The organism is Sphingomonas mali NBRC 15500, from assembly GCF_001598415.1.
GTDB classification, from domain to species: Bacteria; Pseudomonadota; Alphaproteobacteria; order Sphingomonadales; family Sphingomonadaceae; genus Sphingomonas; species Sphingomonas mali.
The window spans coordinates 57,672-111,819 of sequence record NZ_BCYX01000014.1 but is presented as its reverse complement, the minus strand read 5'-3'; the positions used below and the strand labels follow the sequence as shown (position 1 = coordinate 111,819).

The window sequence follows — 54,148 nt, the reverse complement described above, 5'->3', positions numbered from 1 at the left end:
GGCTCGGCCTGACTCCGGATGACGAAGTGCGGCAGTCGGAGCGGTTCGCGCTCTACGAACGCCGTTTCGACGATCTGCGCGCCGCGGGGCGGATCTATCCGGCGTACGAAACGCAGCAGGAACTGGAGCTCAAGCGCAAGATCCTGCTCGGGCGCGGTCTGCCGCCGGTCTATGACCGCGCCGCGCTCTCGCTCAGGGACGCCGATCGCGCCAAGTTCGAGGCTGACGGCATCCGCCCGCATTGGCGCTTCAAGCTCGATCCGGGCGCGATCGAATGGCATGATCTGATCCGCGGCCCCCAGCATTTCGACGCCGCGACGATGAGCGATCCGGTGATCCGCCGCGCTGACGGGTCGTGGCTCTACATGCTGCCGTCGGTGATCGACGATGTGGACATGGGTATCAGCCATGTCGTTCGAGGCGAGGATCACGTCTCCAACACCGCGCTCCAACTGCAGATGTTCGCGGCGATGAACGCGCCGCTGCCGACCTTCGCGCATGCGGCGTTGCTGACCGGAGCGGAAGGTAAATTGTCGAAGCGGCTGGGTTCGCTCGGGGTCGAGCATTTCCGTGAGGAAGGGATCGAACCGCAGGCGATCACTGCGTTGCTCGCGCGGATCGGTACCAGCGATCCGGTCGAGCCGTTCGTCGACCCAGCACCGCTGATCGCCGCGTTCGATTTCTCGCGCTTTGGCCGCGCGCCGGCGCGGTTCGACGAAGGCGAGCTCGCCCAGCTCAACGCGCGGATCGTCCATCAGCTCGATTTCGCCGCGGTCGCCGATCGCCTGCCTGACGGAATGGACGGCGCTGCCTGGGAAGCGATCCGGCCCAATCTGACGACCATCGCCGGTGCGGCCGACTGGTGGCATGTGGTGGAGGGGCCGATCTCGGTCGCCGTCGATCCCGAGGATCGCGAGTTCCTCGACGCCGCACACCGGCTTGCCGGCGAGATCGATTGGACAGGCGATCCCTGGCACGCGCTGACCGGAGCGCTCAAGGAAGCGACCGGGCGCAAGGGCAAATCGTTGTTCCTGCCGCTGCGCCGCGCGCTGACCGGGATGGATCATGGCCCCGACATGGCGGCGTTGCTCCCGCTGATCGGCCACGACCGCGCTTTGGAGCGGCTCTCGCCCGGGTGATCGATGATATCTTGTATCATATAAAGTAATGTTGTAACATCTCTGAGTCGCGGCATCCGAGACCGTGAAAGGAGAGACGATATGGCGACTTATGGCGACCGTTATGGCGCGGGCCCGGCGTTCAAGCCGGGCAGCATGGCGCTGGCATTGGTTATGACCGCCGGGCCGATCGCGGCGCTGGTGATGGGGTTGCAGATCACTCACGTCATCAAGGAACCCGACATCTTCGAGGGATACCCGGTTATTGAACCGCCGCCGCCCCCTCCGATCAAGCCGCAACCTCCGAAAACCGAGACCAAGACCCCGCCGACAGAGATCGTTTATACCCCACCGGTGCAGCCGTTGCCGCTGCCACCAATCAATCCGTTGCCGACGACCCGCGAGACGCCGCCGCCGAATCCCGGCCCCGCGATCGGCACTAGTCCCGATCCAACGCCTGCTGTGATCCCGACGCCCATCGCCAAGCCCGTCATGGTCGATGCGTTCATCGATCCGCGCTACCAGAACCTGCTCCAGCCGCCTTATCCGCCCGAGGAGCAGCGCGCAGGCAATAGCGGGCGCGTCGTGCTCCGCGTGCTGGTCGGCACCGACGGCCGGGTGAAGCAAGTCGAGAAGGTGTCGGCCGCATCGGACGCCTTCTTCGCCGCCGCGCAGCGCCAGGCGCTGGGCAAATGGCGGTTCAAGCCGGCAACCAAGGATGGCGTGCCGATCGAGCAATGGAAGGCGATGAGTCTGCGCTTCGTGCTCAACGAGCAATGACCGTTACGGGCGCGGGGCTGGCCTGTTTGCCGTCCCGCGCCTATCTTGGGCCGATGGGAAATTTCCTCGGCCGCTACAATCCGTTTCGCGCGTTGCTCGACCTGCGCCGCTATCTCGGCACGCGCAAGAAATACGAGATCCTGATCCTGTTCGGCTCGCTGATGCTCTGCATCCTGATCGTCGGGGGCTTCGCCGCCGGTTCGACAGTCCAGCGCGAGTGGCGGCGGCCGACCATCATCTACGTCCAGTCGTGGCGCGCCGACCGCACCGATGCCGAGATTGTCGCGCAGCAGAAGATCGACGGGGACAAGAAGAAGATCGAGGACGCCAAGCAGAAGAAGGAGGACGACGAGAGAAAGGCGGCGTTCAAGCGCCTGAACGACAAGCTGTCGCCTTGGCTTTGAGTCCCGACCCGCGTTTCATGGCCGCCGCGCTAGCGCTCGCCGAGCGCGGGCGCGGACGGACCGCTCCCAATCCCAATGTCGGCTGCGTGATCGTGAAGCAGGGCCGCGTCGTCGGGCGCGGCTGGACCCAGCCCGGCGGCCGCCCGCATGCCGAGGCAATGGCGCTCGCGATGGCGGGTGACGCAACGAACGGCGCAACGGTTTATGTGACACTCGAACCCTGCGCGCATGCGTCGCCGCGCGGGCCGGCGTGCAGCGATCTGTTGGTCGCCGCCGGCGTCGCCCAGGTTGTCATCGCGCTCGGCGACCCCGATCCGCGCACCGATGGCCAGGGCATTGCTCGACTCCGCGCGGCCGGTATCGCGGTGACCGAGGATGTGATGGCCGAGGAGGCGCGGCGCTCGATGGCCGGGTTCCTCACGCGTCGCGCGGCAGGGCGACCGCATGTGACGCTCAAGCTCGCCACCTCGCTCGACGGCTGCATCGCGCGCGCCGGCGGCGAATCGAAATGGATCACCGGGGACGCGGCGCGCGCCCATGCGCATCTCGAACGCGCGCGGCACGAGGCGATTCTGGTCGGCCGCGGCACCGTCGAAGCCGATGCGCCGCGGCTCGATGTCCGGCTCGGCGGGCTCGAACAGCATAGCCCGCGGCGCTTGCTGATGACTCGCCATCGCGGCGATCACGACCATTGGGAGTGGGTCGACTCGCCCGCGGCGATCGCCGGGCTCGACCAGATCGACCATGTCCTGGTCGAAGGCGGCGCCGGCGCGGCCTCGGCATTCCTGGCCGACGATCTGGTCGACCGGCTGTTGCTCTATCGCGCGCCGATCCTGATCGGCGGCGGTCGGCCGGCGCTCGGCGATATCGGGCTTGCCCATCTGGCCGAGGCGCATGGCCGCTGGCGGTTGCACGACGCGCGGATGTTGGGCATCGACCGGCTGGAAATCTACGAACGCACCCGCTGACGATCGTCGGCGCAGCTTGGGAAATTTGCGATGTTTACCGGCATCATCTCGGATATCGGCACGATCCGCACGATCGAGCATCGTGGCGACCTGCGCGCGGTGATCGCGACCGCTTACGACACTACCGGGGTCGATCTCGGCGCGTCGATCTCGTGCTCGGGCGTATGCCTGACCGTGATCGACAAGGGGCCGGGCTGGTTCACCGTCGACATATCGGGCGAAACCGTGTCGCGCACCGCGCAGGGACAATGGAGCGAGGGGCGCAAGCTCAACCTCGAACGCGCGATGAAGCTCGGCGATGAGCTCGGCGGGCATATCGTCACCGGTCATGTCGACGGCGTCGCCGAAGTGGTGCGGGTCGAACCGTCGGGCGATTCGAAGACGATCGCTTTTCGTGTCGCGCGCGATCTGGCGCCCTATATCGCCGCCAAGGGATCGGTGACGGTCGACGGCGTTTCGCTGACGGTCAATTCGGTCAGCGACGGGGCGGAGGGTACCGACTTCACGGTCAATCTGATCCCGCATACCCAGGCAGTGACGACATTGGGCGCGATCGAGGTCGGGCAGGCAGTGAATATCGAGATCGACGTCCTCGCCCGCTATTTGAGCCGGATGCGGTCGCTTCTCGAAAAGTAGTGTTTCGATGTGATTAGTGGCTGGACTCATCACATTTCAGTGTGATATTTCGCCAGTCATGAGCACCATGCTGATCGATCGCGTTCGCGATCTCGTCTCCTCGGGCGGTATTTCGCGCTCGGGGCTCGCCCGCGCCGCCGGGCTCCACGCCAATTCGCTGCGCATGCTCGACGAGCCCGAATGGAATCCGACCGCCGATACCTTGCGCAAGCTGGAGGTCTATCTCGACCGGCGCGAGAAGCGCCCGGCCCTGGTGCCGATCGAGGAGATCATCGAGGAAGCGCGCAACGGGCGCATGACCATCCTGGTCGACGACGAGGATCGCGAGAATGAAGGCGATCTGATCATCCCGGCGCAGATGGCGACCCCGGACGCGATCAACTTCATGGCGCGCTATGGCCGCGGATTGATCTGCCTGACCCTGACCGAGGAGCGCATCAAGCAGCTCGAACTCGAGCCGATGGTGCGCGAGAACCGCACCCGCAATGGCACCGCCTTCACCGCGTCGATCGAGGCGCGCGAGGGAATCACTACCGGCATCTCCGCGCACGACCGCGCGCGCACCGTATCGGTCGCGATCGATGCGTCGAAGGGCGTCGGCGATATCGTTTCGCCGGGCCATGTCTTCCCGCTGATCGCGCGCAACGGCGGTGTCCTCGTCCGCGCCGGCCATACAGAAGCGGCGGTCGACGTCGCGCGGCTCGCCGGGCTCAACCCGTCGGGCGTGATCTGTGAGATCATGAAGGACGACGGCACGATGGCGCGGATGGACGACCTGATCGCCTTCGCGCAGGAGCACAAGCTCAAGATCGGCACGATCCGCGACCTGATCGCCTATCGCCGCCAGCACGATCATCTCGTCGAGCGCCGCGCCGAGGCGCGCTTCACCAGCCGCTGGGGTGGCGAGTGGACCGCGCGGACCTATTACAACAAGGCCACCGGCACCGAGCAGATCGCGCTGATCAAGGGACATATCGACCCCGACAGGCCGACATTGGTGCGGATGCACGCGATGAGCGTGTTCGCCGACCTGTTCGGGGAGGAAGGCAAGCGCGCCGGCCTGCTCGAGCGCTCGATGGAGATCATCGGCAAGGCGGGGGCAGGCGTCGTCGTGCTGCTGTCGCCGTCCGGCGCGACCGGGTTCAGCCAGGCGCTGGAGCATAAGGCTGGCGCGCCGATGCCCGACGAATTGCGCGACTATGGCGTCGGCGCCCAGATCCTGACCGAATTGGGGGTCGAGGACATGATCCTCCTGACTAACACGCATCATACGCTCGTCGCATTGGACGGCTATGGCCTGTCTATCGTAGGAGAACGCGCGATCGACCTTGGGGGACTGGATTGATGGCGCGGATATTGATCGTCGAAGCACGCTTCTACGACCATCTCAATGACATGCTGCTCGCCGGCGCGCGCCGCGCGATCGAGGAAGCAGGGCATTCGCACGAGACGGTGACCGTCCCCGGCGCGCTCGAAATCCCCGGTGCGCTCGCGCTCGCGGCGGAGACCGGCAAGTATGATGCTTATGTCGCGATCGGCGTGGTGATCCGCGGCGAGACTTATCATTTCGAGATCGTCGCGAACGAAAGCGCACGCGGCATCATGGCGCTGACGATGGACGGCATCGCTATCGGTAACGGCATCCTGACCACCGAGAACGAGGCGCAGGCGATCTATCGCGCCGATCCCGATCAGGCCGACAAGGGCGGCGGCGCGGCAAAGGCAGCACTCGCGATGCTCGATCTTCGGCAGAAATTCGGCTGACATGCCGTCGGGGCCGCCGCCGTCGCGCTATCGCGTGATCGAGCGCGGCGGCCGGCTGCAAGTGATCGACACCTGGGCGGCACGGCGGCCACCGGCGATGACGACCTATGCCGATCCGGTACCGGTCGAGGACGTCGACCCGTCCGATCCGTCGTTCAGGGACACGGCGGCGGAGGATTGGTCCGACACCGCGCCATCGCCCGCTGGCTTTGCCGATAGGTCGGCCCAACCGGCAAGGACGCTGGATCCGCCGGTCTCCGCCCCTTCGCAACGCGCCCCCAATCTGGTGGCAGGGCCGCCCGAGCTGCTGCGGACCGTGGCCGCCACGATCTGCGACGATGTCCGCGATAGCGAAGGCCGATTGGTGCTCAAGACCGCGCGTTTCTACGACAGCCGCGCGCCGCGGGCGATCGCGCTCGATCTCGATGGCGAGCGCGAGTTGGGACTGGCGATGCTGGTCGCATTGGCACTGGCGGTCGGCGCCGTGCTGTTCACCGTGACGCTCGGCTGGCCGGGGATCGTGGTCGGCGTGATCGCAATCGGGCTGGTGCGTCAGGTCAATCTGGTCGCGACTCCATGGCTCGACCGGCTCGCGAGCAGGACCCGCTAGCGGTCACACCGTCTTCAGGGTGCCGCGACGGTGGAGATATTCGAGCAGCCTGCGCCACAGCGGCATCGAGATCAGCGCGGGCTGCGCCAGCCAAGGATTGACGAAACAGAAGGCCAAAGCCGTCAGCGTGCCCAGGATCACCGCCCAGCCGCGGCGCCGGATCAAGGCGGCATATTCGGGGTCGAGATCGTCGGCGGCGACGGGCGGCGACACTGCCTTCATGTTGTTCCACAAATTGCAGATCGCGACGAAGAACAGCCACAGGCAATAGGCTGCCGACGGCACCAGCTTGCCGTAATATTCGCTGACCAGCGCGGTGAAGAACGGCATCCCCGCGACCGAACATAACAGGAACAGATTGGGCATCAGCAATTTGGGCGACCAATGCCGCGCGCAATCGAACGCGCGGTGATGCCCGCTCCAGAACGCGCCGATCACGAAGAACGACACCAGGAAGCCGACGAAATGCGGCGTCAGATTGGCGAGCGCCTGCAGGAATTCGACATCGCTCGCGCTGCGCGGCAGCGCCGGCACCTTGAGCTCGATCACCAGCAGCGTGATCGAGATCGCGAACACCGCGTCGGAAAAGAACACCAGTCGTTCCAGCGCGTGCGCCGGGGCGCCGTGATGCATCGGATGATCGTTCGTCGCGTCGTTCATCAGGTCCCCCAAGAAATCCTATCGTGGCATGGCGCTGCGGCGCTTGCCAAGCAGGCATCGCAGCCGCCAATAGGGATGGACGAGGGAGAGAGCATGTCCGAGCAGAGCGTCTATCCGGTACCTGGCGATTGGGCCAAGCGCGCGAAGGTCAATCGCGCCGGCTATGAAAAGCTGCACGGCCGCAGCCTGGCCGATCCCGGCACCTTCTGGCTCGAACAGGCGCGCCGGCTCGACTGGATCAAGCGGCCGGAAATGGCCGGCGACTGGTCGTTCGGGCAGGACGATTTCCGCATCAGCTGGTTCGCTGACGGCGTGCTCAATGCCTCGGCCAATTGTCTCGACCGCCATCTGGCGACGCGCGGCGACACCGTCGCCCTGATCTGGGAGCCCGACGATCCCGCCGAACAGCCGCGCCGCATCACCTATCGCGAGCTGCACCGCGACGTCTGCCGCTTCGCCAATGCGTTGAAGGCCCAGGGCGTGGCCAAGGGCGACCGCGTCACCATCTATATGCCGATGATCCCCGAAGCCGCGGTGGCGATCCTGGCCTGCGCGCGGATCGGGGCGATCCATTCGGTGGTGTTCGGCGGCTTCTCGCCCGAAGCGCTCGCCGGGCGGATCGAGGATTGCGGATCGACTTTGGTGATCACCGCCGACGAAGGCCGGCGCGGCGGCAAGAAGGTCCCGCTCAAGGCCAATGTCGATGCGGCGCGCAACCACGCGCCGGGGCTGGAAAAAGTCATTGTCGTCCGCGCGACCGGTGGCGACGTCGCGATGGGCGATGGCGATTTCTGGTATCACGATTTGGTCGAGCAGGCGTCCGCCGAGTGCCGGCCCGAACCGATGAACGCGGAGGATCCGCTGTTCATCCTCTATACCTCGGGATCGACCGGCAAGCCCAAGGGCGTGCTTCATACCACCGGCGGCTATTTGGTCTGGGTCAGCCTCAGCCATGAACTGACGTTCGATTACCGGCCCGGCCAGATCTATTGGTGCGCGGCCGATATCGGCTGGGTCACCGGGCACAGCTATATCCTCTACGGCCCGCTCGCCAACGGCGCGACCAGCCTGATGTTCGAAGGCGTGCCCAACTGGCCCGACGCCAGCCGCATCTGGCAAGTCGTCGACCGCCATCAGGTCGAGATCATCTACACCGCGCCGACCGCGCTCCGCGCTCCGCGCGCTGATGCGCGAAGGCGACGATTACGTGACGCGGACCAGCCGCTCGTCGCTCAAGCTGCTCGGCACGGTCGGCGAACCGATCAATCCCGAGGCGTGGCGCTGGTATCACGAAGTGGTCGGCGAGGGGCGCTGCCCGATCGTCGACACCTGGTGGCAGACCGAAACCGGCGGCCACATGATCACGCCGCTGCCCGGCGCCACCGACCTCAAGCCCGGCAGCGCGACCTTGCCGTTCCCAGGAGTCGATCCGCAGATCGTCGATGCCGACGGTTTTGTCCTCAACGGGGCGGCCGAGGGCAATCTGGTCATCGCCAAGAGCTGGCCCGGCCAGATGCGCAGCGTCTGGGGCGATCATGACCGCTTCTTCCAGACGTATTTCACCACCTATCCGGGAAAATATTTCACCGGCGACGGCTGCCGCCGCGATGAGGATGGCTTTTACTGGATCACCGGGCGGGTCGACGACGTGATCAATGTCAGCGGTCACCGCATGGGTACCGCCGAAGTCGAGAGCGCTTTGGTGCTCCACGCCAAGGTCGCCGAAGCGGCGGTGGTCGGCTTCCCGCACGACATCAAGGGGCAGGGCATTTACGCCTATGTCACGCTCAACGCCGATGAGGCGCCGTCGGAGGAATTGCGCAAGGAACTCGTGCAATGGGTGCGGATGGAGATCGGTCCGATCGCCTCGCCCGACGCGGTGCAATTCGCGCCCGGCCTGCCCAAGACGCGCTCGGGCAAGATCATGCGCCGCATCCTGCGCAAGATCGCCGAGGGCGACGTGTCGAACCTGGGCGACATTTCGACCCTGGCCGATCCGGCGGTGGTCGACGATCTGGTGAAGAACCGGGTCGGCTGATGCCGGTCGAGGCGGTTCGCGGCGACATCACGCGGCTGCAGGTCGACTCGATCGTGAACGCGGCCAATGCGTCGCTGCTCGGTGGTGGCGGGGTCGACGGTGCGATCCACCGTGCGGCCGGGCCAGAGCTGGTTGCCGAATGCCGCATGCTCAATGGCTGCGAGCCCGGCAGGGCCAAGGCGACGCAGGGCTACCGCCTGCCTGCGCGCCATGTGATCCATACGGTCGGTCCGGTGTGGACCGGCGGCGGCAAAGGCGAGGCGGAGACGCTGGCGAGTTGCTATCGCGAAAGCCTGCGGATCGCCGAGGCATTGGGTGCGCGCACGATCGCTTTTCCGGCGATCAGTACCGGCATTTACGGCTATCCGCGCGACCAAGCGGCGACGATCGCGGTGCGCGAGACGATGGCTGCGGCGGAGCGGTTCGACCACATCCTGCTGGTCGCGTTCGATGAGGAAACATTCGAGTTATACCGAGATGGCCTCGGCGAGTAATTGGACGGGATAAGCACTCTTATTCTCCGCCGTCACCCCGGCCTTGTGCCGGGGTCCACTCCTCCACAACCGAGCTGAGGCATTGTTGCACGGTGGATGCCGGGACGAGCCCGGCATGACGGTGAGAGGCCTGCTCCCCTCAAACGAAACAGGCGATCTCGCCCATCTCTTTCGGGATCGGATAGCCGGTCACCTTGACTCCCGCCGCGTCGAGCCAGGCATGAGCGTCGATCGCGCGGGCGCCGCTGGGGCTCGCGCCGAAATGCATCACGCTGGCGATGCCGCGCCGCCGCAGCATCGCGTGCGCCGCCATCGCCTGTTGCAGGCAGACCGAGCGGAACGGCATGAACGGTGCGGCCGAACGCACTGCCCAGCCGATCGCGCGTGCGGTCGCCGCCTCGTCCGGGGTGGTCGCCGCCGCGCGCTGGGCGACGCGTGGGTCGGCCGGGGCGACGAAGTCACCCAACCGCCGCGCAACGCGCGCGAACGGCAGGACGAGCAAGATGATCCGCGCCGCAAACATGCTGGCGCAGGCTTCGGCGACCAACAATTGGCGTCGCCAGCCCACTCCGGCCAGTGTCTTCACTTTCTGCAGAATATCGCGCGACATGATGCACATGACTGACAGGGTTTATTGGCGAAGTCGATTGCCTGTGCTTTTGCTGGCCGCTATAGTTTCATAATACACGTAGGGCGGGAGTTTTCTGAAATGAATAAGAAGGTAATCGGCCGGCTGGCGCTGGGCGCTGCCGCACTGGCACTCGCGATCCCGGCGGTGGCGAAGATAGCGGCGACGGCACCGCGCTACGGCGCGTTCGGCATCGACCTCACCACGCAGGACAAGGCGGTCAAGCCGGGCGACGATTTCTGGACCTATGCCAATGGTGCCTGGGCTGCCCGCACGAAGATTCCCGATGACAAGGGATCGGTCGGTTATGGCAACATCCTTAGCGATGAAGCCGAGGTCAACGTCCGCAAGATCCTCGACGACATGGCCGCCAACCCGAGCAAATATGGCGCGACCGGCAAGCAGGTCGGCGATTTCTACGCGAGCTGGATGGACGAAGCGGGGATCGAAGCCAAGGGCACCGCACCGCTCAAGCCCTATCTCGCCAAGATCGCGGCGGTAAACGACCTGGGCGGGCTGCAGACGCTGTTCGCCAGCACCGGCTATGCCTCGCCGGTCGAGCTCGGCACGATGCCGAGCCTGTCCGATCCCGAACATTACACCGCCGTCGTGGGCCAGGGTGGCCTCGGCATGCCGCGCGACTTCTATCTCCTGCCCGGCGAGAAATATGACGCGTTCCGCAAGGCCTATCGCGCCTATATCCAGCAGATGCAGGAACTTGCCGGCATTCCTGACGCCGGCGCCAAGGCCGACGCGATCTTCGCGCTCGAAACCGCAATGGCCAAGGAACAATGGTCGCCCGAACAGAGCCGCGACATTGCCAAGCTCAACGATCCCGAGGATGTCGCCGGGCTGAAGGCCAAGGCGCCCGAGTTCGACTGGGCGCTGATGCTCAAGACCGCCGGGCTCGATTCATCGCCCAAGGTGCTGATGGCCAACAACACCGCGCTGACCGCGATGGGCAAGATCATGGCCGCGACGCCGCTTCAGACGTGGAAGGACTATCTCGCATTCCACTTCGTCAGCGACCACGCGACCTTCCTGCCCAAGGCGTTCGACGACGCCCGGTTCGACTTCTATTCGAAGACGCTGTCGGGTGTTCAGGTCAAGCGCGACCGCTGGAAGCGCGGCGTGCAGCTGACCAACGGCGCGCTCGGCGAAGCGGTGGGCAAGCTCTATGTCGAGCAATATTTCCCCGCCTCGAGCCAGGCCAAGATGGCCGAGCTGATCGAGAATCTGCGCACGGCCTACGGCAAGAAGATCGCCGGCTCGACCTGGATGGACGATGCCACCAAGAAGGCGGCGTTGGCCAAGCTGGCGGCGTTCGAACCGCGCATCGGGCATCCGGTCAAATATATCGATTATTCGTCGCTCCAGGTCGAACGCGGCGACCTGCTTGGCAACGCGATGCGCTCGGCCGAGTTCGATCATCAACTCGACCTGCAACGTTTTCCCAAGCCGGTCGACCGCAGTTTGTGGGGCATGACCCCGCAAACGGTGAACGCTTATTACAATCCGCTCGCCAACCAGATCACGTTCCCGGCGGCGATCCTGCAGCCGCCCTATTTCGATCCCAACGCCGATCCGGCGGTCAATTACGGGGCGATCGGCGCGATCATCGGCCACGAAATGGGCCATGGGTTCGACGATCAGGGCAGCCAGTTCGGACCGACCGGCAAGTTCGAGAATTGGTGGACCGACGCGGCGAAGAAATCGTATGGCGAGCACACCGCCGCGCTCGCCGCGCAGTACGACAGCTATGAAGCGATCCCGGGGACCAAGATCAACGGCAAGCTGACCCTGGGCGAGAATATCGGCGACCTCAGCGGGATCGAGGCATCCTATGCCGCCTATCAGCTCTACCAGGCGAAGCATGGCAAGGCGCCGGTGATCGGCGGGCTGACCGGCGACCAGCGCTTCTTCCTCGCTTATGCCCAGGCATGGCAGGCGAAATTGCGCGACGGCCTGCAGCGCCAGTTGCTGCTGACCGATCCGCATTCGCCGGCGAAATTCCGCGTCAACGGCGTCGTGCGCAACTTCGACCCCTGGTACAAGGCGTTCGGCATCAAGCCGGGCGACGCACTGTATCTGGCGCCCGAAAAGCGCGTCCATATCTGGTAAGCGTTCGAGATATCGAGCTTGCAGGGGGCGTCCGCGATCCGATCGCGGGCGCCCCTTCTTTATTGGACAAGCCCGCAGGGGCGCGACGAGGTATCCGAATGTCGAACAAGGATCGCACGATCATGATCCACCGCCGCACGCCCGAATCGGCGGCGATGGTGGCGAATACCCAGCGCGCGATGGCGATCACGCCCGTCCTCAACCGTCTGACCTATGCCGATGGTAATGAGGTCCGGGCCGTGTTCAGCGACCTGATCGGCCGCCGGGTCGACGACAGCTTCACGCTGATCCCGCCTTTCTACACCGCGCACGGCGCGGACATCCGGGTCGGGCGCAACGTGTTCATCAACCAGAATTGCACGATCTACGACCTGGGCGGGGTCGATATCGGCGACGACGTGCTGATCGGGCCGAACGTCAGCATCATCACGACGGGCCACCCGCTAGAACCGTCGCGCCGCCGCGACGGTGTCACCGCCGCGCCAATCGTGATCGAGCGCAATGTGTGGATTGCCGCCGGTGCGACGATCATCGGCGGCGTCACGGTGGGCGAGAATTCGGTCGTCGCGGCGGGAGCGGTCGTGACTAAGGACGTCCCGCCGAACAGCCTGGTCGCCGGCGTGCCCGCCAAGGTCATCCGCATGATCGAGGGCTGATCGAGCGTCGTCATCCGGCACTTGACTCAAGTGTTAGCTACAGCTTACCGTAAGTCATGGCTAACCGAATCGCCGTCGCCCTCAATGCGCTCGCCGACCCTACGCGTCGGACGATCTTCGAGCGTGTCGGAGCGGGGCCCGGCGCGGTGGGAGAGATCGCCGCCGGACTGCCGGTGTCGCGGCCGGCCGTCTCGCAGCATCTCAAGGTGCTGAAGGAGGCTGGGTTGGTGACCGACACGCCCGACGGCACGCGCCGCGTCTATCGCCTCGACCCACGCGGATTGGGCGCGCTGCGCGACTGGCTCGACCGCTTCTGGGGCGACCAGCTCAGCGCGTTCAAGGATTTTGCCGACCAGCAGGAGAGCCCCGAATGAGCATCGCTCCGATCGTCCAATCGGTGACGGTTGCGGTTCCGCCCGACAGGGCCTTTGCGGTGTTCACCGGGTCGATCGGCCGCTGGTGGAAGCGCGGCATGACGATCGGCGCCAAGCCACACGAAGACGTGGTAATCGAGCCGCGCGCCGGAGGGCGCTGGTTCGAGCGCGATGAGGACGGCACCGAAACCGAGTGGGGCACGGTGCTCGCCTGGGAACCACCCGGCCGCGTGCTGCTCGGCTGGCAGATCGATGCCGCGTTCAAGCACGACCCCGATCTCACCACCGAAGTCGAGGTCACGTTCGTGCCTGACGGAGCCGGCACGCGCGTGACGCTGATCCACAGCCGGCTCGAACGCTTCGGCGAGTCAGCCGAGCGCATCGCCGCGCAGCTCGGCGGTGGCTGGCCGGGCCTGCTCCAATTGTTTGCCGATCTAACCGAGAAGGACGCACGATGACCGAATTCACGATCCACGGCATTCCCGGCAGCCCCTATGTCCGCGCGCCGTTGCTGGCGCTCGAGGAAAAGGGCCTGCCCTGGCGGCTCGAGCCGTTGGCCATGGGCGGCAATCGCACGCCCGATTACAAGGCGCGGCTGCACCCCTTCGCCAAGATTCCGGTGCTCGATCATGGCGATTTCCGACTCTACGAAACGCGCGCGATCCTCGATTATGTCGATCAGATCGCACCCGAGCCGGCGCTGACGCCCGACGCTCCGAAGCTGCGCGCGCGGATGAACCAGGTGATCGGGATCGTCGATTCCTACGTCGCGCCGCGGCTCAGCGGCGCGGTGACCTTTCCCCGTCTCGTCGCGCCGCGCTTTGGCATAGCGGTCGACGACGCGGCGGTGGTAGCGGCGATTCCGGCCGCGCAGGAAGTGGTCGACGAACTCGCCCGCCTGCTCGGCGATCAGGACTATATGGCAGGGCCGGCGTTGAGTCTGGCCGATCTGATGCTGATCCCGCACCTCGTCTTCCTGCCCGATTTTGCCGAGGGGGCGGCGATGATCGCGCCGCATGCCGGTCTCGCCGGCTGGATCGAGCGGGTGAAAGCGCGGCCAAGCATGGCGGCGACCGAGTGGGATGTGCTGCTCGACCGATTCCCGGTAGCGGCCGAGCCTATAGCTGCTCACGCATAGCGAGCGCGCTCGGGCGAGGTCAGTTGGGCACGGCCCACATGGTCGTCCGGTCACGCGCAAGCGTGGTCATGAAATCGTCGAGGGCGGTCAGCCGCTGCTCGATGTCCTCCGCCTCCACGCCGCTCCACACCGAAATATCGTAGCCTGCGCGGGCCTTTTTGAGGTCCCCGCCGTCGCGATAGCGGTCGGTGATGTAAAGCATTTCGAGAAGTTCGGTCGGACGGTTCCGCTCACCGGCTTTGATGACGCCGTATTTTACGAGATATTCAGTCATTATCCCGTCGTTCGATGTGCTGACCATAACCATCCTCTCGCTACGCAGAGATGGGGAGCGCACGATGGCGAATCCAGCCCCATGCGGGCTTTAACTGCTAGACCTTCGAAATGCCCATTGCGATCAGGCTGTTGGCGGTGTCGACCACGCTGTCGGCGGCGGGGCGCGGGCGCCAGCCGAGCTTTTCCATCGCGTGGGTCGGCTCGGCGTGGCGGACCTTGCCGAGCTCGCCGATCAGCTGGCGCACTGCGGGGTCGAACAGCGCCACGATCCGCATCACCCAATTGGGCATCCGCCGCGTCGGCACCTTGCCGGCGTAGTCGGGCAGCCGCTCGCGCAGGATCGCGGCAATCTCCATGAGGCGCAGGAAACCGTTCGGCGCCACCGCCATGAAGCGCTCGCCGCTCAAATCGGGCGCGGACAACGCGCGGATATGGAGGTCGGCGACGTCGCGCACGTCGACCAGGTTGAAGCCGAGATCGGGCAGCGCCGGATAGGTACCCTCGAGCACGCGCTTGACGACTTCGAGCGACGGCGAGAAATCGGCGCCGAGCAACGGCCCCAGCACCATGCCAGGATTGACCGTCACGAATTCCAGGCTGCCGCCCTCGGCCGCGATCCAGTCGCGCGCGGCGCGTTCGGCGATCGTCTTGGACTTGGCATAAGCAGAGACGTCCTTGGCGGTCACGTCGGTCCAGTCGGCTTCGCTGAAACTGTTCTTGTCCGCGGTCCGGCCATAGAAGATCGCGGCGACCGACGAGGTCATCACCAGCCGGGTGACTCCGGCATCGCGGGCGAAGCGGATCGCGCGCAATGCACCGTCGCGTGCCGGCACGATCAGTTCGTTTTCGTCCTTCACCGCGTGCATGGGGATGGGGGAGGCCATGTGGACGACATGGCTGCACCCGGCCATCGCCTCGGCCCAGCCGGCGTCGCTGGTCAGGTCGGCGGCGAAAAAGGACAGGCGGTCATTGTCGACCTTGAGCCAGTCGCGAACCTCGGCTTCGCGGTTGAGGTTGCGGATGGTGGCGCGGACGGTCCAGCCCTGCTCGATCAGCTGGCGAATGGTGAAGCCGGCGATATAGCCGCTGCCCCCGGTGACCAGAACGACGCCCGCCATATGTCTCTCCCTTTGGATGTCTGGCTAGCATATTCGTTGCGAATCGCAACCTGTTGGCGGTTGACCCGCGCCTGCCCAAGGGGGAGAGCAGGGCCATGAAAGCGCTGGTCGTTTCCGAACTGGGCCCCGATTTCGCCGGCTGCGCGCTGGCCGACCTGCCCGATCCGGTGCGGGCGCCGGGACAGGTGTTGATCCGCGTGCGCGCGGCGTCGCTCAATTTTCCTGACCTGTTGATGACCGAGGGCAAATATCAGCTGAAGCCCGATCTGCCGTTCGTGCCCGGCATGGAAGTCGCTGGCGACGTGGTCGAAGCGGATGCGGACAGCGGGTTCGCGCTGGGCGAGGCGGTGGTCGCGGCGACGCGGCTCGGCGGGTTCGCCGAACTGGTCGTTGCGGACGCGCGCGGCGTGCGGCGGCTTCCCGCCAATCTCGATTACGCCGCCGGCGCGAGCGTCGGCGCAGCCTATAACACCGCTTATGTCTCGCTGATCCGCTGCGCCAACGTTCAGCCCGGCGAGTGGGTGCTGGTCCATGGCGCGACCGGCGGCGTGGGGCTAGCCGCGGTCGATCTGGCCAAGGCGCTCGGTGCGCGCGTGATCGCCACCTCGCGCTCGCCGGACAAGCTCGCGGCGGTGGCGACGGACTATGGGATCGACGCGACCTTGCCGGCATCGGGCTTTCGCGAGGCGGTCAAGGAGATTACCGGCGGGGGCGCCGATGTGGTCTTCGATCCGGTCGGCGGCGATGTGTTCGACGAAAGCACGCGGTGTATCGCGTTCGGCGGGCGATTGCTGGTGATCGGCTTCACCTCGGGACGGATCGCGAGCGTCGCCACCAACATCCCGCTGATCAAGGGTTTCTCGGTGATCGGCGTGCGCGCCGGCGAATATGGCCGCCGCTTTCCCGACAAGGGCAGAGAGAATCAGGACGCGATCTGGGCGCTCGCGGCGGAAGGCCGTATCCGCCCGCGCGTCGACCGCCGCTACGCGCTGGCCGATTGGCGCGCGGCGTTCGAGGCGATGCGCGACAGCCGGATGATCGGCAAGATCGTGATCGAGCCGTAGCGTCGGTTTTAGTTTTGCTGTGGCGGCGCTGCGTCGCTCCCCGGCCTGTTCGGGAAATCGGCAGAAATAGGCGCCATGGACTCAGGGTCGAATATCAGGAACAAGCTTAGCCGGGGCAAATTCAAAGCGGTGTTCTTGATTCAATGCCTAGAGGCTACCGGTGCATCGTCGTTACGGCTCTCGGATGGTTGATATTAGCTGCCAGTCCAGCCTCAGATAAAACCGGACAGCCCCAACAGCCCCAAGCCTCCACTAATGCAGAGCGCGATCTCGACGTGATTGCGAACGCTCAGAGTAAGCTAGCTAACGCGAGCGGCCCTAGCGAATATCAGCGCCCATGCGACGAAGGCGAATACAATAACAGGTCGGATCTTTGCGCCCAATGGTATGCTGCGAGAGCCGCTGGAGAATCGGCAAAGTGGGCGATGTGGGCTTTTTGGGCGGGCGTGGTCAGCGCGGTTGGTCTCTTCACAACGCTGATCTTCAACTATCTCGCATGGAAGCAGGGGCGGCAGGGGCGAGAAGATACGCGGCGCGCGATTCGTGAGGCCCGCCGAAGCAATCTGATCAGCATTGTTTCTGAAAGACGCGCCCGTCGCGAGGCGGTGGCGGCCGACCGGCATACGCAGGCGGCGCTCCGAGCTGCGCAGAAGAACGCGGGTGCCGCCGCCAAGCTCGTGGACACGTCCGAGAAAAACGCTCGCCGAGAGCTTCGCGCTTATGTTGACATCGATTATCTTCGGCTTGCCCGGAAAGAGAGTAGGGACACTGAAGACCGGCAATGGGGTGGTGTCGCGGGCTGTCTACGCAACTTCGGCAAAACTCCCGCCGAAAACGTTACTATAAAATTGACTTATGGCCGCGCTAACCCCGGCGGAATTATCTCGATCACATCTATCGAGGACAAAGGGGAGCTTGGCGGATTGAGTCCGTCCGACACTATGGAGTGGAAAGACTTTTTCGGGTTTCAAAGGCCCCTTTGGGACGAGTTGCTGGCCGACAAATGGAAGCTGCACGTCACCCTCGACGTGACTTACAAAGACGCCTTCGGGGATCCCCACTCGATTCACGTCGCGTATAATTCTGATAGCGGAGACGAGGACTTATCTTTCGTCTCGGGAACGCGAAAAATCACCTAGCGCCCTCACAGGCGTCATGCCGCGAGCGATGACGCGCCGTCAAAGGGCATCATCAATGCATGCGCTTTGGTGCATTTGCCACATCCTGGCGGAATACCCTGTTGGGCGACCGGGTGGGCCGGCACCGCAATTCTAGTCGCAAACAAGAAACCCCGGCGGTCGCGCGGACCGCCGGGGTTCGTGGTCGGCCCCGACACCCTGTGAAGGGGGGTTGGTGCCGAGGCCGTACGCCTGTGGCGCTTACGCGCCTCAGCCGCCCAGCAGTTTGAGCACGCCTTGCGAGCTCTGATTCGCCTGGGCGAGCATCGCCGTCGACGCCTGGCTCAGGATCTGGGCCTTGGCGAGGTTGGTCGATTCGGCCGAGAAGTCGGCGTCCTGGATGCGGCTGCGCGCATCGGTCAGGTTGGTCGCATTGTTGGTCAGGTTGTTGACCGCCGACTGCAGGCGGTTCTGACCGGCGCCGAGACCCGCGCGGGTCGTCGACACTTCGGCGATCGCGTCGTCGAACGCCGACAAAGTGAGGCCGGTCTTCATCTTGTTGGCGGTGAAGTCGACCACCGCCGACAGCTTGGTCGTGGCGGCGTTGAGCTGGGTGAACGACATCGTGACGGTGTCGGTCGAGTTGGCGCCTGCCTGGATCGTGACGTTGTTGGTTGCGGTCGCGAACAGGTTCTTGCCGTTATAGCTGGTGTTGGCGATGATCGAGCTGATCTGCGCGCCCAATGCATCCTGCTCCGCCGTGATGTTGGCGGCGTCGCTGGTCGAATAGGTGCCGTTGGCGCCCTGCACCGCGAGCTCGCGCATGCGCTGGAGCATGTTGGTGACTTCGTCGAGCGCCCCTTCGGCGGTCTGCGCCATCGAGATGCCGTCATTGGCGTTGCGCACGCCCTGGTTCATGCCGCGGATCTGCGAGGTCATCGAGGCCGAGATGGCGAGGCCGGCGGCGTCGTCCTTGGCCGAGTTGATGCGCATGCCCGTGGACAGGCGGTTCATGGCCGTCGACAATGCGTCGTTGGCCTTGGTCGAAGCATTCTGCGCTCGAAGCGCGGAAATGTTGCTACCGATAACGGTCATAAAGGTCTCCGTTGCTGACGCTCCCCGCCACCCCCAAGGCAGAAGGTCGAGCCGTCGACAGCAACGAACGACCGCTTTCGCGACCGTTTAAGTAAATTTTTTCGTCACCATGAAAATCCCGGCGGCGGATCGGCCGCCGGGATCTCGTGGTACGCTTCACTCGAAGCCTGTCCTGCCCAGCCCTCGGGGGGATGGGACCGGGCAGGATCCCTTCATTAGCCGAGCAGCTTGAGCACGCCCTGCTGCGACTGGTTAGCCTGGGCCAGCATCGAGGTCGACGCCTGGGCCAGGATCTGCGCCTTCGCCAGGTTGGTCGATTCCGACGAGAAGTCGGCGTCCTGGATGCGGCTGCGCGCGTCGGTCAGGTTGGTCGCGTTGCTGGTCAGGTTGTTGACCGCCGACTGCAGACGGTTCTGGGCAGCACCCAGGCCCGCGCGGGTCGTCGACACTTCGTTGATCGCGTCGTCGAACGCGCTCAGCGCCAGACCGGTCTTCATCTTGCCGGTGGTGAAGTCGACCACCGCCGACAGCTTGGTCGTGCCGGCATCGAGCTCGGTGAAGTCGACCGAGATCGCGTCCGCCGTGTTGGCACCGGCCTGGACCGAGATGCTGTTGGAAGCGGTCGAGAACAGGTTCTTGCCGTTGAAGGCGGTGTTGGCGACGATCGAGCCGATCTGAGCGGACAGAGCGTCCTGCTCCGCCGTGATGTTGGCGGCGTCGGTGGTCGAATAGGTGCCGTTGGCCGACTGCACCGCGAGCTCACGCATACGCTGCAGCATGTTGTTGACCTCGTCCAGCGCGCCTTCACCGGTCTGCGCCATCGAGATGCCGTCATTGGCGTTGCGAACGCCCTGGTTCATGCCCTTGATCTGGGCAGTCATCGAGGCCGAGATGGCGAGGCCGGCGGCGTCGTCCTTGGCCGAATTGATACGCATGCCCGTGGACAGGCGGTTCATCGCCGTCGAGAGGGCCAGGTTCGCCTGGTTAGAGGCATTCGTCGCACGCAGCGCCGATACGTTGCTTCCGATAACAGTCATGTCCGTGTCTCCACTTGCTACGACGATCCCCGCCTCTCCCCCGAATAGTGCGAGGGGCCGAGCCGTCTGAACCGGAGAACGGCAGGTATTTGCCGGGCTTTAGGCAAAAAATTGCCGGTCCTTTGCCGGTCATGTTCATTTCGGGTGGGCGCGCGGTAATTTTTTGCCGCCGTTGCCGGATGGTTTACGTCTCGTTTACCAAGTTCCGGGCATGTCTCCTCACGACGAAGGGGGAATACATGCGTTCGATCTTTCCATCCGATCTGGTGATGCGGCAAAAATATGCCCTGGTCTCTTCGCTGCGTGCGCAGGGCCTGGGGGTTGCCGAGGGCGACGCCCGTCCGCAGGCGAGCGACGTCTTCCTGGTGATGGAAGGCGAGACGGCGCCGATCGCCGACCGCACCATGGTCATCGGCAGCGAAGGCCGCGGGTTCCGTCGCGGATCGGGCGGCACGCCCACGCGCCTCTCGTTCGGTCCGGCCGACAACGCCATCGGATCGGCTTTCGCTTATGCTTATGCCGCCGGCCCCGAAGCGCCGACCGCGGCCGACCCCGAAAGCCTCGCGCTGTTCGCGCTGGCCGAGCGCGTCGCCGACGCCGACATCACGGTATTGATCAACGGCCCGACCGGCACCGGCAAGGAAGTGCTGGCGCGCACGATCCACCTGAAATCGCGCCGCCGTGACAAGCCGTTCGTCGCGATCAATTGCGCGGCGCTCCCCGAAAGCATGCTCGAGGCATTGCTGTTCGGCCACCAGAAGGGTGCCTTCACCGGCGCCAGCGCGGCGGGCGAAGGGTTCTTCCGCGCGGCCGAGGGCGGCACCTTGCTGCTCGACGAGATCGCCGAGATGCCGCTCCAGCTTCAGGCCAAATTGCTCCGCGTGCTGCAGGAGCGCGAGGTCATCCCGATCGGCGCCTCGACCCCGATCCCGATCGACGTCCGCATCATCGCCTGCGCCAACCGCGACCTGCAGGACGAAGTCGCCGCCGGCCGCTTCCGCTCCGACCTTTATTACCGCCTGTCGGTATTCCCGCTGACCACGCGCTCGCTGGCCGATCGCCCGCAGGACATTCCGGCGCTCGCCGCGGCGATGATCCTGCGCCATTCGGGCACGCGCCAGTCGATCCCCTGGCCCGACCAGGGCGCGATCGACATGCTGATGTCGCACGACTGGCCGGGCAATGTCCGCGAGCTCGAGAACGTGATCCAGCGCGCCTTGCTGTTTGCCGCCGGCGACACGATCGGCGCGAGCCATATCGTGTTCGACCGCCGTCCCGAGCCCAAGGCCGATCCGGTCCCCGGGCGGAGCGCCGACACGCTCGCCAATGTCGTCCAGTTCAGCGAGTTCCAGGCGATCCGCGAAACGCTCGCCGCGTGCGGCGGCAGCCGGATCGAGACCGCGCGCCGGCTCGGCATTTCCGAACGCACCCTTCGCTACCGTCTCGCCAGAGCGCGCGAGCAGGGTGAAGATATCACGAGGATGTGGGCATGAGTGGCATCAACGGCATTGGCGGCGCGATGAGCGTCGACCGGGTGATGGCGCTGCGTGCGCAGATCCTGGAACGCAATACGGCGCTGGCGCGCGCCGGGGCGGCGGGGCCGACCGCCGCGCCCGCCACGGTGCAGCCGGCCGGGCCCGCCAGTTTCGCGGACTCGCTGACGAACGCGCTCAACAGCGTCAACGACAGCCAGAACCGCGCCTCGGACATCTCCACTTCGTATGAACGCGGTGAGACGATCGACATCGCCAAGGTGATGCTGGCCCGCCAGGAGGCGTCGGTCAGCTTCGAAGCGACCTTGCAAGTCAGGAACAAGCTCTTGTCCGCCTATAAGGACATTATGAGCATGCCGGTTTGAGATAGGCCATGAGCAACGAACTCACCCAATCCGCTCCGCTCGCTACCGAGCGTTTCGCCAACCCGCTGAAGCAGGTCCAGGGCTTGCTGGGGCAGCCGGCGATCCGCCGCAGCCTGCCGATGATCCTGATGGTCGGGCTGATCGCGTCCGCCGCGCTCGCCTGGTTCATGCTGTCGACGCCGACCCAGAAGACCTTGTTCACGGGCTTGCCCGACAGCGACAAGTCGCAGGTCATGGCGGCGCTCAAGACCGGCGGCATCACTGGCCGGATCGACGAGGCGACCGACGCGCTGACGGTCAACGAGGACGATTATTCCAAGGCGCGGATGCTGCTCGCCGGCCAGGGCCTGCCCAAGGCGGCGCCGGGTGGCTATGCGATCCTCGACAACCTGCCGATGGGCGTCAGCCGTGCGGTCGAAGGTGAACGGTTGCGCCAGGCGCGCGAGACCGAGCTTGCCCGCTCGATCCAGGATATCGACGCGGTCGCCGAGGCGCGCGTCCATCTCGCCGTGCCCGAGAATACCGTGTTCGTGCGCGACAATGCCGCGCCCTCGGCCAGCGTCATCGTCAAGCTCCAGGCCGGCCGCGCGCTCAGCGACGCGCAGGTCTCGTCGATCGTCAACCTCGTCGCCTCGTCGGTGCCGGGGATGAAGCCCGACGACGTTACCATCGTCGACCAGATGGGTGCCTTGCTGTCCAAGCCCGGCGCCGGCAGCGATAGCAATGACGCCGCGGTGCGCTATCAGCGCCAGGTCGAACAGAAATATCGCGAGCAGCTGACTCAGTTGCTGACGCCGTTGGTCGGCGCGGGCAATTTCACCGCAGAGGTGACCGCCGACGTCAATCTCGACGACACCAGCTCGACCCGCGAAAGCTATGACAAGGCCGGCGCGCTGCGCGCCGAGCAGGGCAATTGGACCAACAAGGACGCCCCCAGCCCGCAGGCGCCGGGCGGGATTCCGGGCGCATTGTCGAACACCCCGCCGCCGCCGACCACGGTCGCGACGCCGACGCCCACGCCGACTCCCGCTCCCGGTGCGACGCCGGCGGCCGGAGCAGCGGGCGCGCCTGCCGCCGCGGCAGGGGCCGCCACCTCGCCGGTGATGCCCGACACGGCCAAGGCGAGCGACAGCTATGCCCGCGCCTACGATCTCGGCCGCGAAGTCTCGGTGACCCGCAACGCCCCCGGCGCGCTCAGGCGCCTGTCAGTGGCGGTCGTCCTGCGCGACGTCGAAGGATCGAAGCCGCGCTCGCCGGTCGAGATGCAGCAGATCACTCAGTTGGTGAATTCGGCGGTCGGTGCAAATAGCGCCCGCGGCGACCAGGTCACCGTGATCAGCCGCCGCTTTGCCGCCGCGCCCGATCTCGGCGGCGGCCAGCCCTGGTACGAAAGCGGCTGGCTGGCGATGGTCCTGCGCAACGTCACCGCGATCGTCATCGCCTTGCTGGTGCTGATGCTCGGCGTCCGCCCCTTGTCCAAGGCGCTGATGAAGAAGCGCGACGATGCCGGACGCGGCGCGGCCGGACGTGACCTCAACGCGACCTTCGGGATCGGCTCGCCGATGGCGCCCGGCACCGGCAGCGGCCCCAACGGCCAGCCGGTCAGCATCGACGCGCTCGAAAGCGCGCAGAATTTCGACGACCGGATCGGGATGGTCCGCGGCTTCACCCGCGACAACCCGACGCGCGCCGCGCTGGCGGTGCGTGACATGATCAAATCGGACGCCCGCTGATGAACGCTCCCGCCTCTCTCCGTGCCTATTCGGGTGTCGAACGCGCCGCCGTGCTGATGATGCTGGTCGGCGAGGAGGAGGCCGCGGCCATTCTCCAGAAGCTCGATCCCGAGGAAGTTCGCCAGCTCGGCAAGGCGATGTTCGCGGTCGCCGATGTCGGCGAACCCGAGGTGCAGATGGTGCTCGACGATTTCGTCGGCAAGGCGCGCGACCGCACCGCGATCGGGTTCGATCCCAAGCCGATCATCGAGACGATGATGACGCGCGCGCTCGGTCCCGAAAAGGCCGACAGCGTGCTGGCGCGGATCACCCCGCCCGACGCGCAATGCCAGATCGACCTGCTCGACTGGATGGACGCGGCCGAGATCGCGGCGATGATCGAGAAGGAACATCCGCAGATAGCCGCGGTGGTGATCGCCAATCTCGACCAGGACGTCGCGGGCCAGGTGCTCGAATTGCTGCCCGACTCGATCCAGCCCGAAATCCTCCACCGCGTCGCACGGCTGGGGCCGATCACGCCCGAGGCGGTCGATACGCTCCGCACGATGCTCGCCAATCGCAGCGGCGCCGGCGGCCAGTCCGCCGGGGTGATGCTCGGCGGTACCAAGGAAGCGGCACGCATCCTGTCGGGCGCGCGCAAGACCACCGAACAGCGCGTCATGCCCAAATTGTTCAAGATCGACCGCGAAGTCGCCAAGGCGATCGAGGAAGCCTTGTTCGTGTTCGAGAATCTGCTCGACATGGACGACAAGAATCTCGGCACGCTCATCCGCAACATCGACAGCGACCTGCTCACCCGCGCGCTCAAGGGCGTCGACGAGGCGACGCGCAACCGCTTCCTCGGCTGCATGTCGTCGCGCGCCGCCGACGGCATTCGCGACGAGATGGAAGCGCGCGGCCCGATGAAGCTCAGCGAAGTGCTCGACGCGCAAAAGGCGATCATCCAGCTCGCCCGCGCGCTGGCCAAGGACGGCACGATCATGATGGGCGGCGATGACGATTATGTCTGACCGCCCGCTCAACGAATTCGTCGCCGGATTCGCGAGCCGCCACGACCAGGCGGGCGCTGCGCTGCGCCGTGCCTTTGCTGCCAAGGGTGTGGCTTTCTCGCCGCGCGACATGACTCCCGAGCCGCCGCCCCAGCCCGAGGCGCAGCCGCGCCATTTCGAGCCCGCCGATCGCGACGGGGATCCGACCCAGGGCTGGGATCCGTTCGACGCGACGCAACAGCCGTCGGGATTCGTCGATCCGATCGCGACTGCCAAGGCGCTCGGCTATGAAGAAGGCGTCGCCGCGGCAATGGCCCAGGTTGCCGCCAACGCGGCGCGTGACCGCGCGCTGATCGATGACCTGATCGCCGCGATCAACGACGATCGCCGCATCGATCGCGACCGGCTGGCCGGGCATCTCCGCCAGACCGTGACGCAATTGGTCCGCCAGATGGTCGGCGAGGCGGGAGTCGACGCCGACCTGCTCAATCGCCGGGTCGCGGTCGCCGCCGGCATGCTCGCCGACGATGCCGAATCCGCGGTGCTGCGGCTCAATCCCGAGGACATGCCGCTGGTCGACGGCCATCTGCCCGCCAACATCTTCGCCGCCGGCGATATCAAGGTCGAGCGCGGCCATTTCGTACTCGAATCCGCCGCGACGATCGTCGAGGACGGGCCGGATCTGTGGATCGAGCAACTCGCCCAGGCAATCGACCGCACGGCGTTGCCGGAATGATTTTCCCATGTCGTCATGCCGGACTTGTTCCGGCATCCAACGCGCAACAACGGCTGGATTCCGTTGTGGAGGCTTGGACCCCGGAACAAGTCCGGGGTGACGATCGGCTTGGATTGACGCAATCGTGCTGAACCGTTTCGCCCAGGACTATCTCGAAAGCCTCGGCACCGCCGATTTCGTGCCGCAGCCCAAGATATCGGGCCGGCTGGCGTCGTTCGACGGGCTGTTGATGGAAGCGGTCGGACTCAATTTGCCGGTCGGCACGGTGTGTCAGGTGGGCGCCGCGGGCGGCGCCAAGGTCGAGGCCGAAGTGATCGGCTTCCGCAATGGCCGCACCTTGCTGATGAATCTCGGTGGGCCCGCCGCGCTGCTCCCGCAATCGCCGGTACGTCCGGTCGGCGCCCCCGGCGCCGCCGAAGTCGGTGCCGCGCTGCTCGGCCGCGTGGTCGATGGCGCGGGCAAGCCGATCGACGGGCTCGGTCCGATCCGCGGCGCGCAGCATTGGCCGCTTGCCGGCAAACTCCAGGGGCCGCTCGATCGTGGGCGCGTGCTCCAGCCGATGGACGTCGGCGTGCGCGCGATCAACGGACTGCTGACGATCGGCCAGGGCCAGCGCGTCGGCATCATGGCCGGATCGGGTGTCGGCAAATCGGTGTTGCTGGGGATGATGGTCCGCGCCGCGCAAGCGGACGTCGTGGTCATCGGGCTGATCGGCGAACGCAGCCGCGAAGTCGCCGACTTCCTGGAGACCAAGGTCGCCGGAGAGGCTCGCGCGCGCTCGGTCGTAGTCGCGGTGCCCGCCAACCATTCGCCGGTGCTCCGCATCCGCGGCGCGTTGCGCGCCACCGCCATTGCCGAAGGCTTCCGCGCCGAGGGCAAGAAGGTCCTGCTGATCATGGATTCGCTGACTCGTGTCGCGCATGCCGGGCGCGAGATCGGCCTTGCCTTGGGCGAGCCCGCCTCGGCGCGGGGTTATCCGCCTTCGGCGATCGCGATGCTGCCCAATTTGATCGAACGCGCCGGTACCGACGTGAATAGCGGCGGATCGATCACCGCCATCTATACCGTGCTGGCCGATGGTGACGACGGCAACGACCCGGTGGTCGACAGCGCTCGCTCGATCCTCGATGGCCATATCGTGCTGAGCCGCGCGCTGGCCGAACGCGGCGTCTATCCCGCGATCGACCTCGGTCCGTCTGTCAGCCGCGTGATGACCGATATCGTGCCGGCCGACCATATCGCCGCCGCGCGCATCCTGCGTCGTCACCTCGCCACCTATGAGGAGAATCGCGATCTGGTGTTGATGGGCGCCTATCGCGGTGGCGCTGATCCCGAGATCGACGCGGCGATCGCCTATCACCCGGCGGTCATGGAGTATATCCGCCAGGATGCCGATACTAAGGTCTCGTTGCCCGACGCGGTCGCCGAACTGATCGGCGTGTTTGGCCAGCCCCAGGTCTAAGTCATGGCGCGCGGCAAGGGCCAACTCGATCGCATCCTGCGGGTTCGCACGCTGCAATTGGGCATGACGCGCGCCGAGGAAGTCCGCGCCCACGCCAAGATCGCCAGCGAAGCCGATCTTGCCAAACGCATCGCGTCACTCGCCGACAGCGTCGCGCCCACACCGACCGAAGCGGGAAGCGGGTTCTCGCTGGTCGCGGCCGCCCATTTCCGCTCGCGCCTCCACCAATCGGCCGAAATGGCGGAACATCGCCTGCGCGCCGCCGAAGCCGCCGCCGAACGCGCCGCCGAGGCGACCCGAGAGGCGAAGCGCGACCAGTCGGCAGTCGAGAAATTGATGGCCCGCGCCGACCGCGAGGCGGCGCTCAAGGCGATCCGCGCGCTCGAGGCCGCGCCGGCCGTCCGAAAGATTCGGCACGATCCTTGCTAAATACCCCGCGGGGGCAGTGCACGCCTCCCACACGAGGGGTTCATGACCGGCTTGACTTCATCCGTTTCGACGACTGCCGCGCAGCCAGCAAAGGTCGCCGCGCCGTCGCTGCTCGTCCCCGGCACGGTCGCTAATGGCGCTGCGGGGGCGCCGAGCCTTGCCGCCTTTGTCGACCTGATGATCGGCAAGACGACGGTCGCCCCCAAGGACGGGCAGACCGGCGACGAGCGGCAGGATGATGCCGCGACCGGCAAAGCCTTGCCGGAAAAGGATGACGACAAGGGCGACCCCGCGCTTGCCTGGCTGCTCTCGGTGGCGCCGATCGCTTTGCCCGCCGCCAATCCCGCGAAATCTGTTGGCGCCACGGCGGTCACCGCGCCGCTCACCCCGGGCGCCGCGACCCCGCAGCCCGCACTGCCGTTGACGGTTGCCAGCAATACCCCGCAGACCCAGGCTGAGGCGGCGCCCGCGCCGGCGGCATCGCAGGCCCTGGCCGAGATGCAATCGCAGGCCGCGGCCACGCCCATCCCGGTCGCGCTCCAACCCATTCCTGCAGCGCCGATCACGATCGACGCGACATTCGCCGCGGCCCTCGACGTGCCGAACTCGACGCCGGCCGCCAAGCCGGCGATTGCCGTCGCCGATCGATCGACCGCCGAGCAGACCGCCGCGCAACCGATCCGGATCACTATGCCGCCAGCGGCGCCAGTGACCTTGGCGTCGCTGGCGTCGGCGAACGCGCCGATGCCGGCACTTTTCGCGCTGGCGATGGCGCCCGAGCGCAAGGCTGCCGGCGAAGGCGAGGGCAGCCAGCCCGGCAGCCTGACCGCTGCCGCGACGCTGTTGACGCCGGCCGACGCCGTCCAGCTGGTCGCCAAGCCGGGCCAGGCCGAGCGCCAGGCGCTCGACATGGGACGCCAGGATTGGCCGCAAAAGATGATCGACCGGATCGAGGCGCTGCGCGACGACGCCAATGCCAATGATACCTCGATCCGGCTCAAGCCCGACGCGCTCGGGCGGATCGACGTGTCGCTGCGCACGCATGCCGATGGCGCGGTCACCGTCCGCTTCGCGGCGGAACAGCCGACCACGCGCGCATTGCTCGCCGACGCCGCGCCGCAGCTCAACGCCGCGGCCGAGGCGCGTGGCATCCGGCTGGCCGGGACCAGCGTCGACCTGAGCGGCTCGGGCATGACCGGGGGCGACCGCCCGCGGCCGCAGGCTGACGTGCGACAGGACAGCAAAAATCGCCTCGCGATCGGCGGGGATGACGACATTCGGGCCGTCGATGACGGCCGTGTGGCTTGATTGGGGGAATGAACGATGAGTGACGAAACCAAGGCCGACACGCCCAAGAAAAAGGGCAAAGGCAAATTGATCATCCTGATGCTCCTGGCCGTGCTTCTGGTGGGTGGCGGCACGGCGGGCGGCCTGTGGGCGGCAGGGATGCTGGGCGGCGCCAAGCCGGCCGGGCCCGAAGGCCCCAAATTGGTGCCCAAGAGCGAACAGAAGCGCGCTGGCGGCGAGGGCAAGGAAGGCGAGGGCGCCACGTCGAGTGGCACCAAGCCGCCGTCGGGCAGCGGCGGCGACAAATATGCGTCCAATTATTACGCGATCGAAAAGGACTTCACCTCGAACCTGCGCGACAGCCCGCATTACGTCCAGATCGGGATCGCGGTGTCGACGCCGTACGACGATTCGGTGATCGAGAACCTCAAGACCAACGAGATCGCGGTGCGGTCGGCGGTGCTGATGGCACTCGGCGATGCGACCGAGGAAGAGGTCACGACCGGTGACGGCAAGAAGCATCTTGCCCAGCGATTGGTCCAGGCAATCAACGCCACGCTCAAACAAAAAGAGGGATTTGGCGGGATTAGTAACGTCTACTTTACCAATTTTGTTGTTCAGTGACCGGGCATGGTTAACGGCTCGTCATCCATATCCGACACGGACCGGCGCGAACGCCCTCGCGCGGCGGCGGCACACGCCCCCGCGCTGGGCGGCGCCAATCTGAATCCGTTCGGCGATCTGCACACGCTGCAGCATCTCTCCGCGCGTCTCGCCCGGAGCCTGCGCGGCGTGTTCGAGCCGTTGCTGCGCCAGGAGGTCCGCTTGTGGGCGGAGCCGCTGGTGGTGCAGCGTTTCACCGATTACCGCGCCGAACGCCCCGACGGCCTGACCGCCTGGGTGCCGCTGGCGATGACGCCGGGCACCGGCCAGGCGCTGTTGGTGGTCGACGGCAAGTTCGTGCTCGAACTGCTCGACATGTTCTTTGGCGGCACCGGCGCCGCGCCGCACGACATGCCGAGCGAATTCTCGCCGGCCGCGGAAGCGATGATCGGACACCTTGCCGCGATCGTCGCCGAGCCGATGACGACTTCCTGGGAGCCGCTCGCCAAGGTGAGCTTCTCGCCGGGTCGGGTCGAGGCCAATCCGTCGATGGTCGCGGGGCTGGACGGCGACGATCCGATGGTCGTCACCCGTTTCGGCATCGGCAAGCATCACGGCAAGCCGATCTTCATCGACATCGTCTATCCGGTGCAGTCGCTCAAGCCCTACACCCCGTCGCTCACCGGCAAGGTGCTCGGCGCCGCGCCCGATCCGGCATGGCAGAACGGGCTCGCCAAGGCCGTGATGACGGTGACCTTCCCGGTTCGCTCTGTGCTGGCCGAGCCGGTGATCAGCCTCGCCAAGCTGATGGAACTCAAGGAAGGCGACGTGATCCCGATCAGCGTCGCCGCCGACGTGCCGGTGATGGTGGCCAATGGCCGCCTCGGCACCGGCACCGTCGGCACGTCCAACGGACGCGCCGCGATCAAGCTCAATTCGCTCTCTCTCAATGTCGAGGAACTCGCATGACCGATTTGTCCGGGACCTTCCCGGTCGACGCCAATATGGCGGCCAATTACCGGCTGCTGCAGGATGTCGACGTCAAGCTCACGGTGGAGATCGGCCAGACCCGGCTGACGCTCCGCGAATTGCTCGCCTTGGGCGAAAGCTCGGTGATCGAGCTCGACCGCCAGGCCAACGAACTGCTCGACGTGTTCGTCAACGGCACGCTGATCGGGCGTGGCGAGGTCGTCACCGTCGGCGAGCGCTTCGGCGTCCGCCTTACCGAGCTGGTCAGCCCAGAGAAGCGCGGCTGATGCTCTGGACGTATATCCTCAAGCTGTTCGTGCTGCTGCCGCTGGTCTGCGGCCTGATGGTCGGCTGTCTGTGGCTGTGGCGCCGGCTCGAGAGCCGGATGCCGGGCCAGCCGGCCAACCGCACGATCAAGGTGCAGGAAACGATGATGCTGTCGCCGGGCCTGCGCCTCGCGGTGATCGAGTTCGAAGGGCAGAAATTGCTCGTGTCGGTCGGTCGCGGCGGGGTCCAGCTGATCGACAAGGCCGGGGGGCTGCCCAAGTGACGACGATCCGCCGCCTAAAGGAAGACGGCCCTTCGCTGTTCCGCGCGCCGGTTTCTGCCGCGCCGCGTCCGAAGAATGTCCAGCTGATGAAGCTGGTGCTGATCCTGCTCGCGTTCATCGCCCTGCTGAGCGTCGCGATGCCCTCCTTCGCCCAGAGCGCGCCCGCCGCGCCGACGACGACCACCGCCTCTTCGGCACCGGCCGCCGCGGCCAAGCCCGGCATCGGCGACGCGGTCGACCGCGCGCTGGGCCAGCTTGGCGGGCCGGGCGCCGCTGCCGCCACCAATGGCGCGGGCAAGGCGCCGCTGTCGCTCAGCCTGCAGGTCCTCATCATCATGGGCCTGCTCACGATCCTGCCCGGGATCCTGCTCATGATGACCAGTTTCACGCGGATCATCATCGTGCTGTCGATCCTGCGCCAGGCGCTGGGATTGCAGCAGACGCCGCCCAACCAGGTGCTGATCGGCCTGTCGCTGTTCCTGTCGCTGTTCGTGATGGCGCCGACGATCAATCAGATGAACACCCAGGCGATCCAGCCTTATTCCGCCGGCCAGATCGGCGGGACCGACATGATCCAGCGCGCCGGCCAGCCGCTCCACGCCTTCATGGTCAAGCAGACCCGGATGAAGGATCTCAAGATGTTCGCCGACATGGCGCATTCGGGCCCGTACAAGGCCTCGACCGATATTCCTTATACGGTGCTGCTGCCGGCGTTCGTCACCAGCGAATTGAAGACTGCGTTCCAGATCGGCTTCCTGATCTTCCTGCCGTTCATCGTCATCGACCTGGTGGTCGCGACCGTGCTCATGTCGCTCGGCATGATGATGATGTCGCCGACGATCATCTCGATGCCGTTCAAATTGCTCTTGTTCGTGCTGGTCGACGGCTGGGCGATGATGATGGGCAGCCTCGCGTCGAGTTTCGCGACATGATGCCCGCCTGCCCGCCCCCCGCGCCGAACCCGTTCCGCGTGCCGCCGCCTGCCATGCCGAGCCGCAGGCCGATGCTGTGGCTCTCCCCCAACCGTCATGCCAGCGAACGCTGGCATCTCGTTGAGGGAAATACCGCACAAGACCCCAGCTGTCGCTGGGGTGACGATAAAACCAACTGGATCAACTGACGATGGACGCCGACTATTTCATCGGAGCGGCCGATCAGACGATGTGGGTGCTGGCGCTCGCCGCCGCTCCCGTGTTGATCCCGGCGTTGCTCGCCGGCCTGATCCTGGGCATGGTCCAGGCGGCGACGTCGATCAACGAACAGACGCTGACCTTCGTCCCCAAGCTGGCGGTGGTGGGGCTGTCGCTGCTGATCTTCGGCAGCCTGATCATGGGCCTGCTGACCGACTTCACGATCGACATCTTCCAGCGCATTCCGGATCTGGTGCGGTGAGGACTTTCGACATTCCCCTCCCGCTCGCGGGAGGGGCTAGGGGAGGGCATGTCGCCCACCCGCTGTCCGATAACACGCCCTCCCCCAACCCCTCCCGCGTGCGGGAGGGGAGCTTCTGATGCTCGGCCTCGGCCTGAACATCGAGGCGCAGCTCTGGGCGCTCCTCTTCGTGATGATCCGGATCGGCGCGGCGTTCGTCGCGGCGCCGGTGTTCGGCGCGGTGGCGGTGCCACTGCCCGTGCGCGTCGCGCTGTCGGGCGCGATCGGCGTGCTGGTGCTGGCGGTCCATCCGATCGTCCCGCCCGCCGATATTTTTTCCATCGCCACCATCTTGAGCGCTACTGCCGAAGCCCTGATCGGGCTCGCTATCGGCTTCATCCTGCAGATCGCGTTTGCTGCTCCCGCGGTTGCCAGCGAAGTGATCGGCACCTCGATGGGGATCGGCTTCGCTTCGGCGATCGACCCGCAGAATGGCCGCTCGACGCCCGCTTTGGGCAATTTCCTGTCCGTGCTGATGACCTTGCTGTTCCTGTCGGTGAACGGGCATCTCGTCCTCGTCGACATGCTGGTGCGCAGCTATGCGGTGCTGCCGCCGGGCGGCGCCTGGTTGTCGCCGGACCGGCTCAAGGACATCGCGTTCTTCGGTGGCTATACCTTCGCCGCCGGTCTGCTCCTCGCGCTGCCCGTCGGCTTCCTGCTGCTGTGCCTCAACATGATCGTCGGCATGGTCAGCCGCGCCGCACCCAGCCTCAACCTGTTCGCGATCGGTCTGCCCGCCAGCCTCGCGGTCGGCGTGGTCGCGCTCGCGCTCGCGATGCCGGCAATGGGTGATTACATGCTCGTCATCGTCCAGGAAGGGCTCGATGCCTCGCAAAGCCTGGTGTTCGGCTGATGGCGGAATATGAAGGCGACAAGACAGAAGCGCCAACAGCCAAGCGTCGCAAGGACGCGATCGAGCGCGGCGACGTCCTCAAGTCGCGTGAATTCGCCACCGCGCTGATCGTGCTCGCCGGCTGCGGCTGGATCGCGATGCTCGGGCCGCAAATGATCAAGGCGTGCGAAGGGCTGATGACCGCCAGCTTCCGCTTCGGCCGCGCCGATATCGAGGATTGGTCGCCGATGCGGCCGCTGATCCAGGCCGGCCTTGGCTTCGCGCCGACAGTCGGCGGATTGTTCCTGATCGCGATGATCGCGGCAGTGCTCTCCCAGGCGGGGCTCGGCTCGTTCCGCTTCAACGGCAGCCTGCTTCAGCCCAAATTCTCGCGGATCAATCCGGCATCGGGGCTGAAGCGGATTTTCGGTCCGACCGGCTGGATCGAGCTTGGCAAGTCGCTGCTCAAGGTCGCCTTGCTTGGGTCGATCGGCGCCTGGTTGATGTGGAAGACCGCGCAGCCGACCTTGGGGCTGTCGACCTCGTCCGACGTGGCCGGGGTGGTCGGCAATCTCGGCGGGACGTTCGTGTGGATCCTGTTCACGATGGCGGGCGGGCTGGTGGTGATCGCCGGCGTCGATCTGCCGATCCAGATCATTCGGCTGCTGGGCAAGCTCAGGATGAGCAAACAGGAAGTCCGCGACGAGAACAAGGAGACCGAGGGTTCGCCCGAGGCCAAGCAGCACCTGCGCCAACGCCAGCGCGAGATGAGCCGGCGGTCGGTCAGGAAAGCGGTCGCCACTGCCGACGTCATTCTGACCAACCCGACGCATTTCTCGGTCGCGCTGCGCTATGACCGCTTCAACGACAATGCGCCGGTGGTGGTGGCCAAGGGGCGCGGCACCACCGCGCTGGCCATCCGCGATGTCGCCGGGGACGAGAAAATCCCGATTCTCGAATATCCGATGCTCGCGCGCGCGGTCTATTATACCAGCCGCGAAGGGCAGGAGATCCGCGACGATCTCTACCCGGCGGTCGCCACCGTTCTGGCCTTCGTCTTCGGCCTCAACCAGCGTGCCGGGACGGTGCCGCCGGCGATCGACGTGCCAACCACCGCGCGGTTCGACGAAAACGGCGTCAAACAATGACGAAAGTCCTAAAATTTGTTTCGGACCGGTCGTTCCATGATCTGACGCGCGCGGAGTAACGATCATGGTGACGACCAGCTCGACCACGAGCACCCCGACCCCGACACCCAGCCCGACGCCGAGTCCGTCGGCATCGAGCGTGATGGGCTCGGCCGCGCAGGCGCTGTTCAATTCGCTGTCGACCGGGTCGGGCGTCGATACCGCGTCGCTCGTCACCTCGCTGGTCCAGGCGCAATTCGCCACCAAGACCGATGCGCTGACCGCCCAGTCCGACGCACTGACCGCGCAGATTTCGGGCGTGTCGACGCTCAAGAGCACGATCCAGCAATTCGCCAGCGCGTTGAAGACGCTGACCACCAACGGCACCTTGCAGTCGCAGCCGCAAAGCTCGAACAACAACGTGCTGACCGCGAGCGCGCAGACCGGCGCGGCGCTGAACGGCCTGACCGCGTCGATCACCGTCAGCCAGCTTGCCAGCGCGCAAGTCGCGACGACCCAGGTCGCGGTCGCCGACCGCACCGCGGTGATCGGATCGGGCCAGCTGACGCTGACATTGGGCAGCGCGACCTATTCGGCCGACGGCAGCCAGATGACCGGCTTCACCGCCGGTGCGGGCACGCCGGTCACGATCGACCTGACCAATTCGAGCCTCGACGGCATCGCCGCCGCGATCAACGCCAAGAAAGCCGGCGTCACCGCCTCGGTCGTCACCGATGTCGACGGCAAGGCCTATCTCTCGCTCAAGGGCGCGACCGGCACGACGCAGGCGTTCACGCTTGCCGCGACGACTGATCCCACGGGCAATCTCGCGCAGTTCAATGTCGGCGTCGGCGCGACCGGCACCAAGATGTCGTCGGTCGCGCAGAACGCCAAGCTGACCGTCGATGGCGTCTCGGTCGAGCGCGCGTCGAACACGGTCACCGACCTGATCAACGGCGTGAAGCTGCAGCTGACCGGCACCAGCCCGGTTGCGGTGTCGCTGACCGCGAGCTCGCCGACCGACGGCCTGAAACAGGCGATCACCGACTTCGTCGACAGCTACAATGAGGTGCTGAACACCATCAACACCCAGATCGACCCGCAGAACGGGCCGCTCAAGAACGACACCGCGGCGCGCGGGCTGATCAATTCGCTGCGCTCGCTGACGACGCGCTCCCTGCTTACCGGCGCAGCAGCCGGAACGCCGACGACGCTGGGCGAAATCGGCATCAAGACCAATCGCGACGGCACCTTGTCGGTCGACGACGCGACGGTGACCAACGCGCTCAACAATTACCCGGCATCGGTCGAGGCGATGTTCTCGTTCTCGACCTCGAGTTCGGACGGCATCACCGCGGCGATGAACGGCATTTCGCTGACATCGACCAGCACATTATACGGCCTCGGCGCCTCGCTGACGCGCTACACCCAGCAGCAGTCGGACGTGTCGAAAGCGAAGGACGATCTGTCCGACCAATCGGACCAGATGAAGACCCGGCTGACTCAGCAATTCGCCAGCATGAACGCCAAGGTCGCCGCCTATAAATCGACCCAGGCATTCCTCAAGTCGCAGATCGACGCCTGGGCGAAGGGCAGCAATTGATGGCCGGCTATGCGACCGCGCTGCGCGGAGATCCCGAGGCGACCTACCGCCAGATCGACCTGGTCGGCCGCACCGGTGAGGCCGACGGGCCGGCGCTGGTCCAGTTGCTCTACGAGGAATTGGTCCGCGCGCTCCGTGTCGCTGCGCACGCCACCGAAAACCAGAATTACGCGCTGAAGGGTGAGAAGATCACTCGCGCGACCGCCATCCTGTTCGCGCTCGAGGCGGGCTTGGATTTCGACAAGGGTGGCGAAGTCTCGCACACGCTCGCGCGACTCTATCGCGGCGCGCGCAATGCGATCATCGACGCCAGTGTGGGGCATGAGGCGCAGCCGTTCCTCGAAGTCGCCTCCAATCTCGAGGAAATCGCCCAGGCCTGGGCACAGGCTCGCCGCGCCTGAATGTTTTGTTTCAGCAAAAGCTGAAACGGTTGCCGGTGCCGCGACAAACGACCTCGCGACGGCAACGTGGTTGCCGCGCCGTTAACCCTTTCGTGACCGGCGCCAGCTTAGGGTCGCGATCAAAGGAAGGACCCGATGGCCGAACTTCACCGACCCATGCGCACGATCCTGGTGGTCGACGACAGCCGCACCAATCTGAACGTCATCGGCAAGCGGCTGACGCATTTCGGCTATCTGACCGCGCTCGCAGACAATGGCGGGGAAGCGCTCGACCTGATCGCCGCGCGCGGCTTTGATCTCATCCTGCTCGACCTGGTGATGCCGGGGATGAGCGGGCTCCAGGTGCTGGCCGAATTGCGCTCGCGGCCCGAAACCGTCGATTTGCCGGTGATCGTCGTCACCGGCCGTAGCGACCCCGAAGCGGCGGTTCAGGCACTCGCCGCCGGCGCCGACGACCATGTCGCCAAGCCATTCGATTTCGACGTGCTGCATGCCCGTATCGAGCGCACGCTTGCGCGCGCCCGGCGCGTCAGCGACCTCAAGCGGTCGAACGCCGCGCTCGACGCGCGGATCGCCGCGCGCGCGATGGAATTGGGCGAAGCGCGCGCCGAACTCGCCGACATCCGCGCCGATCGCCAACGGCTGATCGTCTCGCTCCAGGCGCTGCACGACGAGGTCGAGCGGCTGCGGGCGTAGAGCAGGCTGTTCTTAACCCCTCTCCCGCTTGCGGGAGAGGGTTAGAAGCAGGGATTGGCCACAACGCCGCAACCGACATCGGCGCGCGACCGGATCAGCCGCCGCTCGCGATGGCATCCCGATAGGCGAAGAGGCCGGGCACGCCGCCGGTCATCACGAACAGCACGTCGCGATCCCGCCACGCGCCTGTCCGCATCCCGGCGAGCACGCCGGCGAACGCCTTGCCGCTATAGACCGGGTCGAGCAGCAAGCCCTCGGTCCGCGCCATGATCCGCAGCGCGTCGACCATCGCGTCGGTCGGCAGGCCATAAGCGTCACCACGCTGCGACCCATCGATGCGGATCGCGTCCTCGGCCAGGCTGCAGTCGGGCGCGATCAAGTTGAGCGCCTGGGACGCCAGGCGACGCGTCTCTTCGAGTGCCTTGTCGAGCGGCGCCAGGACCGTGAAGGACAGGATGCGGCGCGGATCGTCGCCAGCGGCGCTCAGCCCCGCCGCCAGCCCGGCATGGGTGCCGGCACTGCCGTTCGGCACGACGATCGCCTCGAATCGGCGGCCGGCGACTTGCTCTTCCTCCAGGATTTCCGCCGCGCAGACCGCATAGCCCAGACAGCCGAGCGGCGAGGAGCCGCCGCTGCCGACGACATAGGCCTTGCGCCCCTCGCGTCCGATCTCGTCGGCGCGCGCCCGTGCGGCGTCCAGCGCGTTCACGTCGCCCGGCAGCCGATGCACCGTCGCCCCGAACAGGTCGTCGAGCAGCAGATTGCCGTTCGTCCGATAGGCTTGGTCATGGCGCGGCACGACGTCGCTCAGCATCAGTTCGCAGGCGAGGCCGGCGCGCGCCGCCGCAGCCGCGCTTTGCCGTGCGTGATTCGATTGCAGGCCGCCGGTGGTGATGAACGTGTCGCAGCCCTGCGCGACAGCCTCGCCGATCAGGAATTCGAGCTTGCGGAGCTTGTTGCCGCCGCCACCCACGCCCATGACGTCGTCGCGCTTGACCCATAAGCGGGCGCCGCCGGTGGCCGGGCCCAGCCTTTGCTCCAGGCGAACCAGCCGCTGGACCGGCGTTGGTCCGTCGAGCAGCCGAAAGCGCGGGAATTCATCCAGCCGAATTCTCATCTCAGCGACCATCGCCATCTCCGCCGCGCTCTATCCCCGCAACCAATGCCGCCGGACGAAATAGGCCGTCACGCTCACCGCGGTCAGCACGCAAATGGCGACGATCGCGTCGAACGCCCAAGGCCGATCGGCGAGCCACAGGCCGCGCACGTTCATGCCGTACAGCCCGGTCAGGAAAGTCAGCGGCAGGAAGATCATCGCGACGATCGAGATGATCAAGGCGCGCTGGTCGATCTGTTCGGCGCGCAGGTCGGTCAGCGCCTCATGCGTCAGCGCCGAGCGTTCGCGGATGCTCTCCAGTTCCTCGGCCATGCGCGCGGCGCGGTCGGCGGCCGCCGACAGGTGCAGGCGATCGTCGTCGCCCAGCCAGCCGACCTGAAGCGTGCTGAGCTTTTCGAGCGCGGTACGCTGCGGCGCGAGGAAGCGGCGATAGCCGATCGACTGGACGCGGACGCGGGTGACGGTGCGGCGCAGCTCGAAAATTTTCTCATTGTCGAGCGACGTCTCGCACTCGTCGAGATCGTCGCCCAATTGCGCGACGTCGGGGTCGAGGTCGCTGGTAATCGCCGTGGCGAACTCGGTGATCAGGTCGCCGGGATCACGGACCTGGCCGGCCTCGACGCATTGTTCGACCAGCTTGATCGCGTTCAATGTCTTGCGCGTGACCGAGATGACGCGCCCGGCGATCGCCCAGATGCGGACCGAGGCGAGCGGATCGGACGACACCATTTCGTCCTCCGACCGCCCGCGCAGGTTGAGCAACGCGCCTTCGCCGAACTGTTCGCAGCGCGGGCGTGTCTCGGTCGCGGTCAGCGCATCGACCAGGTAATCGTCGAGCTTGGCGACGTCGGACAACCAGGCCTGGGCATGTTCGTTATTGGTCGTCAGATGGACCCAGACGAAACCGTGGTCGATGTCGAGCGCTTGCTTGATCTCGCAGCGCGTCGCTTGGCCGCTCTCATCGACATGATAGGCAAAGCCGCTCATCGCGCGATCTCCAGAAACACGGTCAGCCCTTCTGCCATATCAACGGGCGGCGCAACCGAAACGATCCGTGGCGCGTCGGCGCGCGCGCGATCAAGGATGGCGGGCGGCACGTCGGGCGTGTGGACCACGCGATCGGCCTGGGCGAGCAGGCGCGCCTGGCGCAAGGTGAGATCGTCGGGGTCGGGCGAGGAGAGGCCGATCGCCTCGATCGCGTTCGGCCGTCGTGCATCGCCGCGCCACGTATCGACGCTTGCCGCATCAGCCGCCAGCGGATCGAGCGCACCGCCGTCGCTCAGCGCCTGGGCCAGGGCGTGGCGGCGGGCATCCATATCGGGCAGCAACGTCTTGAGTCGCGCCCGGGCCGCGTACAGCGCCTCGGCGAGTCCACCCAGCGTCGTCGGGAGTATGGCTTCGAGCCGCTGGCGCAACGCCGCCGCCAGTCCGGCCGAGGCGCCGCCCGTGCCGATCGCGACGATCACCGGCGAGCGATCGACGATCGCGGGCAGGGTGAAATCGCACAGATCGGGGCGATCGACCGCGTTGACCAGCACGCCGCGCGCCTTGAGCCGCGCGACCGTCGCATCTGGATCGCCGAGCGCGACGATCGCCAGGGCCGCCTCATCGCTTTCGCCGACGATCGCCGCGCCGGCGCGGTCGAGCAGGCGGCGTTTGGCGTCCGCGCTTTCACCCTCGCCGATCAGCATCACCGGCCGCCCCGCCAGCCGGAGGAAGACCGGCAGGCTGTGCAGAGTCACGCGGGAACCGTCCTTAGCCAGTCGGGGACATGTTCCTCCGACATCACGCGATAGGCCGGGATGCGCTCGGCGACCACGGCGTAGCGGTCGCCGTCGACCATCACTTCGGGCACCAAGGCGCGGCTGTTATAGGTCGAGGCCATGGTCGCGCCGTACGCACCGGCGGTGCGGAAGATGGCGAGGTCGCCCTCCTTGACCTTGTCGATGTCGCGCGCCTTGGCGAAGGTGTCGCCGCTTTCGCACACGGGGCCGGCGATATTGGCGACGAAGCGCTCGCCGGTCGGCTTCACCGCGACGAAATCGTGCCACGCATCGTAGAGCGCAGGCCGCGCAAGATCGTTCATCGCCGCGTCGACGATCACCCAGGGATTGGCCGGAGAGGGCTTCACCCAGATCACCTGGGTCAGCAGCACCCCGGCATTGCCGGCGATGACTCGGCCGGGCTCGAACATCAATTCGACGTCCCAGTCGCGAGTGACCCGCGCGACCATCTCGCCATAAGCGGCGGGGCTTTCCGGCTTGTCCTCGGCGCGATAGGCGACGCCCAGCCCGCCGCCGAGATCGACGCGGTCGATGCGATGACCCGCAGCGCGCAGATCGGAAACGAGCTGACCGATCCGGCGATAGGTCGCTTCCATCGGCGCGACGCTGAGCAATTGGCTGCCGATATGCGAGGCGACGCCGCGCAGATGGAGGCCGGGAAGCTTCGATAGCCGATCATAGATGGCCGGCGCCTCGGCGATCGCGACGCCGAACTTGTTCTCCGCCTTGCCGGTCGAGATCTTGGCGTGCGTGCCGGCATCGACGTCGGGATTGACCCGCAGCACGCACGGCGCCTTGATCCCGCGAGCGGCGGCAATCTCCGACAGCGCGACGCCTTCGGCTTCGAGCTCGAGATTGAACTGGCCGATGCCGCGGTCGAGCCCCTGTGCCAGTTCGCCGCGGGTCTTGCCGACGCCCGAGAACACCACGTCCTTGGCCGGCACCCCGGCAGCAAGCGCGCGTTCGAGCTCGCCGCCCGACACGACGTCGGCGCCATAGCCGGCATTGGCCATCACGCGCAGCACGGCGAGATTGGGATTCGCCTTGATCGCATAGGCGAGATGGACTCGCGGTACGTCTTTCAGCCCCTCGCGAAACGCGTGGGCGTGGCGCTCGAAAGTGCGGCGCGAATAGATATAGACGGGAGTCCCCACTTCCGCGGCGATGCGCGTCATGGGGACGTCTTCGGCGTAGAGCTCGCCGTTCCTCAGATTAAAATCGTCCATGAAAACTCAGTTTGCGGGGGGAAGGTCGAATTCGTTGCCCTGACGCTCCTGCGAGCTGGTCAACAGGTCGTCGCTCCGCTGCGGACGTGCCTGGATCGAGGCGCTGAGGAGCTGGTTCGGCGTCGGGGTAGCGGTGGCGCCATAAGGCGCGACCGGCAACGCCTTGCCCGCGGCCGGTTTCAAATCGCGCGCGGCACCGCATGCCGACAATGCGAGAACCAGGCCGAGGATGACAAACCGTTTCACGTCTTTTCTCCCGCGCGTACCGCTTTTGCGGCCGCGCCCTCGTTTGCGCGTACCGCTTTCGCGGCCGCGATCGCTTCTCGTACCCGTATCGGCGCGGTGCCGCCAGCACTGGTGCGGCTCGCGACCGACGCATCGACGCTCAGCACGTCATAGACGCGTTCGTCGATCCGCGCATCGATCGCTTTCAACACCTCGATCGGTAATTGGTCGAGCGCGACCTGCGCCTCTTCCGCCGCCTTGACCGCGCGGCCGGTGACGTGATGCGCCTCGCGGAACGGCAAGCCCGCTTCGCGCACCAGCCAGTCGGCGAGATCGGTCGCGGTGGCGAAGCCCGATTCGGCCAGGCCGCGCATGCGGTCGGTGCGGAACGTCGCGCTCTCGACCATGCCGGTCATCGCCGCGATCGACAGCGCAAGCAGATCGTGCGCCTCGAACACCGGCGGTTTGTCGTCTTGCATGTCCTTCGAATAAGCGAGCGGCAAGCCTTTCATCGTCACGCACAGAGCAGTCATGCAGCCCATGATCCGCCCGGCATGGCCGCGTACCAGTTCGGCGGCGTCGGGATTGCGCTTTTGCGGCATGATCGAGCTGCCGGTCGACCATTGGTCGGACATGGCGACGAAGCCGAACGGCTGCGACGCCCAGATCACGAATTCCTCGGCCAGCCGCGACAAATGCAGAGAGCATTGCGTCGCCGCCATCAGATAATCGAGCGCGAAGTCGCGGTCGCTGACCGAATCGAGCGAATTGGTGGTCGGGCCGTCGAACCCGAGCGCTTTCGCCGTGGCGTCGCGGTCGAGCGGGAAGCTGGTGCCGGCGAGCGCGGCGGCGCCGAGCGGTGACCGGTTCATCCGCGCGCGATTGTCGGCGAAGCGGCTGCGATCGCGCGCGATCATGTCGTGATAGGCCATCAGGTGATGGCCGAGCGTTACTGGCTGCGCCGACTGAAGATGCGTGAAGCCGGGCATCACGGCCTCGGCATGTTCCTCGGCGCGCGCGATCAGCGCGTCCTGGAGCTCGCCCAGGGCGGCCGCGACCTGATCGATCGCGTCGCGCACCCACAACCGGAAATCGGTCGCGACCTGGTCGTTGCGCGAGCGCGCGGTGTGCAGCCGCCCGGCAACCGGTCCGACCTTCTCCGCCAGCCGCGCCTCGGTCAGCATGTGGATGTCCTCGAGGCTGAGGTCGTCGGGCACGCCGTCGCGGGCATAATCCTCGGCGACAGCGTCGAGCCCGTCGGCGATCGTGGCGACATCCTCGGCTTTCAATATGCCTTGTGCGCCCAGCATCGCGACATGCGCCTTCGACCCGGCGATGTCCTGGCGCCACAAACGCTTGTCGAACGGTATCGAGGCATTTATCTCGCGCATCACCGCCGCCGGTCCCTCAGCGAACCGACCGCCCCACATCGCGTTCGAGGTTTGCTTGCGCTCTATCGTCATTCTCCTTGCGGCCACCGCTTTGATCGGCGGCTGCGATAGGCCGTCCACTCCCAAGGGGCAAGCGAACGACACCGCCGCGCTGCCGACGCTCGACGAAGCCGCCAATATGACGCCCGCGCCCTCCGCGCCCGATAGCGGAGTCGACGTGATCGGCAAGCTGGTTCGCGACCATAAGGGAGAGGCCGCGCCCACTGCCGGCTTCACCGCTCCCGACGGCAAGCCGCTGACCTTGGCCAGTTTCGCCGGCAAGCCGGTGCTGCTCAATTTGTGGGCGACGTGGTGCGGACCGTGCAAGGCCGAGATGCCGACGCTCGACAAGCTCGCGGGAGAGGGCAAGGTGCAGGTCGTGACGGTCAGCCAGGATCTGGACGGCAAAGCCGCGGTCGACCCTTATCTTGCCAAAGCCGGGCTCAAGGCGGTCAAGGGCTATACCGACAAGGAGCTGCACATGTCGGCGGCGTTCGGCAATCCCAGCCTGCCGACGACGATCCTCTACGATTCGTCGGGCAAGGAAGTGTGGCGGATGATCGGCGGAATGGACTGGACCAGCCCGACCGCGCGAGAGCTGCTGGCCGAGGCGAAATAGGGTTTCACGTGGGCCTTGCACTGTTTGTCCGTTCGAGTGGACGCGCGCTATCGTCGCCCGCCATGCTTTGCTGTAGCACTCTCGGATATGGTGGAGATGGCGAATGTTGAGGCACCCGGTTGCCATTGCGGACCGTCCGGGTGGTCGCGACGGAATCGGTCGGCATGACTGAGCAGGACCAGGGCGGTTCGGCTGGCGAATCCGGTGATTCCGGCGCCTCGGCTCGCGCCCGCGCGCCGCGCAAGAACCTGTTGCTGACCGCCACCATCCGGTCGCAGGGCGTGACCGCGCCGGTCAGGATCCGCAACCTGTCCGAAAAGGGCGCGATGGTCGACGGCCAGGCGTTGCCCGAGCCGGGCGCGTCGCTCATCCTGCAACGTCTCGAAGTCGAAATGCGCGGCGTCGTGGCCTGGCGCGCGGAGGGGCGTTGCGGAATCCAGTTCGAAGGCGCCGCGTCGGTCGACGAATGGGTTGCCGGCCGCCGCGCGCCGGCCGCGATCTTCGGCCAGGGCCAATCGCGGGTCGATCAGATCCAGGCGGCGATCCGCAACGGCCGCGAAATCGCCGATGAGAACGTGGCGGCTCCCGGCCCAGCTGAAATCATTACCGACGTCGAGGCGCGGGTCGCCGAGGAGCTCGATCATGTCCAGCGGATGCTGGATGACGTGGCCGGGGATCTACTCGGTGACATCGCACTGCTGCAACGCCATGGCGAGGCGCTTCAGCGGTTCGACAATGTGTGCCAGATATTGAACCAGTTGTCCGCCATCCTGAAGGCGAAGGATCGCCCTGCCGCGATCGCCGCGGTCAATCTGGAAGCATTGCGGAACAGGCTGTTGGGTAAGGCGGCTTCCTGAAGGTATCGCGGCAGCGTCCATCGCCTCCTACTCGCCTTCGCGCCGAAGCCTAACCGTCACCCCGGACTTGTTCCGGGGTCCAAGCTTCCACAACGGAAGCCAGCCGTTGTTGCTCGTTGGATGCCGGAACAAGTCCGGCACGACGATTTGGAAATGGGCGAGCGATAGAATTACGCCGCTCGCGTCGCCTTCGAATATTTATCCTCGCGCCTGAGCCCGACCATCATGCCGCGCTCGAGCCGGCCGCAGAGCGCGGCGTAATAATCCGACAGGAAGCCGTAATCGTCGCCATCGTCGGGCATGTCGCCCTTGCGCCGGATCGCGGCGGCGACGGTGACGATCGCATCGGTATGGCCGCCGCGCAGCACCTCTTCGAGCGTCTGCAGCTCATAAATGCCGTAAAGGTCGAGCTGGGCGTCGGTGAAGACGCGGCGCGGACGGGTGCTTTGGGCGGCCGACGCGGCAAGGTCATGGCCGAGCTGCGCGCGGGCGCGGTGCACCACCCACGTCCCGGCGAGCAGGTCGCCGACGCGCAGCCGGTCGCGGTTGAAGAGCGGGAAGAACAGGAAGATCATGCTCCAGGCCAGCGCGAGCAGCGGCAGCAGCACGTCGCCGCCGGTGAACATCGCGCCGAGCGAGGCGAAGAAATAGGACAAAGGCAGGAATATCTCGATCTCGCGCATCGCGTTGCGCGCGATCACCGCGCCGCCCGTCAACCGCGCGCCGTCGCGCGCCACCACGCGCAGTCCGACGATCCTCTTGCCCGGCGTCGCGCCGCGCGCGCCCATCTCGAACAAGGTGAACCAGCCGTTCCTCAGGATGAAGAAGCCGACGATCCACAGTCCGACCATCAGGATCGAGCGCGACGCGAACGCCATCAGCCCGATCGCGATCGTGGCAAGGATCAGCACCCCCAGCATCAGCACCCCGTCGAGCAGGAACGCGCCCGCGCGTGCGCCCGCCGTACCCAGCTCGATATTGAGGTCGACGCCTTCGGGCGTGATGAAGCGGCGCCGGAGCGAGGCGATCGAGGAGCGGCTAGGCGGGCGCGCCATCGCGTTTCCCCCTTGGCATGTAGAAATAGAGCAGCCAGCCGGCGAGCATCACCAGGCCGATCGCGTAACGCAGTTCGTCATTGGTGATGGTCTGGCGCCCGATCCCTTCGAGCAGCCCGGCCACCGCCAGCATGACCACCGTGCCGCCCATCGCGGTGGCCGCCGACCGCCCCGCCGCCACTGCCGCGTCGGTGCGCGACAGCCTGCCCGGAAAGGCGATGGCGAGCCCGATGCGGAATCCTGCCGCGCCCGAAATCATGATCGCGAACAATTCGGTGGTGCCGTGGATCATCAGCCAGCCGATGAAGCCATAGCCCAGGCCCTTCGACGCGAAGACCTCGATCATCGCGCCGAGCATCAGGCCGTTATAGACGATCAGCCCCGCGGTCGGCACGCAGAACATGAACCCCAGCGCGAACGAGAAGATTGCGATCTGCGCATTGTGGGTGAACAGGAACGAGGCGAACAAGGCGAGCGCGCTCTGCTGCGCATCCTTGCCGCCGTCATAGAGGGTCTGGCGGAGCAATTCGGTGCTGGCGGTCGGATCGCGGCCCTGCGCCATGCCGTCGGGGATCATCGCATAATACCAGCTGGGATCGTGCGCGATCAGCAGATAGGCGACCAGGGCGCCGGCGACGGTCAGCAGGAAGGACACCAAGGTCTCTTTCCACAATGCCTGCACGGCCTCGGGCCAGCCGCGCGCGAAGAAATGCGCGAGCTGTTTCATCGGCGAGGTGGGGACGCCGTAGATCTGGAAATAGGCGCGCGTGCAGAGCTGTTCGAGATAATTGATCAGCGCGCGGTCGAGCGAGGTTTCGCGCGCCACCGACAGCGACGACAAAGCGGCGCGATAGAGCAAGGGCAGGACGAGCAATTGCTGATCAGGTACCGCCCTGACGCCGCGCTTCTCGATCAAGGTCAGGATCTTGTCGAGCTGATCCCAATCGGCCTCGTGCGCGGCGCGGAAGCGCGTCGCGTTGACCAGCGGGGTGCGGGCTTCGACATAGGCCGTCACAAGAGGTTCCTCCGCTTGAGGTCGACATAGCCCTCGACCAGACGGTCGGCGACGCGGTCATAGTCGCTCTCGATCACATGCGCGCCGAGATGGCGCAGCCGGGTCAGCGCGAGCAGCCGGTCCTTGAGCAGGCCCGCGGCGGTCACCGCGCGGGTGATGTCGTCGGCGGTATCAGGCGCGTGGTCGACCAGGGATTCGAGTTCCTCATCGCGCAGCACGACGATCAGCAACAGATGCGTCTCGACCAGTCGGGCGGCGGCGCGGATCATGAAGTCGGCGCTGGTCAGATCGGTGAATTCGGTGAACATCACGATCATCGAGCGCCGCGTCAGTCGCGCGGCGAGCGTGGTCAGCGCGTAAGTGTAATTGGTTTCCTCGCCCGAATAATCGATCCCGGCGGCTAGGTGCTGTAGTTCGGGGAAGGCGGAGGCGCCCGAGATCAGCCCGCTGGCGATGCGCGGGCGCGAATCGAACGAATGAAGCGCGACGCGGTCGCCGAGCTTGAGAGCGACCCAGCCGGTCAGCAGCATCGCCGCGACGGCGCGGTCGACGCGGGGGATGCCGGCGACGGGCTCGGACATCTGCCGCCCCGAATCGATCGCGAAGACGATCTGGTTGTTGCGTTCGGTACGATATTCCTTGGCGTGGAGCTTCTGGTGCCGCGCCGATTGCTTCCAGTCGATCGCGCGGCGATCCATGCCCGAGCGGAATTCGACCAGCGCGTCGAAATCGGTGCCGTCGCCGCGGTCGAGCTGGGTCATCAGTCCCTGCAAGGCGTGGCGCTGAAAGATCCGCGCGCCGCGCTCGCGGACCGGGCGAATGTCGGGCAGGATCTTGAGCGCCGCCTCGCTCGCCATCCGCTTCTGCCGCCACACCAACGCGAGCGGCCCGCGCCAGCGCACCCAGAAGGTTCCGAAATGCGCGGTACCGCGGCGGCGGGTCGCGACCGGCAGTGCGACCGCGCCTTTGCCCTGATCGAGTTGGACGCTGGCGCGGCCGTCATCCTCCAACCCTACCAGCGGATCGGCGGCGATCGCGATCTGGACGCTCGGGGGCCCGCCGCGCGGCGGCCCCTCGACGCTGATCACCGCGTCGACGGTTTCGCCGACGCTGGCGGTGCGCGGCAGGGTCAGTCCGGCGGCGATACGGCCAGCAGGCAAAGCAAGCATCGCGTCGATCAGCGCGCCCAGCAGGATCGCCATGGGCCAGGCCAGCCCGGCATACCAATGGTCCGGCGCCAGCACGGCAATCAACAGCGCGACGGGCGCCCCCGCCGCCGCTGCCATGACTGCCATGCGCGTGGGGTAGATCAATGATAGCCTCCCCTAAGCCCCTCCCCTTCAGGGGAGGGGTTGGGGGTGGGGCAGTGCCGCAGGCGGTTCGCTTGAGGACAGGCCCCACCCCAACCCCTCCCCTGAAGGGGAGGGGCTAAAAATATGGCGCAGGAGCGAAGCGTCCTCACCGCGGCGCCTCGATCGTCTCGATGATCGAGTGGACGACTTCCTCGACCATCCGGCCGTCGATCTCGGCGGCCGGCGACAGGATCAGGCGGTGGCGGAGCAACGCGGGGGCGAGCTGCTTGACGTCGTCGGGAATGACGAAGTCCCGCCCGTCGAGCGCGGCCCGGGCGCGCGCCGCGCCTGCCAGCATCGCGCCGGCGCGCGGGGAAGCGCCACTTTCGAGATCGGCGACGTCGCGCGTGCCGCGGATCAGCGCGGCGATATAGTCGATCACTTCGTCGACCAGCCGCACGGTGCCGACCGCGGCGATCGCCTCGCCGATCCTGGCGGCGTCGGTGCGCGGCTCGACACCCCAGCCTTCGGGCTCCATCGCTGTTGCCCTGGCGCCATGGGTGGCGATGATCTTGCGCTCCTCGGCGGCCGAGGGATAATCCACCGTCTGCTTGAACAGGAAGCGGTCGAGTTGCGCCTCGGGCAGCGGATAGACGCCCTGCTGCTCGATCGGGTTCTGCGTCGCGACGACCATGAAGCGATCGCCGAGCGCCAGGCTTTCGCCATCGATCGTCACGGTGCGTTCCTGCATCGCCTCGAGCAAGGCCGCCTGGGTCTTGGGCGGGGTGCGGTTGATCTCGTCGGCGAGCAGCATGTCGGTGAAGATCGGCCCGCGCGTCAGCGTGAAGGTCGAGGTCTGGAAGTTGAACAGATTGGCGCCGATGATGTCGCCCGGCATCAGGTCGGGAGTGAACTGGATGCGCCCGAACTTGATCCCGACCGCGCGCGCGAAACTGTGCGCAAGCAACGTCTTGGCGGTGCCCGGCGGGCCTTCGAGCAGGATGTGGCCGCCGGCGAACAGTGCCACGAGCATCAGCTCGACGGTCGCTTCCTGGCCGACCACGGCCTTGCCGACTTCCTGGCGAATCGCCATCGCCAGATTGCGGACTTCCTCGACCGTCACTTGCCCTTCTCCTTCTGCCAATCGTGTAGAGCGCGCGCCGCGGCGACCAGGCTTGCCTTGTCGTCCGCATCGTCCACGGCCTGGGCGAGGTCGGTGAACCGCGACCGCCCGGAAATCTTGTCGAGATAGGCGTCGATCGCCGGCCCGCGCAGCCGCGATGGCACGCCGAACGCGACGATCGCACGCTCGCGGATCGCCTCGACATAGCGCCCGCCGAGCCGCGCCTGACGTCCCGCCTTACGGATCAGCGCGGCGGCATTGTCGACCAACGCAGTCTTGCCGAACGCGATCGCGCGCTCGCGATGGACCGCGGGACCGAACCGCGCGAATGCCTGCCATCCCGCCAGCAGCATCGCCGCGACGATTGCCAAGGTCATCGCCAAGAACGGCGGATCGAAGGCGAGCCGAAGCGGGTTCTTGGCCTTGCCGAGCCCCGCCAGGGTGACGTCGAAATCGAAATCGCGGTCGCCATCCTGGTTGAGCGCGTCGAGCAAGGCGAGCGCGGCACGCGCCTGGCTCTCCTTGCGCATCCCCATGTTCGACAAGATGTCGGGGTCGGCGAGGACATAGAGCGATTTGCTGCCCACTTCGCCCAGCACGATATTGCCTTGGTCGTCGGTCAGCAGCGGCTTGAGATCGGCGCCGCTGATCGTCTGCAACGGGCGCGGCGCCTCGAACCCGAAGTCCTCCGACATCCAGCCCGCCGAGCGCAACGGGCGGCCGCCGCTGGTCAACCGCGAGACAGTGAATTTGCGGTCGGGCGCGAGCACGCCTTCCGGCTCCTTTTTGTCGATCAGCCCCAGGCGCATCACCCAACCGGGACGGCCGGCGGGGCGTTGGGGCAGGGTCGACCATTTGGGCAGCACGACCAGGGTCGGCAAATCGTCGCGCCGTAACAGCACATCGCCGAGCGGAGTCGAGCCCAGCGGCGGCGTCAGGATCAACAGGCCGTTGGCGGCGAGTTGCGACGGGTCGCGGATCACCCGCGTATCCTTGCCCATCGCGCGCGCCAGCCGGACGATCCCGGTATAGCCGGTCGCGCCATTCGACAGCGCGTGCGCGGACGATCCGTTGGTCGAATCCGTCGGCGCCTCATAGGCATTGCCGAGCAGCAAGGCGACGAAGCCGATGATGCCGACCGCGAGCAGCAGGATCACCGTGCGCAGGCGGAACGCGCCGCGGTCGTCGCTGCCGCGCCCGATGACGAGGTCGCTCATGCTTTCCACATCTTGGGAAGAGCGAAATCGGCATAAGCGGCGCGCGCCGCCTGCCACGCATCGGCGTCGACCGGGCGGCCACCGAACAGGCTCTGTTCGACATGGCGGGCGATCGACGCGAACAAGTCCCGCGCACCGCTCGGGATCGCGCTCGCGGCGGCGAGCTCGCGGCTGGTCAGTGCCGGGCGCACGGCCTGTGGCCGGCGCTGGCGAATATCCTCGATCGAGCGGAACAGCAGATGGTGGACGGCTTCGGCGAACAGCCCCTTGGCGGCGAGCGCATCGGCCTCGTCGAGCCAGGCGCGACCCTGGGCGGCATCGGGCTGCCATTCCTCCTCATCCTCGATCGCCACCGGCGTCGCGGCGCGCGAGCGGCGACGCGGCAGGCGCCATTGGCCGTAGCGCAGCCGTTCGACGATCAGCCAGATCAGCGCCAGCGCGGCAATGCCGATCACGCCCCATAACAGGATGCGGGCATAGGGTGCCGCCGGCATGAAGCTGGTCAGCCAGGCGAAGAAGCGGCCGATCGGGGCAAGCACATGCCCCAGCCATTCGAAGAACTGCGCCAGCCCCTTGAGCCAGGCCGGCGGTGCGGGGGGCGGAGGCGGCGGGGCAAGCGTGAACTGGACGGACGGATCCGCGCGCAGCGCATCATGCGCCGCGGTGAAGCGGTCGGCGGCGGCCGCGGCACCATGCGTATTCCCCCCGGCCAAACGCCAACCCCTGCGTTACCAACGTCACCTTGCTTACCCCATGCTGGGAAGCGCGCAACCGCTAAAACTTCCCTTTTGAACCAAGTCGTTCTGGACATCGACGGGCGCGGAGTTCAGCTTGGCGACAGAGACATAAGGGGGCTTCATGTCGATCGGGCGCATTCTCAACACCGCTTTCGGGGCGATTTTCGGCAATCTGTACGTGATGTTGGGCATCGCGTTTCTGTTCAGCGGCCTGCCGCGCGGACTGGTGGCCTATTTCCAGCAGAGCGCGCTGCCGAGTGTTGGCGCCGGCCGGTTGCCGCCGGGCGCCATCATGTGGATCTTCGTGGCGGGGACATTAGTCACGATGCTGTTCACCGTGATTGCCCAGGGCGCGCTGATCGGCGCGACGATGGCTGCGAGCCACGGCGAGAAAGCAGGGCTCGGCGAGTGCCTGGCGACAGCATTCCGGCGCATGCTGTCGATGATCGGGCTCGGGCTGGTCAGCGGCGTCGCGCTTGTCTTCGCCGCCATTCTTCTTGTCGTGCCGGCGATCATCCTGGCGACAGTCTGGTACGTCGCCGGGCCGCTGGTTGTCGTCGAGCGCCGCGGCGTATTCGCTGCACTCGGCCGCAGCGCCGATCTCACCAGGGGCGAGCGCTGGAGCGTCTTCGTCGTGCTGTTGATCATCGTCGGTTTCTTCGTGGTGGTGTTCATGCTGTCGAGCGTGGTGAGCGGGATCGGGATCGCGATCAGCGCGCGCAGCGGCGATTTTTCGGGGCTCGCCGTGCTGACCGCGATTGCCGGTGCGATCAGCGCCACGTTGCAGACCGTGCTCACCAGCGCGATCTCGACTGCCGTCTATATCGAGCTACGCGGACTGAAAGAGGGGCCGGAGGCGCAAGGGCTCGATGCGGTCTTCGCGTAGACCTGGTGAGGCCGTCAGCTTCTAAAGAACAGTCGGTCTCCGAGTTTAACGCCTCCCCCGCACGCCGAGCATCGCCAGCCCGGCGCATAGGACCAGCATCGCCAGCATCGCCATCACCACGGTGAAATCGCGCGGCGATGCCAGCCACCAGGTCAGCAACGGGCCGAGCAACGAGGGCAAGGTGTTGGTCAGGTTGAACAGTCCGAGATCGCGCCCGCGATGCCGGGGGTCGGGCAGTAATTGCATCGAGAAGGCGACCTGAAGCGGCAGGAACACGCTATAGCCGACCGTGTAGCAGGCAAAGCCGATCGCTCCCGCCGTCCAGCTATGCGCCGCCGCCATGCCTGCCAGGCCGATCGCGGTGACGATAGCGGCGGCGATCAGGAACGGCTTGCGGCGGTCGAGCCGGTCCGACAGCCGCCCGAACAGCAAGGCGATCGGCAGGGGCGCGATGAACGAAAGGGTGAGCAGGTTTCCGACGCGCGCCGCCAGTTCGTCCCTGGGCTCATCGGGCACGATGCTTTCGAAATAATAGAGCAGATAGAACTGAAGCACGCACCCCGCGACCTGGAAGAGCAATCGCGCGCACCATGCCGCGGCCAGGTCATGGCGGCGCATCGCGACCGCGGCGCGCGGCGGATCGACGATCGGCAGTGGGCGCGCGCGGCTCAGGATCAGCGGCGTCAGGCAGATGGCGGCGACCACGATGACGATCATCAATCGGCCCGTTTCGCCCAGCCCGGGGATGCCGACGACCAGTGCGAGCACGCCCGATGCGACCGGATAGCCGAGCGACAACAGCCCGCCGGTGGTGCTCTTCTGCGAATCGGGAATCTCATCCGCCATCACCGCGACCAGCGGCGCCAGCACCGCGTTGAGCGCGACCTGAAAGAGCACGATCGCGCCGATGATCGTCGCGGGGCTGTCCGCGAATGCGATCGCCGCATAGGCGGCGATGGTCGCGATCAGGCCCCCCACCATCCAGCCTCGCCGCCCGCCGCCGCGCGCCACCGACCGATCGCTCAGCCAGCCGAACAGGATGTTGGACGTGCTCGCCGCGATTGCCCCGGCGATCACGGTCGCGGTCAGCAGGTCGACTCGCGCCTCGCCCGCCAGCGCCTCGACCTTGATCGCCAGCAACAGGGTCAGCAGCGGCAGATAGCCGATCACTCCGCCGGCATTGGCGAGCGCGTAGAGCAGCAGGAACGCGGTCGAGCGCCGCTCGGCCGCCGCGCCGCCGGTCGTGTCGCGTCGTTGGTCGACTGGCGGGGTGAGGATGCGGGACATGGATTGGGCCGGCATCATGTACGCGCGGGCAAAGCTCGGCAACGGCTAGATCGGCGCCGGTGGGTTTGTCCGAATGTCGCCTCGTGGGCCTGACCCAAGGACGCACGGATTCAGGACTTCCTGCTCTCTCAATATGAAGCTACCCAAGGGCCATGCCGCGCAGCCATCACCTCATCGCCGAAATGCAGCGCGACAGGGTGTCGTGCCCAGCTTCCGCGATGGCCAGGCGCTGAGCGTTCGATGGCGCGGCGCAGGCAGGGCGTTACGATCAAGCACGTCGCTGCCGATGCCGGGGTGTCGATGCAGACGGTCAGCCGGGTCATCAACAAGGAGCCCAATGTCCGGCGCGAGATGATCGAACGCGTTCAGCGCTCGATCGACAAGCTCGGCTATGTCCCGTCGATCGCCGCGCAGCGGATGGGCGGGTCGCGATCCTATCTGATCCTGGCGCTGAACGACCGCGAGCGCACGATCGAGGGTTGGCGGTCGCGCGAGGGCAGCGACTGGGTCGACCAGATGCTGCTCGGCGGCATGCTGACCTGCGCGCAACACGGATATCGCCTGATCGTCGAGCTGATCGACACGCATAGCGACCATATCGAGCGCGAATTGCTCGCGGCGATCGCGGCGCTGCAGCCCGACGGCGTCATTCTGACCCCGCCGCATTCGGAAAATCCGCTGATCATCGACCTGCTGGTCGCGCACGGCATCAGTTTCGCGCGGATCGGGTCGCGGCGACCGGGGCCGGGTTTCGCGCTGACGATGGACGATGAACGCGCGGCGCGGCTCGCGACCGAGCATCTGATCGGCCTCGGGCACCAACGGATCGGCTTCATCGCCGGTCCCGCGGATTATGAAGTGAGCGGCTGGCGGGTCGACGGCTGGCGCGCGACGATGACGGCGGCAGGGTTGCCGACCGACGGCCTGCTTGCGGTCGGGGACTTCAGTTACGCGTCGGGCAAGGCCGCCGCGGCGCAATTGCTCGGCCGCTCGCCGGCCCCGACCGCGATCGTCGCGAGCAACGATCAGATGGCGCTGGCTACCCTGGAGGTCGGGCGCGACCGCGGGCTGGCGGTGCCGCGTGATCTATCGCTGATCAGTTTCGACGACACGCCGATCGTCCGCTTCACCCATCCCCCGCTGACCGCCGTGGTTCAGCGGATCGCCGAGGTGACGTCGCGCGCGGTCGAATTGATCATCGCCGACCGCACCGGCAAGCATGTGTCCGCCGAGCCTGTCGTCCTGCCGGCGGAACTCGTCATTCGCGGATCGACCGCCGCGCCGGGCTAGGCATTGCGTGTGGCGCGGCCTTCTCCCCTCCCGCTTGCGGGAGGGGCTGGGGGAGGGCGTGTCGAAATGCGCGCACCCTTTTGGACATTCCCTCCCCTAGCCGCTCCCATGAATGGGAGGGGAACGGCGCCCAGCGCAACGCGCCGTTCGCAGGATAAGTGGCGCTTTTTCGTGCGGAAAGACTG

The 54,148-nt window shown here is 66.4% G+C and carries 59 protein-coding genes and 1 pseudogene (1 of these 60 running past the window's edge); 41 read left to right on the top strand and 19 right to left on the bottom strand.

The window, feature by feature from the left end; all coding sequences use genetic code 11:
• From gltX to SMA01S_RS12290, 8 genes are all read left to right on the top strand, one after another.
• A protein-coding gene (gene gltX, locus SMA01S_RS12325; protein WP_066822249.1) for a glutamate--tRNA ligase crosses the window boundary here: on the top strand, positions 1–1,139 show its 3' portion. The gene continues 184 nt to the left of window position 1, outside the view; only the last 1,139 of its 1,323 coding nucleotides appear in the window; its start codon lies off the left edge, out of view; the stop codon is at positions 1,137–1,139.
• Positions 1,140–1,220: 81 nt separating this feature from the next.
• The gene (locus SMA01S_RS12320; protein WP_066822246.1) at positions 1,221–1,898 is read left to right on the top strand and encodes an energy transducer TonB; all 678 of its coding nucleotides are present in this window, start codon (positions 1,221–1,223) and stop codon (positions 1,896–1,898) included.
• Between the two features lie 53 nt (positions 1,899–1,951).
• A complete protein-coding gene (locus SMA01S_RS12315; RefSeq protein ID WP_066822244.1) occupies positions 1,952–2,302 on the top strand; it encodes a hypothetical protein in 351 nt (116 codons plus the stop codon).
• A 17-nt stretch (positions 2,303–2,319) separates the two neighbouring features.
• Positions 2,320–3,270: a bifunctional diaminohydroxyphosphoribosylaminopyrimidine deaminase/5-amino-6-(5-phosphoribosylamino)uracil reductase RibD gene (gene ribD, locus SMA01S_RS12310; protein ID WP_066822242.1), complete on the top strand. Its 951-nt coding sequence runs from the start codon at positions 2,320–2,322 to the stop codon at positions 3,268–3,270.
• Positions 3,271–3,300: 30 nt separating this feature from the next.
• Positions 3,301–3,906, top strand: a complete 606-nt coding sequence (locus tag SMA01S_RS12305) for a riboflavin synthase (protein WP_066822240.1) — start codon at positions 3,301–3,303, stop codon at positions 3,904–3,906.
• Positions 3,907–3,964: 58 nt separating this feature from the next.
• Positions 3,965–5,251 (top strand): 3,4-dihydroxy-2-butanone-4-phosphate synthase, encoded by a 1,287-nt coding sequence (gene ribB, locus SMA01S_RS12300; RefSeq protein ID WP_066822238.1) that lies wholly within the window; start codon positions 3,965–3,967, stop codon positions 5,249–5,251.
• Positions 5,251–5,670 carry a 6,7-dimethyl-8-ribityllumazine synthase gene (gene ribH / locus SMA01S_RS12295; RefSeq protein ID WP_066822236.1) on the top strand — a complete coding sequence of 140 codons (420 nt, stop codon included), beginning with the start codon at positions 5,251–5,253 and terminating at the stop codon, positions 5,668–5,670. The genes ribB and ribH overlap by 1 nt, the downstream gene beginning before the upstream one ends.
• A 1-nt stretch (position 5,671) precedes the next feature.
• On the top strand, positions 5,672–6,280 hold the full coding sequence (locus SMA01S_RS12290; protein ID WP_066822233.1) for a hypothetical protein: 609 nt from the start codon (positions 5,672–5,674) through the stop codon (positions 6,278–6,280).
• A 3-nt stretch (positions 6,281–6,283) separates the two neighbouring features.
• Here SMA01S_RS12290 and SMA01S_RS12285 read toward each other — a convergent pair whose 3' ends face one another.
• Complete coding sequence (locus tag SMA01S_RS12285; protein WP_066822223.1) at positions 6,284–6,940, bottom strand: TMEM175 family protein; 657 nt, start codon at positions 6,938–6,940, stop codon at positions 6,284–6,286.
• Between the two features lie 93 nt (positions 6,941–7,033).
• On the opposite strand from SMA01S_RS12285, the pseudogene acs reads away from it, so the two are divergent.
• Together acs and SMA01S_RS12275 are read left to right on the top strand one after the other, a co-directional pair.
• Positions 7,034–8,978: pseudogene (gene acs / locus SMA01S_RS12280) on the top strand (acetate--CoA ligase).
• Complete coding sequence (locus tag SMA01S_RS12275; protein WP_066822220.1) at positions 8,978–9,472, top strand: O-acetyl-ADP-ribose deacetylase; 495 nt, start codon at positions 8,978–8,980, stop codon at positions 9,470–9,472. The pseudogene acs and the gene SMA01S_RS12275 overlap by 1 nt, the downstream one beginning before the upstream one ends.
• Before the next feature lie 139 nt (positions 9,473–9,611).
• Here the strand turns inward: SMA01S_RS12275 and SMA01S_RS12270 are convergent, their stop codons facing one another.
• Entirely contained in the window at positions 9,612–10,082 is a 471-nt protein-coding gene (locus SMA01S_RS12270; protein WP_157093920.1) for a lasso peptide biosynthesis B2 protein, read from the bottom strand.
• Between the two features lie 99 nt (positions 10,083–10,181).
• Here SMA01S_RS12270 and SMA01S_RS12265 point away from each other — a divergent pair, with 99 nt between their 5' ends.
• From SMA01S_RS12265 to SMA01S_RS12245, 5 genes are all read left to right on the top strand, one after another.
• On the top strand, positions 10,182–12,221 hold the full coding sequence (locus SMA01S_RS12265; RefSeq protein WP_066822213.1) for a M13 family metallopeptidase: 2,040 nt from the start codon (positions 10,182–10,184) through the stop codon (positions 12,219–12,221).
• Between the two features lie 98 nt (positions 12,222–12,319).
• Entirely contained in the window at positions 12,320–12,877 is a 558-nt protein-coding gene (locus tag SMA01S_RS12260; RefSeq protein ID WP_066822210.1) for a sugar O-acetyltransferase, read from the top strand.
• A 56-nt stretch (positions 12,878–12,933) separates the two neighbouring features.
• On the top strand, positions 12,934–13,251 hold the full coding sequence (locus SMA01S_RS12255; protein WP_066822206.1) for an ArsR/SmtB family transcription factor: 318 nt from the start codon (positions 12,934–12,936) through the stop codon (positions 13,249–13,251).
• A complete protein-coding gene (locus SMA01S_RS12250) occupies positions 13,248–13,709 on the top strand; it encodes an SRPBCC family protein (protein ID WP_066822203.1) in 462 nt (153 codons plus the stop codon). The genes SMA01S_RS12255 and SMA01S_RS12250 overlap by 4 nt, the downstream gene beginning before the upstream one ends.
• Positions 13,706–14,389, top strand: a complete 684-nt coding sequence (locus tag SMA01S_RS12245; RefSeq protein ID WP_066822200.1) for a glutathione S-transferase family protein — start codon at positions 13,706–13,708, stop codon at positions 14,387–14,389. Before SMA01S_RS12250 ends, SMA01S_RS12245 begins: the two co-directional genes overlap by 4 nt.
• A 19-nt stretch (positions 14,390–14,408) precedes the next feature.
• Here the strand turns inward: SMA01S_RS12245 and SMA01S_RS12240 are convergent, their stop codons facing one another.
• Both SMA01S_RS12240 and SMA01S_RS12235 read right to left on the bottom strand, forming a co-directional pair.
• Positions 14,409–14,663 carry a hypothetical protein gene (locus tag SMA01S_RS12240; RefSeq protein WP_245649255.1) on the bottom strand — a complete coding sequence of 85 codons (255 nt, stop codon included), beginning with the start codon at positions 14,661–14,663 and terminating at the stop codon, positions 14,409–14,411.
• Between the two features lie 97 nt (positions 14,664–14,760).
• The gene (locus tag SMA01S_RS12235) at positions 14,761–15,783 is read right to left on the bottom strand and encodes an SDR family oxidoreductase (protein WP_066822194.1); all 1,023 of its coding nucleotides are present in this window, start codon (positions 15,781–15,783) and stop codon (positions 14,761–14,763) included.
• Positions 15,784–15,878: 95 nt separating this feature from the next.
• Between SMA01S_RS12235 and SMA01S_RS12230 the strand changes: the two genes are divergently transcribed.
• The 3 genes from SMA01S_RS12230 (at position 15,879) to SMA01S_RS12225 (ending at position 17,986) form a co-directional block, all read left to right on the top strand.
• On the top strand, positions 15,879–16,847 hold the full coding sequence (locus SMA01S_RS12230; protein ID WP_066822191.1) for an NADPH:quinone oxidoreductase family protein: 969 nt from the start codon (positions 15,879–15,881) through the stop codon (positions 16,845–16,847).
• 45 nt (positions 16,848–16,892) lie between these two features.
• Positions 16,893–17,039, top strand: coding sequence for a DUF6471 domain-containing protein (locus tag SMA01S_RS25380; protein ID WP_369405667.1), 147 nt, complete (start codon positions 16,893–16,895; stop codon positions 17,037–17,039).
• A gap of 233 nt (positions 17,040–17,272) precedes the next feature.
• Entirely contained in the window at positions 17,273–17,986 is a 714-nt protein-coding gene (locus SMA01S_RS12225; protein ID WP_066822188.1) for a DUF8453 domain-containing protein, read from the top strand.
• A 249-nt stretch (positions 17,987–18,235) separates the two neighbouring features.
• Here the strand turns inward: SMA01S_RS12225 and SMA01S_RS12220 are convergent, their stop codons facing one another.
• Both SMA01S_RS12220 and SMA01S_RS12215 read right to left on the bottom strand, forming a co-directional pair.
• Positions 18,236–19,060 carry a flagellin N-terminal helical domain-containing protein gene (locus SMA01S_RS12220; protein ID WP_066822186.1) on the bottom strand — a complete coding sequence of 275 codons (825 nt, stop codon included), beginning with the start codon at positions 19,058–19,060 and terminating at the stop codon, positions 18,236–18,238.
• Between the two features lie 215 nt (positions 19,061–19,275).
• Entirely contained in the window at positions 19,276–20,097 is an 822-nt protein-coding gene (locus SMA01S_RS12215; RefSeq protein WP_066822183.1) for a flagellin N-terminal helical domain-containing protein, read from the bottom strand.
• A 239-nt stretch (positions 20,098–20,336) separates the two neighbouring features.
• On the opposite strand from SMA01S_RS12215, the gene SMA01S_RS12210 reads away from it, so the two are divergent.
• From SMA01S_RS12210 to SMA01S_RS12120, 19 genes are all read left to right on the top strand, one after another.
• On the top strand, positions 20,337–21,590 hold the full coding sequence (locus SMA01S_RS12210; RefSeq protein ID WP_066822306.1) for a sigma-54 interaction domain-containing protein: 1,254 nt from the start codon (positions 20,337–20,339) through the stop codon (positions 21,588–21,590).
• Positions 21,587–21,955 carry a flagellar hook-basal body complex protein FliE gene (gene fliE / locus SMA01S_RS12205; protein WP_066822180.1) on the top strand — a complete coding sequence of 123 codons (369 nt, stop codon included), beginning with the start codon at positions 21,587–21,589 and terminating at the stop codon, positions 21,953–21,955. Before SMA01S_RS12210 ends, fliE begins: the two co-directional genes overlap by 4 nt.
• An 8-nt stretch (positions 21,956–21,963) precedes the next feature.
• Positions 21,964–23,688, top strand: a complete 1,725-nt coding sequence (gene fliF / locus SMA01S_RS12200) for a flagellar basal-body MS-ring/collar protein FliF (RefSeq protein ID WP_066822177.1) — start codon at positions 21,964–21,966, stop codon at positions 23,686–23,688.
• Positions 23,688–24,698: a flagellar motor switch protein FliG gene (gene fliG / locus SMA01S_RS12195; RefSeq protein ID WP_066822174.1), complete on the top strand. Its 1,011-nt coding sequence runs from the start codon at positions 23,688–23,690 to the stop codon at positions 24,696–24,698. Before fliF ends, fliG begins: the two co-directional genes overlap by 1 nt.
• Positions 24,682–25,413, top strand: a complete 732-nt coding sequence (locus SMA01S_RS12190) for a FliH/SctL family protein (protein WP_157093919.1) — start codon at positions 24,682–24,684, stop codon at positions 25,411–25,413. Before fliG ends, SMA01S_RS12190 begins: the two co-directional genes overlap by 17 nt.
• Before the next feature lie 124 nt (positions 25,414–25,537).
• Positions 25,538–26,875: a FliI/YscN family ATPase gene (locus tag SMA01S_RS12185; RefSeq protein WP_066822168.1), complete on the top strand. Its 1,338-nt coding sequence runs from the start codon at positions 25,538–25,540 to the stop codon at positions 26,873–26,875.
• Between the two features lie 3 nt (positions 26,876–26,878).
• Positions 26,879–27,304, top strand: a complete 426-nt coding sequence (locus SMA01S_RS12180; RefSeq protein WP_066822164.1) for a hypothetical protein — start codon at positions 26,879–26,881, stop codon at positions 27,302–27,304.
• 42 nt (positions 27,305–27,346) lie between these two features.
• A complete protein-coding gene (locus tag SMA01S_RS12175; RefSeq protein WP_066822162.1) occupies positions 27,347–28,612 on the top strand; it encodes a flagellar hook-length control protein FliK in 1,266 nt (421 codons plus the stop codon).
• 15 nt (positions 28,613–28,627) lie between these two features.
• Positions 28,628–29,215 (top strand): flagellar basal body-associated FliL family protein, encoded by a 588-nt coding sequence (locus SMA01S_RS12170; protein WP_066822157.1) that lies wholly within the window; start codon positions 28,628–28,630, stop codon positions 29,213–29,215.
• A gap of 6 nt (positions 29,216–29,221) precedes the next feature.
• A complete protein-coding gene (locus SMA01S_RS12165; protein ID WP_066822154.1) occupies positions 29,222–30,163 on the top strand; it encodes a flagellar motor switch protein FliM in 942 nt (313 codons plus the stop codon).
• Positions 30,160–30,450: a flagellar motor switch protein FliN gene (fliN, locus tag SMA01S_RS12160; protein ID WP_066588837.1), complete on the top strand. Its 291-nt coding sequence runs from the start codon at positions 30,160–30,162 to the stop codon at positions 30,448–30,450. The genes SMA01S_RS12165 and fliN overlap by 4 nt, the downstream gene beginning before the upstream one ends.
• On the top strand, positions 30,450–30,713 hold the full coding sequence (locus tag SMA01S_RS12155; RefSeq protein ID WP_066588835.1) for a flagellar biosynthetic protein FliO: 264 nt from the start codon (positions 30,450–30,452) through the stop codon (positions 30,711–30,713). Before fliN ends, SMA01S_RS12155 begins: the two co-directional genes overlap by 1 nt.
• Positions 30,714–30,799: 86 nt before the next feature.
• Positions 30,800–31,645, top strand: coding sequence for a flagellar type III secretion system pore protein FliP (gene fliP / locus SMA01S_RS12150; protein ID WP_084250271.1), 846 nt, complete (start codon positions 30,800–30,802; stop codon positions 31,643–31,645).
• Positions 31,646–31,835: 190 nt separating this feature from the next.
• On the top strand, positions 31,836–32,105 hold the full coding sequence (gene fliQ, locus SMA01S_RS12145) for a flagellar biosynthesis protein FliQ (RefSeq protein WP_066822151.1): 270 nt from the start codon (positions 31,836–31,838) through the stop codon (positions 32,103–32,105).
• Positions 32,106–32,223: 118 nt separating this feature from the next.
• Entirely contained in the window at positions 32,224–32,997 is a 774-nt protein-coding gene (gene fliR, locus SMA01S_RS12140) for a flagellar biosynthetic protein FliR (protein ID WP_066822148.1), read from the top strand.
• Positions 32,997–34,124 (top strand): EscU/YscU/HrcU family type III secretion system export apparatus switch protein, encoded by a 1,128-nt coding sequence (locus SMA01S_RS12135; protein WP_066822145.1) that lies wholly within the window; start codon positions 32,997–32,999, stop codon positions 34,122–34,124. The genes fliR and SMA01S_RS12135 overlap by 1 nt, the downstream gene beginning before the upstream one ends.
• Positions 34,125–34,188: 64 nt before the next feature.
• Positions 34,189–35,706: a flagellar filament capping protein FliD gene (fliD, locus tag SMA01S_RS12130; protein WP_066822142.1), complete on the top strand. Its 1,518-nt coding sequence runs from the start codon at positions 34,189–34,191 to the stop codon at positions 35,704–35,706.
• Positions 35,706–36,107, top strand: coding sequence for a flagellar export chaperone FliS (locus tag SMA01S_RS12125; RefSeq protein ID WP_066822139.1), 402 nt, complete (start codon positions 35,706–35,708; stop codon positions 36,105–36,107). The genes fliD and SMA01S_RS12125 overlap by 1 nt, the downstream gene beginning before the upstream one ends.
• A gap of 135 nt (positions 36,108–36,242) precedes the next feature.
• The gene (locus SMA01S_RS12120) at positions 36,243–36,803 is read left to right on the top strand and encodes a response regulator (RefSeq protein WP_245649254.1); all 561 of its coding nucleotides are present in this window, start codon (positions 36,243–36,245) and stop codon (positions 36,801–36,803) included.
• Positions 36,804–36,897: 94 nt separating this feature from the next.
• Here SMA01S_RS12120 and SMA01S_RS12115 read toward each other — a convergent pair whose 3' ends face one another.
• Genes SMA01S_RS12115 through argH form a run of 6 tightly spaced genes read right to left on the bottom strand, consistent with a single transcriptional unit; the run spans position 36,898 to position 42,585 of the window.
• Complete coding sequence (locus SMA01S_RS12115; RefSeq protein WP_245649253.1) at positions 36,898–37,920, bottom strand: D-cysteine desulfhydrase family protein; 1,023 nt, start codon at positions 37,918–37,920, stop codon at positions 36,898–36,900.
• A 30-nt stretch (positions 37,921–37,950) separates the two neighbouring features.
• On the bottom strand, positions 37,951–38,907 hold the full coding sequence (locus SMA01S_RS12110) for a CorA family divalent cation transporter (protein ID WP_066822134.1): 957 nt from the start codon (positions 38,905–38,907) through the stop codon (positions 37,951–37,953).
• A complete protein-coding gene (locus SMA01S_RS12105; RefSeq protein ID WP_174543126.1) occupies positions 38,904–39,662 on the bottom strand; it encodes a precorrin-2 dehydrogenase/sirohydrochlorin ferrochelatase family protein in 759 nt (252 codons plus the stop codon). Before SMA01S_RS12105 ends, SMA01S_RS12110 begins: the two co-directional genes overlap by 4 nt.
• Positions 39,659–40,930: a diaminopimelate decarboxylase gene (gene lysA, locus SMA01S_RS12100; protein ID WP_066822131.1), complete on the bottom strand. Its 1,272-nt coding sequence runs from the start codon at positions 40,928–40,930 to the stop codon at positions 39,659–39,661. Before lysA ends, SMA01S_RS12105 begins: the two co-directional genes overlap by 4 nt.
• 6 nt (positions 40,931–40,936) lie before the next feature.
• Positions 40,937–41,176 carry a hypothetical protein gene (locus tag SMA01S_RS12095; protein WP_066812377.1) on the bottom strand — a complete coding sequence of 80 codons (240 nt, stop codon included), beginning with the start codon at positions 41,174–41,176 and terminating at the stop codon, positions 40,937–40,939.
• Positions 41,173–42,585, bottom strand: a complete 1,413-nt coding sequence (argH, locus tag SMA01S_RS12090; RefSeq protein ID WP_066822284.1) for an argininosuccinate lyase — start codon at positions 42,583–42,585, stop codon at positions 41,173–41,175. Before argH ends, SMA01S_RS12095 begins: the two co-directional genes overlap by 4 nt.
• A gap of 16 nt (positions 42,586–42,601) precedes the next feature.
• On the opposite strand from argH, the gene SMA01S_RS12085 reads away from it, so the two are divergent.
• Together SMA01S_RS12085 and SMA01S_RS12080 are read left to right on the top strand one after the other, a co-directional pair.
• Complete coding sequence (locus tag SMA01S_RS12085) at positions 42,602–43,204, top strand: TlpA family protein disulfide reductase (protein WP_245649252.1); 603 nt, start codon at positions 42,602–42,604, stop codon at positions 43,202–43,204.
• A gap of 164 nt (positions 43,205–43,368) precedes the next feature.
• Positions 43,369–44,061: a PilZ domain-containing protein gene (locus SMA01S_RS12080; protein ID WP_157093918.1), complete on the top strand. Its 693-nt coding sequence runs from the start codon at positions 43,369–43,371 to the stop codon at positions 44,059–44,061.
• A 170-nt stretch (positions 44,062–44,231) separates the two neighbouring features.
• Here the strand turns inward: SMA01S_RS12080 and SMA01S_RS12075 are convergent, their stop codons facing one another.
• From SMA01S_RS12075 to SMA01S_RS12050, 6 genes are all read right to left on the bottom strand, one after another.
• The gene (locus tag SMA01S_RS12075) at positions 44,232–45,116 is read right to left on the bottom strand and encodes an RDD family protein (RefSeq protein WP_066822126.1); all 885 of its coding nucleotides are present in this window, start codon (positions 45,114–45,116) and stop codon (positions 44,232–44,234) included.
• Entirely contained in the window at positions 45,100–46,131 is a 1,032-nt protein-coding gene (locus SMA01S_RS12070; RefSeq protein WP_066822124.1) for a stage II sporulation protein M, read from the bottom strand. Before SMA01S_RS12070 ends, SMA01S_RS12075 begins: the two co-directional genes overlap by 17 nt.
• Entirely contained in the window at positions 46,128–47,444 is a 1,317-nt protein-coding gene (locus tag SMA01S_RS12065) for a DUF58 domain-containing protein (RefSeq protein ID WP_066822122.1), read from the bottom strand. Before SMA01S_RS12065 ends, SMA01S_RS12070 begins: the two co-directional genes overlap by 4 nt.
• A 145-nt stretch (positions 47,445–47,589) precedes the next feature.
• Positions 47,590–48,546, bottom strand: a complete 957-nt coding sequence (locus SMA01S_RS12060; RefSeq protein ID WP_066822119.1) for an AAA family ATPase — start codon at positions 48,544–48,546, stop codon at positions 47,590–47,592.
• The gene (locus SMA01S_RS12055; protein WP_066822116.1) at positions 48,543–49,763 is read right to left on the bottom strand and encodes a hypothetical protein; all 1,221 of its coding nucleotides are present in this window, start codon (positions 49,761–49,763) and stop codon (positions 48,543–48,545) included. The genes SMA01S_RS12060 and SMA01S_RS12055 overlap by 4 nt, the downstream gene beginning before the upstream one ends.
• On the bottom strand, positions 49,760–50,476 hold the full coding sequence (locus SMA01S_RS12050) for a DUF4129 domain-containing protein (protein ID WP_066822113.1): 717 nt from the start codon (positions 50,474–50,476) through the stop codon (positions 49,760–49,762). The genes SMA01S_RS12055 and SMA01S_RS12050 overlap by 4 nt, the downstream gene beginning before the upstream one ends.
• A 145-nt stretch (positions 50,477–50,621) precedes the next feature.
• Here SMA01S_RS12050 and SMA01S_RS12045 point away from each other — a divergent pair, with 145 nt between their 5' ends.
• Positions 50,622–51,386 carry a hypothetical protein gene (locus SMA01S_RS12045; protein ID WP_066822110.1) on the top strand — a complete coding sequence of 255 codons (765 nt, stop codon included), beginning with the start codon at positions 50,622–50,624 and terminating at the stop codon, positions 51,384–51,386.
• Between the two features lie 45 nt (positions 51,387–51,431).
• Here the strand turns inward: SMA01S_RS12045 and SMA01S_RS12040 are convergent, their stop codons facing one another.
• Positions 51,432–52,673, bottom strand: a complete 1,242-nt coding sequence (locus tag SMA01S_RS12040) for an MFS transporter (protein ID WP_084250268.1) — start codon at positions 52,671–52,673, stop codon at positions 51,432–51,434.
• Positions 52,674–52,913: 240 nt separating this feature from the next.
• On the opposite strand from SMA01S_RS12040, the gene SMA01S_RS12035 reads away from it, so the two are divergent.
• Positions 52,914–53,963 (top strand): LacI family DNA-binding transcriptional regulator, encoded by a 1,050-nt coding sequence (locus SMA01S_RS12035; RefSeq protein WP_066822108.1) that lies wholly within the window; start codon positions 52,914–52,916, stop codon positions 53,961–53,963.
• Positions 53,964–54,148 lie beyond the last annotated feature (185 nt).

Excerpts from the sequence above, each read along its gene's own strand:
- SMA01S_RS12320 (WP_066822246.1), top strand. The coding sequence starts at position 1,221 with ATGGCGACTTATGGCGACCGTTATGGCGCGGGCCCGGCGTTCAAGCCG.
- SMA01S_RS12315 (WP_066822244.1), top strand. The coding sequence starts at position 1,952 with ATGGGAAATTTCCTCGGCCGCTACAATCCGTTTCGCGCGTTGCTCGAC.
- ribD (WP_066822242.1), top strand. The coding sequence starts at position 2,320 with ATGGCCGCCGCGCTAGCGCTCGCCGAGCGCGGGCGCGGACGGACCGCT.
- SMA01S_RS12305 (WP_066822240.1), top strand. The coding sequence starts at position 3,301 with ATGTTTACCGGCATCATCTCGGATATCGGCACGATCCGCACGATCGAG.
- ribB (WP_066822238.1), top strand. The coding sequence starts at position 3,965 with ATGAGCACCATGCTGATCGATCGCGTTCGCGATCTCGTCTCCTCGGGC.
- ribH (WP_066822236.1), top strand. The coding sequence starts at position 5,251 with ATGGCGCGGATATTGATCGTCGAAGCACGCTTCTACGACCATCTCAAT.
- SMA01S_RS12290 (WP_066822233.1), top strand. The coding sequence starts at position 5,672 with ATGCCGTCGGGGCCGCCGCCGTCGCGCTATCGCGTGATCGAGCGCGGC.
- SMA01S_RS12285 (WP_066822223.1), bottom strand. The coding sequence starts at position 6,940 with ATGAACGACGCGACGAACGATCATCCGATGCATCACGGCGCCCCGGCG.
- SMA01S_RS12275 (WP_066822220.1), top strand. The coding sequence starts at position 8,978 with ATGCCGGTCGAGGCGGTTCGCGGCGACATCACGCGGCTGCAGGTCGAC.
- SMA01S_RS12270 (WP_157093920.1), bottom strand. The coding sequence starts at position 10,082 with ATGTCGCGCGATATTCTGCAGAAAGTGAAGACACTGGCCGGAGTGGGC.
- SMA01S_RS12265 (WP_066822213.1), top strand. The coding sequence starts at position 10,182 with ATGAATAAGAAGGTAATCGGCCGGCTGGCGCTGGGCGCTGCCGCACTG.
- SMA01S_RS12260 (WP_066822210.1), top strand. The coding sequence starts at position 12,320 with ATGTCGAACAAGGATCGCACGATCATGATCCACCGCCGCACGCCCGAA.
- SMA01S_RS12255 (WP_066822206.1), top strand. The coding sequence starts at position 12,934 with ATGGCTAACCGAATCGCCGTCGCCCTCAATGCGCTCGCCGACCCTACG.
- SMA01S_RS12250 (WP_066822203.1), top strand. The coding sequence starts at position 13,248 with ATGAGCATCGCTCCGATCGTCCAATCGGTGACGGTTGCGGTTCCGCCC.
- SMA01S_RS12245 (WP_066822200.1), top strand. The coding sequence starts at position 13,706 with ATGACCGAATTCACGATCCACGGCATTCCCGGCAGCCCCTATGTCCGC.
- SMA01S_RS12240 (WP_245649255.1), bottom strand. The coding sequence starts at position 14,663 with ATGACTGAATATCTCGTAAAATACGGCGTCATCAAAGCCGGTGAGCGG.
- SMA01S_RS12235 (WP_066822194.1), bottom strand. The coding sequence starts at position 15,783 with ATGGCGGGCGTCGTTCTGGTCACCGGGGGCAGCGGCTATATCGCCGGC.
- SMA01S_RS12230 (WP_066822191.1), top strand. The coding sequence starts at position 15,879 with ATGAAAGCGCTGGTCGTTTCCGAACTGGGCCCCGATTTCGCCGGCTGC.
- SMA01S_RS12225 (WP_066822188.1), top strand. The coding sequence starts at position 17,273 with ATGTGGGCTTTTTGGGCGGGCGTGGTCAGCGCGGTTGGTCTCTTCACA.
- SMA01S_RS12220 (WP_066822186.1), bottom strand. The coding sequence starts at position 19,060 with ATGACCGTTATCGGTAGCAACATTTCCGCGCTTCGAGCGCAGAATGCT.
- SMA01S_RS12215 (WP_066822183.1), bottom strand. The coding sequence starts at position 20,097 with ATGACTGTTATCGGAAGCAACGTATCGGCGCTGCGTGCGACGAATGCC.
- SMA01S_RS12210 (WP_066822306.1), top strand. The coding sequence starts at position 20,337 with ATGCGTTCGATCTTTCCATCCGATCTGGTGATGCGGCAAAAATATGCC.
- fliE (WP_066822180.1), top strand. The coding sequence starts at position 21,587 with ATGAGTGGCATCAACGGCATTGGCGGCGCGATGAGCGTCGACCGGGTG.
- fliF (WP_066822177.1), top strand. The coding sequence starts at position 21,964 with ATGAGCAACGAACTCACCCAATCCGCTCCGCTCGCTACCGAGCGTTTC.
- fliG (WP_066822174.1), top strand. The coding sequence starts at position 23,688 with ATGAACGCTCCCGCCTCTCTCCGTGCCTATTCGGGTGTCGAACGCGCC.
- SMA01S_RS12190 (WP_157093919.1), top strand. The coding sequence starts at position 24,682 with ATGACGATTATGTCTGACCGCCCGCTCAACGAATTCGTCGCCGGATTC.
- SMA01S_RS12180 (WP_066822164.1), top strand. The coding sequence starts at position 26,879 with ATGGCGCGCGGCAAGGGCCAACTCGATCGCATCCTGCGGGTTCGCACG.
- SMA01S_RS12175 (WP_066822162.1), top strand. The coding sequence starts at position 27,347 with ATGACCGGCTTGACTTCATCCGTTTCGACGACTGCCGCGCAGCCAGCA.
- SMA01S_RS12170 (WP_066822157.1), top strand. The coding sequence starts at position 28,628 with ATGAGTGACGAAACCAAGGCCGACACGCCCAAGAAAAAGGGCAAAGGC.
- SMA01S_RS12165 (WP_066822154.1), top strand. The coding sequence starts at position 29,222 with ATGGTTAACGGCTCGTCATCCATATCCGACACGGACCGGCGCGAACGC.
- fliN (WP_066588837.1), top strand. The coding sequence starts at position 30,160 with ATGACCGATTTGTCCGGGACCTTCCCGGTCGACGCCAATATGGCGGCC.
- SMA01S_RS12155 (WP_066588835.1), top strand. The coding sequence starts at position 30,450 with ATGCTCTGGACGTATATCCTCAAGCTGTTCGTGCTGCTGCCGCTGGTC.
- fliP (WP_084250271.1), top strand. The coding sequence starts at position 30,800 with ATGAAGCTGGTGCTGATCCTGCTCGCGTTCATCGCCCTGCTGAGCGTC.
- fliQ (WP_066822151.1), top strand. The coding sequence starts at position 31,836 with ATGGACGCCGACTATTTCATCGGAGCGGCCGATCAGACGATGTGGGTG.
- fliR (WP_066822148.1), top strand. The coding sequence starts at position 32,224 with ATGCTCGGCCTCGGCCTGAACATCGAGGCGCAGCTCTGGGCGCTCCTC.
- SMA01S_RS12135 (WP_066822145.1), top strand. The coding sequence starts at position 32,997 with ATGGCGGAATATGAAGGCGACAAGACAGAAGCGCCAACAGCCAAGCGT.
- fliD (WP_066822142.1), top strand. The coding sequence starts at position 34,189 with ATGGTGACGACCAGCTCGACCACGAGCACCCCGACCCCGACACCCAGC.
- SMA01S_RS12125 (WP_066822139.1), top strand. The coding sequence starts at position 35,706 with ATGGCCGGCTATGCGACCGCGCTGCGCGGAGATCCCGAGGCGACCTAC.
- SMA01S_RS12120 (WP_245649254.1), top strand. The coding sequence starts at position 36,243 with ATGGCCGAACTTCACCGACCCATGCGCACGATCCTGGTGGTCGACGAC.
- SMA01S_RS12115 (WP_245649253.1), bottom strand. The coding sequence starts at position 37,920 with ATGAGAATTCGGCTGGATGAATTCCCGCGCTTTCGGCTGCTCGACGGA.
- SMA01S_RS12110 (WP_066822134.1), bottom strand. The coding sequence starts at position 38,907 with ATGAGCGGCTTTGCCTATCATGTCGATGAGAGCGGCCAAGCGACGCGC.
- lysA (WP_066822131.1), bottom strand. The coding sequence starts at position 40,930 with ATGGACGATTTTAATCTGAGGAACGGCGAGCTCTACGCCGAAGACGTC.
- argH (WP_066822284.1), bottom strand. The coding sequence starts at position 42,585 with ATGTGGGGCGGTCGGTTCGCTGAGGGACCGGCGGCGGTGATGCGCGAG.
- SMA01S_RS12080 (WP_157093918.1), top strand. The coding sequence starts at position 43,369 with ATGACTGAGCAGGACCAGGGCGGTTCGGCTGGCGAATCCGGTGATTCC.
- SMA01S_RS12075 (WP_066822126.1), bottom strand. The coding sequence starts at position 45,116 with ATGGCGCGCCCGCCTAGCCGCTCCTCGATCGCCTCGCTCCGGCGCCGC.
- SMA01S_RS12055 (WP_066822116.1), bottom strand. The coding sequence starts at position 49,763 with ATGAGCGACCTCGTCATCGGGCGCGGCAGCGACGACCGCGGCGCGTTC.
- SMA01S_RS12045 (WP_066822110.1), top strand. The coding sequence starts at position 50,622 with ATGTCGATCGGGCGCATTCTCAACACCGCTTTCGGGGCGATTTTCGGC.
- SMA01S_RS12040 (WP_084250268.1), bottom strand. The coding sequence starts at position 52,673 with ATGTCCCGCATCCTCACCCCGCCAGTCGACCAACGACGCGACACGACC.
- SMA01S_RS12035 (WP_066822108.1), top strand. The coding sequence starts at position 52,914 with ATGGCGCGGCGCAGGCAGGGCGTTACGATCAAGCACGTCGCTGCCGAT.